The sequence below is a fragment of the Actinomadura sp. RB99 genome (assembly GCF_014706005.1).
Classification (GTDB): Bacteria; Actinomycetota; Actinomycetes; order Streptosporangiales; family Streptosporangiaceae; genus Spirillospora.
On record NZ_JABMCA010000019.1, the window covers coordinates 57672 to 113059 of the forward strand.

A 55388-nucleotide genomic window follows, 5' to 3' on the forward strand; every position below is an offset into this window, starting at 1 on the left:
GGCGGCCTGGTCAGCGCCACGCTGCACCCGATCGAGGGCGGCGAGCGGATCGCGCGCTACTGCGCCGGCATCGCCGCCCGGTCCCAGGGCCTGACGCGGCTCCTGGAGCGCACCGTCAACGGCCAGCCCGGCCTGGTCGCCCAGTACGGAGGCGTCACCTCGACGGTCTACGCGTTCGAGATCGCGGACGGCCGGATCAAGCACATCTGGGCGGTGCGGAACCCCGAGAAGCTCCGGTCCTGGGGCGTGGACTGAGAAGACGTCCGGCATTGTCCGGCCCCGGCGGACGAGCGGAGACGCGCGTGCCGGCCGTGCTCGTCCCCCGTGCGAGCTACCTGGGAATGTCCACCGCGCGGTGACGTTTCCGAACGGGCCGATTCCATAGCGTTCTCTGCGTGAGCGCGGCACTCCCGCCGCGAAATCCCAGGCAATGGCAATTTCGCCGCGCCGCCGGTTTCTTTCGCTGGAGGACAGGATGATTCGCAAGCTCAGGACGTTCGCCGTGGCCGCTCTCTGCTGCGCGGTGGCCGGCGCGGGGCTGACCGGATGCGATGACGACTCGGGCTCCTTCCCGTTCATGAACGCCCACAAGGCCGCCACCTTCGTCGGGACGAAGAAGATCGAGGTCGAGGGGAAGAAGGTGAACGTGTCCTGCTCGGGCGAGCGGGCGGACGGCGGGCCGGTCGTCGTCCTGCTGCACGGCGGCGGCGACGGGCTGGACAAGATGGCCGCGTTCCAGAAGACGATCGCCAAGAAGAACCGGGTCTGCTCCTACGACCGGCTCGGCGCGGGCGCCAGCGACAAGCCGGACGGACCGCAGAGCTTCGGCAGCACCGGGAAGGTCCTCACCGGGGTCCTCGACAAGATCGCCGGGGACGCTCCGGTCGTCCTGGCCGGGCACTCGATGGGCGGGCTGATCGCCGCCCGGTACGCCCCCGACCACCGGGGCCGGGTGAAGGGCCTGGTCCTCATGGACGCGACGCCGCCGTCCATGCTCGCCGACCTGACGGCGGCGATCCCCGCGTCCGCGCAGGGCCCGGCGGCCGAACTGCGCGCGCAGAACCTCGCGGTCTTCAAGGGGGAGAACCCGGAGCGGCTCGCCATGCCGGACGGGAAGGTCCGTTCCGCCGGGAACATGCCGGTGGAGGTGATCAAGCACGGGAAGCCGTACCTCGCGGCCGTCCCGGGGTCCGGCCCGCGCCTGGAGCAGTCCTGGACGGCGGGCGAGCGCAAGTGGCTCGCGCTGTCGGGCCGCAGCAGGTTCACGGTCGCGGAGAAGAGCGGCCACTACATCTACCTGGAGCAGCCCGAGGTCGCCGTCCGGGCCGTCGAGCGCGTCGCCGCGCAGGCCGCGAGCTGAAGCCCCGCGAGGCGGCGTCCCCGGGCCCGTCCCGGCAGCGTCCTGGCCGCGTACTGACTGCGCCCTGGCGGCGTCCTGACCGAGCCCTGGCCGCGCCGCGCCGCGTCCTCGCGTGGCATCCCCGCACTGTTCACGACAGGTGAGCAGGCGGGGATGCTCGTTTTCCAGGCAAAGTCGCGCCCACCGGTGGGAGTCGCCTAATGCGCCGCGCACGCCATTCGGGCGCCGGCTCGGAAAGGCTTGTCCCCCGTGCGAGCTACTCGGGAATGTCCACCGCGCGGTGACGTTTCCGAACGGGCCGATTCCATAGCGTTCTTCCATCGCCGCGGTGCTCGGGCCGCGGATCCCCCCGAAGGAGTCGGAATGCGTTTGGTGAAGCAGCTGGTGGCCGTCGCCGTGGTCGCCTTCGTCGGAAGTCAGGCGGCCGCCGCGGTGGACGGGAACGCTCTCCTCACCCTCCTGGCGGGGATGGCGACGGCCGTCCTGGCGCCGATCGTGTACGCCTGGGTGGTGCGGCGGACGGAGCACCGCGAGCCGGCGGAGATCGCGAGGAAGGGCGCCGGCGCCGCTGTCGCGCGCGGCATGCTCATCGGCTTCGCGATGTTCGCGGCCGTCATCGTGAACATCGCGTTCCTCGGCGACTACCGGGTCGACGGCTTCGGCTCGGTCGCGGGCGCGGTCGGGCTGTTCGGCTTCATGGCCGCCGCGGCGGTGACGGAGGAGCTGCTGTTCCGGGGGGTGCTGTTCCGGATCGTCGAGGGCCGCATCGGGACGTGGGCGGCGCTGGCGCTGACCGGCCTGCTGTTCGGGCTCTCGCACCTCACCAACGCGCACGCCACCCTGTGGGGCGCGCTCGCCATCGCGGTGGAGGCCGGGGGCATGCTGGCCGCCGCGTACGCCGCGACCCGCAACCTGTGGGTGCCGATCGGGCTGCACTTCGCCTGGAACTTCGCCGAGTCGGGCATCTTCGGCACCGAGGTGTCGGGCAACGGCTCGAACAAGGGGCTGCTGGACGGTGCGATGTCGGGCCCGTCGCTGATCACCGGCGGCGAGTTCGGCCCGGAGGCGAGCCTGTACTCGGTCGGGGCCGGGGTGGCGGTGATGGTCGCGTTCATGTGGCTGGCCCGCCGGCGCGGCCACGTCCTGCCCGCCCGCCGGCGGGGCGCCGGGGCCGCCGGGAGCGCCGCCGCCCGGCCGGCCGAGACCGCTACGCTCTCCCGGTGATCGGTCTTCGGCGGCTTCCGGCGATGGATCTCGGACGGTTCCCGGACGCGTGGCGGCGGTTCGACGTCACGGTCCGGGACCTCCCGTTGGCGCTGCTGCTGGTCGCCATGTCGTTCGTCCCGGCCTTCCACGGCGCGGGGACGCGGATCGGCGAGATGGCGACCCGGCCGTTCGACGCGCTCGCGGCCCTCGTCGTCCTCCTGGAGTGCCTCCCGCTCGCGGTGCGGCGGCGGTGGCCCGGCGTGTGCCTCCTGCTGGTGTCGCTCGGGTTCGCCGCCGACCAGATGCGCGGATACCACCTGGTCGCGGGCACCGCGCTCCCCTTCGCGCTGCTGAGCGCGGGCGCCTACCTGGAGCGCAACCGGCGCGTCTCCATGGCCGCCGGGTCGGTCCTGTACGTGGGGTTCGCGGTCGCGCTCAACCGGGTGGGCGCGAACGAGCGGGCCGACGAGTACGTGACGTTCTACCTCGCGCTCGCCCTGATCTGGGGGGTCGGGGCGTGGCTGCGTTCGACGCGGGCCGCCGAGGCCGAGCGCCGGCTCCGCGTCGCCGAGGCCACCCGGACCGCCGAGCGCACCCGCATCGCCCGCGAGCTCCACGACGTGGTGACCCACCACGTGACGGCGATGGTGGTGCAGGCGGAGGCGGCGCGCTACCTGGTCGCGGCCCCCGACCGGCTGGACGAGACGCTGAGCACGGTCACCGACACCGGACGGCGCGCCATCACCGATCTGCGGCACCTGCTCGACCTGCTCAACCCCGACCACGGCACGGGGGACGGGAACGGCGACGGCGGCCCGGGCAGGGCGCCGTCCGCGGGCGACCTGGACGCGCTGGTGGAGCAGACGCGGCGGGCCGGGCAGCCGGTGGAGTTCACGCGGGAGGGCGAGGCGGCGGTGGCGGCGGGCAGCGCCGAGTCGGTCGCCTACCGGGTGGTGCAGGAAGCCCTGACGAACGTGTTGAAATACGCCCACGGGAGCCGCGCCGCGGTCCAGGTGCGTTACGGCGAGAAGGAGATCACGGTGGAGGTCGGCAACGATGGCTCGGGGTCGCGGGCCGCGGCCGTCGGCGGCGGCGGGCGGGGCCTGACCGGCCTGAGCGAGCGGGTGGCGGCGCTGGGCGGGGAGTTCAGCGCGGACCCGCGGCCCGGCGGCGGGTTCGTGGTGCGGGCCCGCATCCCGTCGGGGAGCGCGTCGTGACCGCGCCGGTCCGGGTCCTGGTCTGCGACGACCAGGCGCTGATCCGCACCGGGTTCGCGACGATCATCGACGCCCAGCCGGACCTGGAGGTCGTGGGCGAGTGCGGGGACGGGCGCGCCGCGGTCGACCTCGCTCGCCGGCTGAACCCCGACATGGTGGTGATGGACGTCCGGATGCCGGTGCTCGACGGCATCGAGGCGACCCGCCTGCTCGCCGGCGCCGGGGTGGAACATCCCGTGAAGGTGCTGGTGGTGACGACGTTCAACCTGGACGAGTACGTCTACGAGGCGCTGCGGGCGGGGGCGAGCGGGTTCCTGCTCAAGGACGCGCCGCCGGCGCAGCTGCTCCAGGGCATCCGCACCGTCGCGTCCGGCGCGGCGCTGCTGGCCCCCGAGGTGACGCGGCAGCTCGTCGGCAAGTACGCGGAGCGGATCCGGCCCGCGCCGGGCGCGGCGGAGGGCACCGCGCTGGCGCCGCGCGAGCTGGAGGTGCTGCGGCTGATCGCCAACGGGCTGTCCAACAGCGAGATCGCCGCGACGCTGGTGATCAGCCAGGAGACCGTCAAGACCTACGTGTCGCGCATCCTCACCAAGCTGGACCTGCGCGACCGTGTTCAGGCGGTCGTCTACGCCTACCGCAACGGGCTGGTCACCTGAGCCTCGGCGCACCGGACGCACTCGGCCCCGGAGCGCCGCCGGTTCTCCGGCCGCCTGCCGTGCTCCGGGCGCCGGACGCGCCCCGGGCACCGGACGCACCGGCTGGGGACAGCCGGCGCACAGGGGTGTGAACAGAGATATCCACAGGATGTGGATTGCGCGGCGCCGGGGCGCGGGAACCGCTCGTGGCCAGGGAAGACGCGGATATCCCCAGGAAGCGGGGGTGGGGACGAGCGGTGGACGGCGGTGGGTACGGCGGCCGTCCCCGGGATGGGGACGGCGTTATCCACAGGCGTCACGCGTCGGCGTGGAACTCGTGGACGACCTCGATCGGGCCGACGAGGTGCGCGTTGAACTCCTCCAGTTCCTCCGCCGGGACCCACAGCTCCAGGATCGTCCGGCCGCCCACCTGGCGGACCGGGTAGCGGTCGGCGAAGGCGGCGTCGACCTCGAACCTGGTCACGTAGCCGGAGCCGTGCGCGGGCACGTTCCAGTCGCGGGCGATCTTGATCGCGTACTCCTCGTTGAGGACCGGGTAGAAGATCGGCTGGTCCGGGAGGCGCGGCGGCCACGCGTGCCAGCCCGCGGCGCGCAGCAGGTCCAGCTCGGCCGGGCCGACGGGCCGCCAGAGGGTGAGGGTGGTCATCCGCAGAGTCTGCCCGCGCGGGCGGCCCGGCGGCCATCCACTTCTCGGGGCGCACGTACCGGCGGCCCGAGAGCGTTTCCCTTCGGCGGCGGCGGCCGTGCCGGCGGGCCGCCTGACGCATCTGTCCGGAGTGCCGGCGGGCCGCCTGAGCGATCTATCCGGGGTGCCGGCGGACCGCTTGACGGATCTGTCCGGATCGTCGCACCGCTCTGACCTGCGGACGGGCTCCGGCTGTCCACAGGCGGCCGGTCGGGTGGCGACTGGGGACGTGGTTGGGGATTCTTGGTGGGCGGAGCCGTCCACCGGTCGCGGGCACCTGTGGAGGGCGGTCGCCCACAGGCTGTGAACGGGCTGTGTGCGGCGGGCCGGTGAGAGCCGTCTCGCCCCTGGTCAGCGGGTTATCCACGACGGGGACAACGGTCCTGCGCATTGGGGACCGAGTGGGGAAGAATGGTGGACGGCGCGTCTTGGCGGTCGTGCCCAGGGTGTGCACGGGAGTTATCCACAGGATGTGGAAACTGTGTATGACCGGGGGGCGGTGTGGACGGGGCGGCGCCGCGCCCGCCGGTGCCGATCGGATGTTCGAAAGGCCCTGCCGCCTGGGGATTCCGCTGTGGAGCCGGCGTCGGGAACGCCTGCTCGCAGGGGTCGGAGGATGTGCGGAACGTTGCCCCCAGCCTGTGGACGACGGGCCTCACAGGTCCTTGGCCAGGGGATGGCGGGGTTGGTAGATCGGCAGTTCGCCGCCGCTCGGCAGCCTGATCGCGGCGAGCAGTCCCCAGCCCCGGTCGCGGATCGGCACGTCCACCTGGACGCCGCGCTCGGCGAGGTCGTCGAGGGTGGCGTGGATGTCGTCGCACATCAGATAGAACTCGTGCCGGGGCGCGCCCTCGGTCGGATGGGCGGCGAGCTCGGCGGGCGGCAGCTTGAAGATCAGCCATCCGCTGCCGGCGTCGACGTCCGGGAGGCCGAGCACGTCCCGGAGGAACGCGCGGTCGGCGTCGGCGTCGCGGCTGTAGATGATGACGTGCGCACCGTTGATCATGGCTCCCCCTCCAGGAGCGTCCTACCCGCGCGCGTCGCGGTCATTTCGGATGCTCTGGACATGCTCGGCGGGCTGCGCCTTAATGGCGGGATGGAGCGGGGACCGGTCGCCGCGACGCCGCGCGGGCGTCCGCCGCGGCCTGCCCGACGGCGCCCCGGACCGTGCCGAGAGCGGCGCCGCGAAGGGGCCACGACCTGCGAACATTTGTTCGAGTGCGTGCTAGGCTCCCGGACTCATGGGGCACCTTCTGAACGAGCCGGTCCGCGCCGAGCACGACCCCGCGGGACGACTCACCGCGTACGAGTGGCGGGGGTCGCGCTACGCCGTCGAGAAGGTCCTGAAGACCTACGGCACGCCCCAGGACGGCCGCGTCTACCGGGTCCGCGTCGTCGGCGCGGAGGGCGTGGCCGTCGCGGAGCTCGGCCGTGACCGGGACCGCTGGCGGCTCCGGCACGTCTTCTCCGCCTGACGTCCCCGGCGGCACGAGCGCGGGCGGTTCGAGCCGCGCGGCCGGCTCCGGCGGCGCGGGAGACCCCGGCGGCGCGGGCACGGGCAGTGCGGGCGGAGCGGGCGGCTCGGTGCGGCGTCCCGACCGGGCGGTGTGGACGCGCGTGGACGGCATCCAAGGCGCGTCGCTCGACCTCCTCAACGCGCGCATAGGCCGCCGCCACTACGCGCCGCACGCCCACGACGAGTACGCGATCGGCGTGTGCGTCGACGGCCTGGAGACCATGCGGTACCGCGGCGAGCGGCTGTACTCCGCCGCCGGCAGCCTCGTGGTGATCGAGCCGGGCGAGGCGCACACGGGCGGCCCCGCCGACCAGGACGGCTTCGCCTACCTGTGCCTTTACCCGACCGCCGAGCTGGTGGGGGCGGCGTCGGGCTGGGACGGCGGGCTCCCGCACTTCCGCGAGCCGATCGTCGACGATCCCGGGCTGGCCGGCCGGCTGCGGCTCGCGCACCGGTCGCTGCGGCTGGGCGACGACCCGCTGGAGGGCGAGAGCCGGCTGCTCGAGGTGCTCGGCGCGATCGTCCGGCGGCATGCCGTGCGGGTCCCGCCGGGCGGCGGCGGTCCGCGCGGCGCGTCCGGCATCGCCCGTGCCGTCGCGGCACGCCTGTCGGACGAACTGGTGGGGCCGCCCACCCTCGCGGAGGTGGCGGCCGACCTCGGCCTGTCCCGGTACCAGTTGCTGCGCGCCTTCCGCGACTCGATGGGGATGCCGCCGTACGCATGGCTCGCCCAGCATCGGGTGGCGCGCGCGCGGACGCTGCTCGACGCGGGACATAGGCCGGCCGAGGCGGCGTCGCTCGTCGGGTTCGCCGACCAGGCGCACCTCACCCGCTGGTTCCGCCGCGTCCTCGGCGTGACGCCCGGCGCGTACCGCAACAGCGTTCAAGACCGCGCCCGCCGCCGCCCCGCATCCTGAACCGGTGCCCGGCGGTGGTGGCCGGGCGCCGATCCGGAACGGAGGACGTGGTGAGTCGCCGCGGCTGGTTGCTGTTCGCGCTGATGAGCGTGCTGTGGGGGATCCCCTACCTGATGATCAAGGTGGCGGTCGGGGGCGTGTCGGTGCCCGTGCTGGTGTTCGCGCGGACCGCCCTCGGCGCGCTCGTGCTGGTGCCGCTCGCCGCCCGGTCCGGCGGGCCGGCGCCCGTCCGCCGGCACTGGCGGCCGCTGCTGGCGTTCACCGCCATGGAGATCCTCGGCCCGTGGGCGCTGCTGTCGGACGCCGAGCACCGGCTGACCAGCTCGATGACCGGACTGCTGATCGCCGCGGTGCCGATCATCGGGGTGGTGCTGGCGCGGCTGGCCGGCGACGCCGAGCGGCTGGGGCCGGTCCGGTGGGCGGGGCTGCTGGTCGGCCTCGCGGGCGTCGGCGTGCTGGCCGGGCCGCATCTCGGTGGCGGCAGCGCGTGGGCGATCGGCGAGGTCATGCTGGTCGCGGTCGGGTACTCGGTCGCGCCGATGATCGCGACGCGCCGGCTGCAGGACCTGCCGAGCCTGCACATGGCCGCGGGGTCGCTGACGATCGCCGCCGTCGTGTACGCGATCCCGGCGGCGCTGACCTGGCCGGACGCGGTGCCGCGCGGCCGCGTGCTGGCCGCGCTCGGCGGCCTCGGCCTGGTCTGCACCGCGCTGGCGTTCATGGTGTTCTTCGAGCTCATCCGGGAGGCGGGCACGTCGCGGGCGATGGTGTTCACCTACGTGAACCCGGCGGTGGCGGTCGTCGCGGGCGTGCTGCTGCTCGGCGAGCCGCTCACCGGGACGATCATCGCCTCGTTCGCGCTGATCCTCGGCGGCTCGGTGCTCGCTACCGTCCGCCGCGAACCGTCCGCCGGGGAACCGTCCACCGGGGAACCGTCCGCCGCGGGCGTGCCCGCCGCGGACGCGGGTGTCGCGGACGTGCCGGTCAGCGAAGAGTCACGATGAACTTCCCGGGCCGGGCGACGTTGCCCGCCGCGTCGATCGCCCGGTACTCGACGGTGTGCCGGCCCTTGGGGAGCCTGCCGTAGGTCAGCGAGTCGATCACGGTGCCGTTCTCGGAGAACCGCCACGGCGCGGACGAGTCGGTCGGCCAGCCGAAGTAGTTGAACCAGCCGTCGCCGTCCACGCGGAACTCGGAGACGACCACGCCCGCCCGGTCGTCCGCGCCGGTCAGCTTCATGGTGAACGGACCGTCGAAGACGTACGCCGGTGTACGACCGGGCTGGGGACGCGCCTGCGCGGCCTCCGAAAGCTGGAACTTCACCGTCGGACGCTGCGCGTCGACCGTCCACGTAAGGGACTTGGAGCCGACCCTGGCGACGAGCGTGTGCGTGCCACTGCGAAGGTGCAAGCTCCCTAGCGCGATGTCGCGTTCGCTACCAGGAACGCGCCGTCCGTCGAGTTCCCAGCGGACGACAGGGGCGCTCCTAGCGGGGTGGGTCGTTTCCGCGTACACGACCGATTCGGCACCCACGGCCTTGTCGGTGGGTGTGGACGATGTGAAGTCGACGGGCACGTTGTCGGGAGGCGTCGTCAGCGCCGTGTCGATGGTCCAGGTGCGGACCTGGGTGAGCGCCGAGGACGCTCGTACGGCCGGGTCCCGCACGAAGCCGGTCGGGTCGGTGACGGTCGCCGTGACGGTGTGCGTGCCCTTCTTCAGGTGAAGGCGCTTGAGGTCGAGGTTCGGCGACTTCCCTACGGCCTTGCCATCGGCCGTCCACGTCACCGACAGCCTGTGCCCTGTCGGATGCATGGTCTCCACCCACAGGACACGGTCCGCGCCCACAGGGGCGTCCGTGGGGGTCTGCGCCTGGACGATGTCGACCTTGCCGGAGACGCGCTGCGTCATCCGTTCCCGCGCCACCTGGTCGTAGTAGTAGCCGAGCGTCTTCATCATGGAGTGCTGGCTCGGCCTCCACACGCCCTTGCTGAAGTAGAGGCCGCCCTCATAGCGGCCTATGACGCCCCCCGCTTCGCTGCGCTCGCCCAGCCACCGCCACCACTTCTGCTTCTCCGCCTTCATCTGGTCGACGGTGAGCAGCGTGTGATGGATGGACGCGGGCTCGGGACCGGCGTACGTACCGCCCGGCACGCCGCGCTGGTAGTAGTCGTACTCGTCGTCCAGGCCTCCTAGCGAATGCCCGAGTTCGTGCGGCGCGATGAGGGCCGACATGGCGTTCCCGCCAGAGGACGTGGCGTACGTACCACCCGCGCCCCCGTAGGTGTCGCTGTTGGCCATCGCAAGGATCTGCCGGTTGCTGGCGTTGGTCCCGGGCACCATGTCCGCGTACTTCTTCGCGGCGGCGGAGTCCATGACGAGCAGGCGCTGCAGGCCGTCCTGCCTGCAGCCGCTCCAGAACGCCATGCTGAGCGGCGTCGTACGGCGCGGTGAGGACAGATCCGGGTCGCAGCTCACCCCCGACTCCGCCGACGGGATCTCGACCGCGTACACGTTGATGTAGCTGCGGTACGACTTGAACGGCTCGATCGTCCACAGGTCGTTGAGGTGCTTGTCGAGGTCGGCGCGGAACTTCGCCATGTCCGCCGTCGTATAGCCGTCGCCCATCACGACGAGGTTGAAGCGCTTGGCCGGGTCACCGGTCACCTGGACCGGTACCACCGTCGCGTCCGCCGCGTCCGCGCGCGCGGGGACCGTCGCCAGGGCCGTCAGAGTGAGCGCCGCCGCGCCGATGATGGTCGTCCTACCCGTCCACATGCATGGACCTCCTCGCGTGGGCGCGCGCGGGCCACAACGGCCCGGGGAGCGGCGCGCCGGCCCCGCCGATCAAGCGGCACTGCCCGGATTATCACTCCAAGATCCGCGTTTGTCGCCCATGCGCGTCCGGCGCCGTCAGCGTTTGCCGCGCTGCCCCTCCGCCAGGCCCTCCGAGATCCGCCGGCCGCCCGCGCGCCGCTGCACCGCCGCCGACAGCACCGGCGCGGCGCCGCCCAGCAGGGCGCCGAGACGCAGCGCGAGCGGCGCCACGTCCACCTCGGCGGTGTTCCGCTCGACCGCCCGCACCGTCGCCCTCGCGACGTCCTGCGGCGTCCGCGTGCCGACGCCCCGCGGCAGCGTGACGCCCGCGTCCGCGAACATCCCGGCATCCCGGATGAACCCCGGGAAGACGGTCGACACGCCGACGCCGTGCGGCCGCATGTCCTCCCGCAACGCCAGGGCGAATCCCCGCATACCGAACTTCGTCGCGTTGTAGAGCGACGCGTGGCCGGACGCCGTCTTGCCGGACAGCGACGCGATGAACACCAGGTGCCCGCGGCCACGATCGGCCATCCGCTCGCCCGCGAGCTTCGCCATCACGATCGGCGCGCGCAGGTTCACGTCCAGGACCCGGTCGACCTGCTCCACCGTGTAGTCCGCCAGCAGCCCCGACGCGGGCAGCGCCGCGTTCGCGACCAGCACGTCCACCGGGCCCGCCTCGTCCAGCAGCCGCTCCACGCCGGCGCGGTCGGCGAGGTCGGCGACCACCGCCCGGCCGCCGAGCCGCTCGGCCAGCGGCTCCAGCACATCGCCCCGCCGCCCGCTCAGCACCACCGTCGCGCCGCGCCCGGCGAACCCCTCCGCCAGCGCCCGTCCGATCCCGCCCGTCGCCCCGGTCACCAGGACGTTCGCTCCGCGCAGCTCCATGGCCGCGATGATGGCCGATCAGAACCCGATTCGCCAGAGCAGCAGGATGATCGACGACAGCGCCAGCCCCACCGCGCCGAGCCGCACGTCGCCCACCACGATCAGGAGGGCGCACCCCACGGCCGTCACCGCCGCCGCCAGCACCAGCCCCCGGCCCCCCGACGCCTCCTTCTCCGGCGGACCGGGGTCGAGTTCGCGTTCCCAGCGCCGGAAGTCGTCCTCAGCCATCGGCACTCCCGAGGGTCGTCCCCCGGATTATGCGGCCGTCCGCCCGGTTCGGCGAGAGGCGGCGGACGGAAAAGCGGCGGCACCCGGGATTGGACGATCGGTCCGATACCGGCGAGTGGGTGCGGACCGCCCGGGATCGGTTGCTAGGCTGCGGAGAGCCTGGGGGAGCAGACACTGATCCGTATCTTTCCCCGGGTTCGGACTCATAGTCGAGGTGAAGGGGTCCCCACCGTGAAGAAGCTGCTGATTCTCGCCGTCGTCGCCCTCGGTGGCTTCGCTGTCTGGCGCCGCCTCCAGCAGGACCGCGCCGAGCTGGACCTGTGGACCGAGGCCACGTCGTCCGACAGCTGAGACGCCGGCGACACCGGGCCCCGGCGTGAGCGGCGCAGAGCCGATCTCCATCGCCTGCATCGATCTCGCCGGGACCACCGTCGCGGACGGCGGCACCGTCGAGACCGCCTTCGCCGAGGCGATCGCCGCCCTGGGGATCGTCTCCGGCACGGCGGCCCACGACCGCGCCATGGCGCGCGTCCGCGAGTCACGCGGCGGCTCGAAGATCGAGATCTTCCGCTCGCTGTTCGACGAGCCCCGCGCCCAGGCCGCGCACCTGGCCTTCGAGCGGTCCTATGACCAGCTCGTCGACCGGCACGGCCTGCGACCCGTGCCCGGCGCCGAACGCGCTCTCGAGCGCATCCGCGGCGCCGGGGTACGCGTATGCCTGCTCACCGGGTTCGGCCGCCGCACCCAGGCCCGCGTCCTCGACGCGCTCGGCTGGTGGGACCGCGTCGACCTCACCCTGTGCCCCGAGGACGCCGGCCGCGGCCGCCCGTGGCCCGACCTCGTCCTCACCGCCGCCCTCCGGCTCGGCGCCGACGACGTCCGGCACATCGCCGTCTGCGGCGACACCGCCAACGACATGCTGACCGGCCGCCGCTCCGGCGCGTCCATCGTCGCGGGCGTCCTCACCGGCGCCCACGACCGCGACCGCCTCCTCGCCGCCGGCGCCACCCACGTCCTGCCCAGCGTCGCCGCCCTCCCCGCCCTCGTCCTCGATGACGCGGCGGTAGCCGACCACCGGTAAGCTTGACGCGCCCACAGGGCAACGAGGGGCCTTAGCTCAGTTGGTAGAGCACCGGCTTTGCAAGCCGGGTGTCAGGGGTTCGAATCCCCTAGGCTCCACCACCCAAAAGCCCAGGTCAGAACCGGAATTCCGACCTGGGCTCTCGTCTCTCACGATCGCTTCTTTCGCTTCCGTGCCCCTTGCGTGCCCGATCGCTTCTTGCCCTTGAGTTCGGCCTTGGCCAAGGCGCTCAAGGGGCGGCGGCGCTCGCGCCGTTGGCGCGGCCCGCCGCCCGCGCGGCCGGGGCGTGCGGCGTGGGCGCCGGTCCTCGGCCGCGCGCGCCCGGCCGCGCATCGCTGCGTGGCCTCGCTTGCGGGTCGCCGGCCCGGCCCGCTCGGGGTCGCGCCGCCGCCTTGGACGATCCGCCGCCGCACCGAAGCTGATCGGCATTGGCGTTGTTGCCGCGCTGTGCAGTGCCCGGCACCGCTTTTGCTGCGGCGACCGGCGGCTCTACTCGGTCCGCAGCGCGGTGGCGGTCCGGGTTCGTGCCGCCCAGCCGGCCGGCGGCAGTGCCCCGAGCAGGGCGATCACGATCCCGCCGGCCAGCAGGGGGACGAGCAGCCCGGCGGTGTAGGTGTGGGACACGCTCGGCGGCAGGTGCCGGCCGATCGCGTTCCCCATCGGGGTCAGCATGGCCTTCTCCACCGCGACCCCGATCGGGACCCCGATCAGCCCGGCGATCAGGCCGGTGAGTGATACCGAGGTCAACACCATCGCCATGGTCTGCTTGGGTGTCATCCCGAGGGCCTTGAAGATCCCCAGATCATGAACCCGGTCCCGGGTGTCCTGCACGACCATGCTCAGCACCCCGAGCGCGGCGACCGCGATCAGCATCAGCGTGAGCGTGGCCACCAGGGCGCCCATGGTGATCACAATGATGTTCTTGCCCCCGTCCGAGTTCGGCTGGACCGAGGCGTTCAGCGGGGTCAGCGCGGCGGCGGCCGAGGTGGACCAGTCCGATCCGTTGACGTTCGAGGCCAGCTCGACGTTGAACTGGTCGATGTGCGGGGCCAGTCCGGCTGCGGTGAAGGTGGCCGCATCCGTCATGACCGTGTAGTCGCCCGCGTTGGTGTTGAAGTTGATGCCGACGACCTTCAGCGACAGTCGCTTGTTCTGCTGCACCACGGTGACGTCGTCACCGACGTGGATCCCCACCGCCGTGGCCAGCTTGTCGCCGACAACGGCCTCGCCGGGCGCCGAGTACCAGCGGCCGGACAGCAGCTCCAGCTTCGTCCAGGACAAGTCACCGGTGACCGTGTACACCTTCGTCGGTTCGCCGCCGGACGGGCCGCCGACCATGGTCGCACCGCTCTCGCCCCAGCCGAACGCGGCCTTCGTGCCCGGAGTCTTGGCGAGCGCGGCGGCCACCTTGGCGGCGTCCAGGTACGGATGGCGCGGGTCGTTGGGGCCGTAGCGGCCCCAGGGCACGCCGACGTCGGCCGTGGGTATCACGATCTTCGACGCGACGCTGAAGCCTGAGGTGCTGGTGTCCAGATACTTGTTGAAACCGGTCTCCAGCCCCACTGCGAACGTGGCGCTGACCACGCCGAACAGCACCGCCGCACCGACCAGTACGGCCCGGGACGGCCGGGCGAACGGCTGGGCCAGCCCCAACGACATGGCCCGGGGCAGCGGCAGCCGCGAGGCCAGACGCTGCGCCGTCCGACCGCCCCCGGCCTTGGGGGCGCGGCCGACCACCAGAGCCCGCACCGCCGGCATCCGGCCGGCCCGCAGTGCCGGGACCGAAGCCGTGACGCCGACGATCAGCAGGGTGCCCAGCGGCACCACGGCGCTGACCCACAACGGGATCGTGGCACTGGCCGCGCCGAACTGCTGGGTGGCCCCGCCCAGGACCGGCACGGCCAGGAGGTTGCCGAAGACCGTGCCGAGCACCACGCCGAGTGTCGCCGGGATCATGGCCTGCGCGGTGTAGGCGCTGGCCACCTGCGAAGGGGTGAAGCCCAACGACTTCAGGATCCCGATGCGCCGGATGCCGGAGGCCACGGCCCCGCTGACCACGATCGAGATGATCAGCACCGACAGGAAGAGCCCGAGGATCCCGAAGGCGACCAGGAACGGCACGTAGGCCTTGGCGTTGCCGGTCGCCTGCTGCTCCGCGGTCAGGTAGGACTGTCCGCCCTCGACCGCGCCGGCCGGTGCGGCGGCGGCCACCGCCTGTTTGCCGGTGGCGATGTCGGCGGCGGTCCCGGCCTTGGCGAACTGGTAGAGCATCTGCTCGTCGGACTTGGCGCCGGCGGCGGTGAGCCGCGCGAAACCGTCGGCGGTGGTGAAGGCGGTCGCGCTGTCGGTCACCGAGCCGCCGAAGCCGACGATCTTGAACGACGGCTTGCCCGGCAGGGAGGAGAACACCACCGAACCGCCGAAGCAGACGGTGGCGTAGCGCTGCCCCGGCAGGGCGATCTCGCCCGGGCCGGTCGGCCAGCGCCCCCGGGTCAGCACGAGTTGGTCCATCCCGGAGGTGCCGCCCAGGTCGGGCCGGGTGGTGACGGTGACCGGACCGATGTCGTGACCGGCGAGATCCTTCTTGGGGCAGTCCGGGCCGACGGTCGTGTCCAGGGCGGCGGCGATCGGGTACGGCCCGGCCGCCTCGGTGACGCCGGCGGCGTGAGCGGTTGCGGTGGCCTGCGCCGCCGTGACCTTCGAACCGTCGAACTGGACCGCCAGGTGCGCCCCGTTCCGAGCACTGAAAGCGTGCTCGAACGGGGCCTGCACGACGGCCAGCAGACCGAGGGAGAGTACCGAGGACGTCACCGCGGCGAACGTCGTCAGGGCCATGACGAAGGACTGGACCCGACGCCGGCCCACGCCGGAGCGTACGACCTTGCCCAAGGCGCTCACCGGCTCACCGCCGGCAGCAGGCGGGACATGGCAGCGAATCCGACCTCGAAGAGGCGCCGGGGCATCGGCGGCTTGCGCAGCGTCATCCGACCGTTCCCGCCGGACGGGTCAGCGGCGTACGGGCGGCCGGGCCGACACCGCCGCCGTCGGTGATGACGTCCCGCTCGACCGCGCCGTCCACCAGCTCGATCGTGCGGCGCGCGGTGCTCGCGGCCAACCGCGCATCGTGGGTCACCAGCACGATGGTCTGGCCCTCGCCGTTCAGGTCCAGCAGCAGCCGGCGCACGCCCTCGGCCGAGTTCGAGTCCAGCGCGCCGGTGGGCTCGTCGGCCAGCAGCAGCGCCGGCTTGTTCATCAGGGCCCTGGCCACCGCCACCCGCTGCCGTTGCCCGCCGGACAGCCGCTGCGGGTAGGCGCCGGCATGCCGGTCGATGCCCAGCGAGCCGAGCAGTTCGATGGCCCGCCGCCTCGCTTCGCCCTTGCCCATCCCGGCCAGCTGCGCCGGAACCATGACGTTGTCGAGCACGGTCAGGTCGTCGAGCAGATTGAAGAACTGGAAGATCATGCCGATCGAGGCCCGGCGGTACTTCGCCGAACCGGCCTCGCCGAGCTGGTCGACGCGGGTGCCGTCGACGGTGACAGTGCCGCTGGAGGGCCTGTCCAGGCCGGCGATCAGGTTCAGCAGCGTGGACTTCCCGCTGCCGGAATGGCCGAGGATCGCCACGCACTCACCGGATGCGACGGACAGGGTCACACCGGCCAGCGCGGGCGGGCCGTCGTCGTATTTCTTCGTCGTGTCGCGAAGATCGATCAGCGGTGGATTCGTCATGTCCACGAACCTAGGAACGGACGCCATCCGTCGCGTCGGCCGGCGGATGTCACCGTATCCCCAGGCCATCGGCCCGGCGGTGTACCGGCGTACATCCCCGGGGCGACGCGCGGAGCCGACGCCGCTGCATACGATCTGCGCATGGAAGAGCTTCTCCAGCGACTCTCGACATCGAGGTGCGTGACCTGGCTGACGGCTCAGGCCGTGGTGCTGGCCACCGCCTGCTTCTACGCGCTGATGCTCGCCTGGACGATGCCGGCCTCCCGGACCGGGCTCTTCTTCGTGCTCGCCCTTCCTGTCCTGCTCGTGCGCCGTCTGCCGGCGGTGGTCTTCGCGGCGGTCCTGGGCGAAGCAGTCCTCGGCGACATCTTCGGCGCGCGGCCCTCGATCGTGTTCGTCCTGCTCGTCGCCCTGGGCGGGTACCTCGCCGTCCGGCGGCCGAAGGCGGCCGCCGTCGGCTCCGTCCTGGCCGTCGCGGCCGCGTTCGTCAACGTCACCCACATCCCCGGGGAGACCGTCAGCGACGCGACCCAGTTCGCCGGGGGGCTCGCGTTGTGTTTCGCGGTCGCGTGGGTCTTCGGAGGGGTGTATCGCAAACGCCGTGAATACCTCCAAGCCCTCGACGAGCAGGGGGCGGCCCGCGCCGTCCTGACCGAGCGGCTGCGGATCGCCCGCGAACTGCACGACAGCGTCGCGCACAGCATCGGGATCATCACGGTGCTGTCGGGAGCGGCGGCACGGGTCGTCGAGACCAAGCCCGAGCAGACGCGGCAGGCGCTGACCGGCATCGAGACCACCGGCCGGGAGACGCTGCTCGAGCTGCAGCGCATGCTCGGGGCGCTACGCCGCGCCGAGCCGGACGACGCCATGCCGCAGGCCGCTCCGCTGGCGCCGGCCGGCAGCCTGGCCGACGTCCCGCGGCTCGCCGAACGCACGGCCGACGCCGGGGTGCGGGTCCACGTGACCTGGCGGGGCGAGCGGCGTCCGCTGCCGCCGGAGATCGAACTGTCGGCGTTCCGGATCATCCAGGAGTCGGTGACGAACGTGGTGCGGCATTCCGGGGCGCGGACGTGCCGGGTCGCGGTCGGTTACGAGCCGAAAGGGGTGACGATCGAGGTGGTGGACGACGGGGACGACGGTCTCGGCGCGCCGGGCCGCCGGAGGCTCTCCGCGGCCGGCGGGAGCGGCTTCGGCCTGCTCGGCATGCGCGAGCGGGTGACGTTGCTGTCCGGCCAGTTCAGCGCCGGCCGGCGTCCGGAGGGCGGGTTCCGGGTGACGGCGAGGCTCCCGGCATGAGCGTACGGGTGCTGCTGGTCGATGACCAGCCGCTGCTGCTGGTCGGGCTCGCGATCCTGATCGGCGACACCGACGACCTGGAGGTGGTCGGCGAGGCCGGCGACGGCCGCGAGGCGGTGCGCCTGGTGCGTGAGCTGCGTCCGGACGTCGTGGTGATGGACATCCGGATGCCGGGCATGGACGGGATCGAGGCGACCCGGCAGGTGACCGCCGAGCCGGACCCGCCCAAGGTGCTGGTGCTGACGACCTTCGACGACGACGAGTACGTCTACGGCGCGCTGCGCGCCGGGGCCAGCGGATTCCTGCTCAAGAGCATGGCCCTGGACGCGATCCTGGACGCGATCCGCGTGGTGGCGGCCGGCGACGCGCTGATCGCACCGAGCGTGACCCGACGGCTGATCGCGGACTTCGCCGGAACGTCCGGCCCCCCGTCCCCCGAACCGGACGCCGAGCCCGCCGAGCCCGCCGCGGACTCACGTCTCATCGCGGAGATCACCGACCGGGAGCGCGAGGTGCTGGCACTGGTCGGACAGGGACTGTCGAACACGGAGATAGCCGAGCGGCTGGTGATCAGCGCGGCGACGGCGAAGACCCATGTCGCGCGCCTGTTCGCCAAGCTCGAGGCCCGGGACCGCGTCCACCTGGCGATCATCGCCTTCGAGGCCGGACTCGCACCACGGAGACGGTAGGGCGAGGACGAGAACGAACGCCCACCACGAGTCCGCCGCGTTCGGAGCTGCGCCGGGCCGCGCATCGCGCCACCTCCGCCGGCTCCCCAACCAGCCCATCGGGGGCGCGCCGCCGCCAAGCGCGCCACTGAGACGGCCGCTTCCTGGTCTCGACGACCTTGCGTCGCTCTTCGCCCAGGTCAGCACCTCGCCCTATGCCCTCCGGGGCATGGCACACGGCAGTGATGAAGTGCCCGTTCGGGCACGCCGTACCGATCTCGAAGCGCTCGGGCGGCTCAGCGGCCGCCCATGGCTCAAACGGCCGTCCCTCCTCGCTGAGAACCTGTGCGACGGGATGGCGGAATCCGACTCGCCAGGGTCAAGGGCGCCCTTCGGGCGTCACTACGTGATGGCTTCGCCACCCCTCGGCGCCCGCTAAGTGCAGGTCTCGTCGGGGCCGGGGGAAGAGGGAGGAACGGCGGCAACGCCGCACGCCCAAGGCGGTCACGGGGCCCGGGCACCGCGCGACGAGCAGGCTGCGGAGACGCCTCAGACGCTAGCCGGCCCAGAGGATGTCGATGATGCGCACGGTCTCGGCCTTGTCGTCGACGAGGAGGTCAGCATGCCTTGGTTGTCTTTGCCGAAGAAGGCATGGCGCAGCGCCATCTGATCTGCCCGTTCCGGGACGGCATCCCACGGAGACTCCAGGAGCTGGAGGAGACGTTCGAGCAGGGGGCCGTTGCGGATCTCCTCGGGCAGCCCGTTCAGCTCCTACAGCGCGCGCCCGTGGAAGCCGTCGAAGCGGTAGGTCACACCCGGCCTTCCCAGCCTGGCGGCGTGTACCGCACGAAGGAGTCCTCACGGCCTTGCAGGGCGTCCTGGACAGCCTCTTCGTAGCCGGGACGGGTGTATGCGATGGCTCGTAGGCGCCACTGCTGGAGCAGGGTTCGCACTTGCTTGAACCGCGCTAGGTCGTGCGCAGCGTCCAGCGCCTGGTCATACTCGGCCCGGAACTGCTCCCGGTGTGACCGTGGGAGTGCGTTGGAGACCGGTCTGAGTACCCAACAGGGTCCGCGGCTCAGGGAGGGTGGGTATGGAACGGCTCCCGGATACGTCTCGGAGTGGGCAGAATCCCGTGGCCCCACCCTCCTTCCGGCCGGACATTTGCTACCAGGCGAGCAGGGACCGCATGCGTGCCGGTCAGCGCATTTCGGAGCCGTCATGCGCGGATGGGCAGGCGCACGGGCCAATAGCGGGCCATTAGGCAGGGTGGCCAGAGGGCAAGAGCGGTCACCCGCGGGTCGTGGCTTGTCGAGGTGAGAGGCCCGACGAGGCAAGATCACGAAGGTGTGCTCTGGCCACGTCGGATATTGGAACTCTCCGAATACTTGGGCATCATCCCTCGGTTGGCCGCTGACGTGGCCGGGGCTGGGCGGGGGTGGCTTGGATGACAGCGCGGGAGAGTCGGCGCATCGCCAGGCTGAACTGCTCGCGGTTCCGGTGCTGGGGCGGTGTTTCTTCCCAGGCGTCCAATGTGCCGAGGAGCGGTCTCATCTCGTCCGGCTCCCGGCATGGGTGCCAGAGCCCCAGCAGGAAATGACCGCCGTCCTCTGCCTTGAGCGTTCCGGCCTCGATCTGGAGGGCGATGTCTCGGGCGGTGATCCAGCCTGCTCGGTGGATGTTCATGGGGTCGAGTGCGAGGTCGCTCAAGAGTCGCCGGACGAGGGGTCGGCCTTCGCGGAGGGTGAGCCGGGTCGGTGATTCGCAGGCGAGGGCGATCACGCTCGGGGTCTCGATTCCGGCGACGAGGAGGTCGCAGGCGATCCGGACGGGCTCGCCGGGAAACAGTCTGGCCAGGAAGAGATCGGAGATGTCCTGGTCGAGGACGGCAGCTGCGTGGAGACGATCGAGGCGTTCCCACAAGCCGGCGGGTAGATCCATGTGGACGGCCTCGATTCTGGGCTGGGCGGTGGCCGGACCTCGATCGGCCGACCGGCTCGTATTCGTCGTACGGGGACACGCAGCAATTCTCTGAGACGAAGCCACTGCAAGCATCCGTATTTGACGCCAGCGAGGTGTGTCACTGCTGGTCAGCGGCTTGCTAGGCCGTGTGGGTGCCGGGACGGGCGTGCGGGGAGGGCGGTCGATATTCCGTCGCGCGTGGGCTGTGCTCTTCGGATACTGATCAGCATGGATGTGAGAGCGCATGCGGATCAGTGGTTGGCGGGTTGGGAAGCTCGTGATCTGGACCGGGTCATGGAGTGCTATGCGGATGACGTCGACTTCGCGGCGTCAACGGTCGTGACTCGCTGGAATCGACCGGACGGCCGGTTGCAGGGCAAGGCGGAGCTGCGTCGCCACTTCGAGCGAGGCTTGGAGCTTGCGCCGGATCTGCGGTTCACCGAAGAGGCGTTTCTGACCAACCCCGACGGCTACGCCCTGTTGTACAGGCGCGAGAACGGCAACCGTGCGCTGGACGTGGTCGAACTGGACCAGCACGGGCGGGCTGCACGAGTCCGAGCGTTCTACGAGCAGGACCAGCGGTAAGCGCTGCTGCGACGAGCTTTCCCGCCGCTGGCATGCGGCCCGGAGAGGAGCGTCACGGGCCGCATGCGTCCTGCCCTGGGGCAAGCCGTTATGCGGGGTTGCTCGTCTGGGGACGCTGTTCGCGCCGACGCGTGAATGTCCATCTGAGGAGGCCGAAGAGTCCGGCGCCAACCCAGAGCACGCCCGGACCCGCCGTCGGCTCCTCCCACCAGAGCGTCCCGCCGAGGGTCAAAACCAGCCCTGCCACCAGGGTGGAGGCCGATATCACGGCAGCACCCGGTGGAGTGATGGGCCTTTGGCGGGCAGGAGTGGCGGTACGCGGCGTTGGTACCTCACTTACGCGAGGATGCCCTCGCCGAGAGGGTCAGGGAGTTCGCGGATGATGGGGTCAGGGCCATCGGTAGGAGAGCATTCGACCTCCCTTTATGCACGCCGTTGTCAGATGGCTGCCGGGAGGTGAGTAGAGGTTTGGGAGAAATGGGGGTGGCCCGTGCAGGGGGCACGGGCCGGAGGGGGGTTCGGGGTCAGTTCTTGCCCCAGAGGTAGGTGGCGGCGGCCATGGCCAGGAGGCTGATCCAGCTGGACACGGCGCGGACGGTGTTCCAGGCGGTCCAGCGGCCGGAGTAGTCCTGCCAGATCTTGGCCGCATCGGCGGCGTGCTTGGGGATGTGCACGCCGTCCAGGTCGTTGTTCATGGGGATGTTGACGGCGAAGCTGGGGAAGAGGGCGCCGAGCACGTAGACGGCGGCCGCGGCCAGGAACAGGAGGCCGGCGGCCTTCTGGTTCATCGTCATCAGCAGGACGCCGGCGATGGCGGCGAACACGGGCAGCAGCATGAACATGCCGACGAACAGCGGGTTCTGGATGCGCTGGTTGATGGTCTGCATGGCGTCGATCGCCGAGGCGGGCTTCGCGCCGTTCAGGCCCGGCATGACGCCGGTGGAGAAACCGAAGAAGGTGCCGGCCATTCCGGCGGCCATGATGATCGAAAGGGTGGCCGAGGCGGCCGCGAAAGAGAACTTCATCAGGTCGTCCGATCGTGGGGTTCCGTGGTGCTCTCGAGTCAACCGGTCCGCGTTCCGGTTCGACATCGTTGAGAAGCTCGACCCCATATGCGAGCGTCCACGCATCGGGCGGACTCTAAGGACGCCCTGGATGGTGAGCGGCGGCGTGCTCAGGGGGCGGGGACGACCGTGGGGCGGGGCTGGCCGGCGGGGACGAGGAGGAAGACCTTCGGGGCGAGTCGGTCCATGTCGCCGCCGCGGCCGAAGACGAGGCCGGCGGCGAAGTCGATGAACTGCTTCGCCACGTCGTCGGTCAGGGCCGTCAGGTCCATGACGACGGGGACGCGCTTGTTGCGGAAGAAGTGCCCGACGTGGAGCGCCTCGTTGTAGTCGCGGGGGCGCAGTGTCTTCACCATCACCCTGCCAGTCTCCCGGAGCTCCGTGCGGCGTCAAGCGGACAACCGAGGGTTGTGGGACGGGTCGGGCGGTTGTTTGTGGGCGCGGCGGCGGCGGGTGTTGGATCGGCGGCGGACAAGGGGGGCGCCGTGCTCGGACGGGATTTCGCGTGGTTGTGGCGTGCGTACGCGGTCAGCACGCTGGGGACGTGGCTGGCGCTGGACGCGTTCCCGCTGATCGCGGTGCTGGCGCTGCACGTGGGGCCCGCGCAGGTGTCGATGATCGCCGCGACGAGCGGGACGGCGGCGGCGCTGCTCGCGGTGCCGCTGGGGCCGTGGATCGAGTTCCAGCACAAGCGGCGGTTGATGGTCCGGGCGGACCTGGTGCGGTTCGCGGTGCTGGTGACAGTGCCGGCCGCGTACGCCTTCGGGGCGTTGACGTACGCGCATCTGCTGGTGGTGGCGGTGGTCGTCGCGCTGGCGGACATCGTGTTCCGGGGGGCGAGCGGGGCGCATCTGAAGGAGCTGGTGCCGCAGCGTCATCTGATGGAGGCGAACGGCCGGTTCGAGACGGTGCAGTGGATGGCGACGGCGGTGGGGCCGCCGGCGGGCGGGGCGCTGATCGGGGTGCTGGGGCCGGTGGTGACGGTGCTGCTGGACGCGGTCAGCTACGTGCTGTCGGCGCTGGGGATCACGAGGATCGCGGCGCCGGAGGCGGAGCCGCCGGAGCGGGCCGGGGGCGCGTCGCGGTGGGCGGAGATCGGTGAGGGGTGGCGGGCGATCGCGGCGGAGCGGGAGCTGCGGCTGCTGTTCGCCAACAGCGTGCTGACCGGGGCGCTCATCATGGCGACGGCTCCGCTGCTGGCCTATCTGATGCTGCACGACCTGGGGCTCTCGCCGCTGGAGTACGGGCTGGCGTTCGGGGTGCCGTGCCTCGGCGGGATCCTCGGGGCGCGGGTGTCGCGGCCGCTCGTCAACCGGTACGGGCGGCGCCCGATCATGCTGGTGTTCGGGGTCGGCCGGGCGTTGTGGCTGGTCGGGCTCGCGTTCGTCGGGACGGGGATCGGGGCGCTGCTGCTGGTGATGGCGATGGAGCTGGGGATCATCACCTGCATGGGGGTGTTCAACCCGATCTACGCCACGCGGAGGCTGGAGCTGGTCGAGGCCGGGAAGGTCGCCCGGATGGTCACGGCGTGGACGGTCGGTTCGCGCACCGCCATCGCCGTCCTCACGGCGCTGTGGGGTGTTCTGGGCGGGTTCGTGGGCGTGCGGGCGGCGATCGCGGTCGCGGGGGTGCTGCTCATCGGGGCGTGCGCGTTCCTGCCGTGGCGCCGGGAGCCGTCCGGGGTCACGGGAGACGCGTCGCCCGGGGCCGGGGTCCGCGTCCCGGGGTGACGGGAGGCTCGGTCTCGCGCTGCCAGAGGGTGCGGTAGAGGCCGGGACGGGAGATCAGTTCGGCGTGGGTGCCGCGGTCGGCGACGCGCCCCTCGTCGAGGACGATGATCTCGTCGACGGCGTCCAGGCCGGTGAGGCGGTGGGTGACGAGCAGGGTCGTGCGGCCTTCGGTGGCGGTGAGGAGGTCGGCGGTGAGCTCGTCGGCGGTCGCGGTGTCGAGGTGCTCGGCGGGCTCGTCGAGGAGCAGGACGGGGAACCCGGCGAGGAGGGCGCGGGCCAGGGCGATGCGCTGGCGCTGGCCGCCGGACACCTGGGCGCCGTGCTCGCCGACGCGGGTGTCGAGGCCGCGGGGCAGCGACTCGATCCAGTCGAGGAGGCGGGCGCGGCGCAGGGCGTCGCGGATCTCGGCGTCGGTGGCGGCGGGGCGGGCGAGCCGGACGTTCTCGCCGATCGTCGAGTCGAACAGGTGGGCGTCCTGCGCGCACAGGCCGATGACCGTCCGGACGTCGTCGCCGGTCAGCGCGCGCAGGTCGGTGCCGTTGAGGGTCACCGAGCCGGACGCGGGTTCCAGGAACCGGAGCAGGACGGAGGCCAGGGTCGTCTTGCCGGAGCCGGACGGCCCGACGATGGCGCAGCGGCGTCCCGGCGCGAGGCTCAGGGAGATCCTGTCGAGGGCGTAGGGGGCGGTGGGCGTCCATCGGACGCGGAGGTCCTCGACCTGGAGGGTGTACGGCGCGGCGGGCAGCGGCGACGGGTCGGACGGCTCCTTCACGGGTGGCGGGGCGTCGAGCACCGCGAAGATGCGGGCGGCCGAGCGGCGGACCCGTTCCAGGTGCTGGGCGGCGAGGGGCAGGCCCGCGACGACCTCGAACGCGGCGAGCGGGAGCAAGACGATCACGGCGAGGAGCACCCCGTCGAGCGCGCCGGACCGGACGGCGGGCACGCCCACGGCCATCGATCCCCACACGGCCAGCCCGCCCGCGAGGGCGGAGACGGCCGCGCCGAGGCCGGTGGACGCGGCGGAACGGGCGGTGGCGCGGGTGAAGTCGCGGTCCAGGCGGGCGGCCTCGGCGAGCCGCGCGGGCGCGGCGCCGTAGGCGATGAGCTCGGGGGCGCCCTGGAGGGTGTCGACGACGTGGGACGTGAGGTCGCCGCGCAGGTCGGTGGTGCGGCGTTCGGCGCGGCGCGCCGTCGCGGACGACAGCCAGGGCGCGGCGACACCGGCCAGGAGCAGCGCGAGCAGCAGGATGGCGCCCGCCGACGGGAGCAGGACCCACGCGAGCCCGACGGACGCGCCGCCGACGACGGCGGCGACCGTGCAGGGCAGCAGGACGCGGAGGAAGAGGTCCTGGACGGCGTCGACGTCGGCGACGAGGCGGTTCAGCAGGTCGCCGCCGCGGAAGGCGGGGAGCCCGCCGGGGGCGAGCCGCTCCAGCCGTTCGTACACGCGCGCGCGCAGGTCGGCCAGGATGCGGAAGGTCGCGTCATGGCCGACGAGGCGTTCGGCGTAGCGGAACACGCCGCGGCCGAGCCCGAACGCGCGGACGGCGACGATCGCGACCATCAGCATCAGCACGGGCGGGTGCTGGGCCGCGCGGGAGATGAGCCATGCGGAGGTCGCCATGAGGCCGACGCCGCTGCCGAGGGCGAGCACGCCGAACAGGACGGCGAGCAGCAGCCGTCCCCGCGCGGGGTGGGCGAGCCGGATGAGCCGGAGGATCATGCCGCCACCGCCGCGGGCTCGACGGTGACCACCCGGTCGGCGAGGGTGGCGAGGGCCGGGCGGTGCGCGACGAGCAGCACGGTCCGGCCGGACTTGAGGCGCTCGACGGCGTCGATCACCGCGGCCTCGCTTTCGGCGTCGAGGTTGGAGGTGGGCTCGTCCAGCAGGAGGAGCGGCGCGTCGCGCAGGAACGCGCGGGCGAGGGCGATGCGCTGGCGCTGGCCCGCGGACAGGCCGGCGCCCCGGTCGCCGAGCGCCGTCTCGAAGCCGCCGGGCAGGGCCTCGACGAACTCCAGCGCGTTCGCGGCCTCGGCGGCGGCGCGCACGTCGGCGTCGGGGGCGTCGGGGCGGCCGAGCCGGATGTTGTCGGCGACCGTCCCGGCGAACAGGTAGGGGCGCTGCGGGACCCAGGCGATCCGGTCGCGCCAGGCGTCCGGGGCGAAGCCGGCGACGTCGTCCCAGTCGGCGAGGACGCGCCCCGCGTCCGGCCGGACGAACCCGAGCAGGACCGACAGCACGGTCGACTTCCCCGCGCCGGACGGCCCGACGAGCGCGACGGTCTCGCCGGGGTGGACGGTCAGCGAGAAGCCGTCGAGCGCGGGGATGTCGCGTCCGGGGTAGGCGACCGTGACGCCGTCCAGCCGGAGCGTCGCGCGGGACAGGTCCGGGACGTCCGAGCGGGTGCCGGCGGCGGGCGGCGGGGTCTCCAGGACCTCGAAGATCCGGGACGCGGCGGTGAGGCCCTCGACGCTCGCGTGGTACTGCGCGCCGACCTGCCGCAGCGGCAGGTACGCCTCGGGCGCGAGGACCAGGACGAGCAGCGCCGTCTCCAGCCCGAGGCCGCCGTTCACCAGCCGCAGCCCGATCGACACGGCGACGAGCGCGACCGACAGCGTCGACAGCAGTTCGAGCACGAGGGCGGACAGGAACGCGACCCGCAGCGTCGCCATGGTGGCGCGCCGGTGCCGGTCGGTGACCTCGCGGATCCGGTCGGCCTGCGCGCGCGCCCGGCCGAAGATCTTCAGCGTGGGCAGGCCGGCGACGACGTCGAGGAAGTGGGCGGCGAGCACGGACAGCGTCCGCCACTGCCGGTCCATCTTCCGCTGCGTGGTGAGCCCGACGAGGATCGCGAAGACCGGGATGAGCGGCAGCGTCGCGGCGATCGTGACGGCGGACGGCCAGTCGCCGAGCAGGATCCGCAGCCCGACGGCCGCCGGGACGATCACCGCGAGGACGAGTTGCGGCAAGTAGCGGGAGAAGTAGTCGTCGAGGGCGTCGATGCCGCGGGTGGCGAGGGCGGCGAGCTCGCCGCTGCGCTCGCCGGACAGCCAGCGCGGTCCGAGCGCCATCGCGTGGGCGAGGAGCCGGCCGCGCAGCTGCGACTTCACGGCGGCGGACGAGCGGTGCGCGGCGGTCTCCTGCAGCCACGCCACCAGGGCGCGCGCGGCGACGACGGCGAGCAGGAGCAGCATCGGGGTGCGCAGCCCGGTGAGGGTCGCGCCGCCGAGGAACGCGCGGGTGAGCATGTCCGCGAGCAGCGTCGCCTGCGCGATGATCAGGGCGGCGGTGGCGGTGCCGAGCGCCACGGACGACAGCAGGAAGATCCGGGTGGTCCGGGCATAGCGCAGCAGCCGCGGGTCGAGGGGCTTCACCGCACCGGCTCCGGCTTCTTCTTCGGCGCGGCCGGGATGTGCGCGGTGCCGATCCGCTTGCGGAACACCCAGTACGTCCACCCCTGGTAGATCATCACGATCGGGGTGAACGCGGCGGCGACCCACGTCATGATCTTCAGGGTGTAGTCGCTGGACGCGGCGTTGTCCGTGGTCAGGGTGCCCGACGCGAGGGTGGACGGCATCACGTCCGGGAACAGCGCGGTGAACAGGGTGGCGACGGCGAGCACGATGGCGGCGCCGGTGCCGATGAACGCCCAGCCCTCGCGCCCGCGCCGGTTCGCGGCGGCGGCGAGCAGCAGCCCGGCGGCGGCGCCCCCGGCGGTCAGCCAGGTCACCGGCTTGCCGTGCTGGAGCTGGATGATCAGCAGGAAGCTCCCGCCGACGGCGATCGCGGCGACGACCGCGATCTCCGCGACGCGGCGCGCCCGGAACCGGATCTCGCCGGACGTCTTCAGCGCGAGGAACACCGCCCCGTGCAGGACGAACAGGACCGTCGTGGTGAGGCCGCCGAGCAGCGCGAACGGGTTGAGCAGGTCGAGCAGCGTCCCGCTGAACTCGTGCGAGGCGTCCAGCGGCACACCCCGGACGATGTTCGAGAACGCGACGCCCCACAGGAACGCGGGCAGCAGGCTGCCCCAGAAGATCGCCCGGTCCCAGCGGGCCCGCCAGCGCGCGTCGTCCCGCTTGCCGCGGTACTCGAACGCGACGCCGCGGACGATCAGGGAGAGCAGGATCGCGAGCAGCGGCAGGTAGAAGCCGCTGAACAGGGTGGCGTACCACTCGGGGAACGCGGCGAAGGTGGCGGCGCCGGCGACGATGAACCACACCTCGTTGCCGTCCCAGACGGGCCCGATGGTGTTGATGACGACGCGGCGCTCGACGTCGTCGCGGCCGAGGACGGGCAGCAGCATCCCGACGCCGAAGTCGAAGCCTTCGAGGAAGAAGTAGCTCGTCCACAGGAAGGCGATGATGACGAACCAGACGGTGGTGAGTTCCATGGCCGGATCCCTTGGTAGGCGGGCTCAGTAGGCGAACGCGAGCGAGCGCTCGGCGTCGGCGTCGTCGGAGTCGTCGCCGGACGGCGGGGGCAGCACCTCGTCCTCCGTGGGCGGCCCGGCCTTGGCGTACTTGAGCATCAGCCCGACCTCGATGACCAGGAGGACGCCGTACAGCGCGGTCAGCGAGACGACGGAGATGAGCATCGACGTCGGCGACACCCCGGGCGAGACGCTCGCGGAGGTCTTGAGCACGCCGAACACCGACCAGGGCTGCCGTCCGGTCTCGGTGAAGATCCATCCGGCGGAGTTGCCGATGAACGGGAGCGTCAGCGACAGCACGCCGGCGCGGTACACCCAGCGGTTGGACGGCAGCCGCCCGCGCCGCAGCAGCCACAGCCCGGCGAGCGAGACGAGCGCGGTGAGGATCCCGACGCCGGCCATGACGCGGAAGTTCCAGTAGGCGACGGGGACGGCGGGCCGGTAGTTGCCGGGCCCGAAGCGGGCCTCCTCAGCGGCCTGGACGTCGTTGATGCCCTTGACCTCGCCGTCGAAGCTGCCGGTGGCGAGGAACGACAGGACGCGCGGCACCTTGATCCCGAAGACCTCCCGGTGGCCGTCGGGCGTGCCGATGGTGAGGACGGAGAACGAGGCGGGCCGCTCGGTCTCGTAGAGGGCCTCGGCGGCGGCCATCTTCATCGGCTGCTGCTCGGTCATGACCTTGCCCTGGAGGTCCCCGGTGATCGCGACGCCGATGGAGGCGACGGCGGTGACGGCGAGCGCGACCTTCAGCGACGGGCGGAAGACCTCGATGTTCTTGCGGCGGGCGAGGTGCCAGGCGCTGACGCCCGCCATGAACAGGCCGCCGGTGACGAACGCCGCGGTGATCGTGTGCGGGAACGAGACGAGCTGGGTGGAGTTGGTGAGGACGGCCCAGAAGTCGGTGAGGCGGGCGCGTCCGGTCGCGTGGTCGATCCGGTAGCCGACGGGGTGCTGCATCCACGAGTTGGCGGCGAGGATGAAGTACGCCGACAGCAGGGTGCCGATGTGGACGAGCCAGATGCAGGCGTTGTGCAGCCGGCGGTCGAGCCGGTCCCAGCCGAAGATCCACAGGCCGAGGAAGGTCGACTCGACGAAGAACGCGAGGAGGCCCTCGATGGCGAGCGGGGCGCCGAAGATGTCGCCGACGAAGCGGGAGTAGTCACTCCAGTTCATCCCGAACTGGAACTCCTGCACGATGCCGGTGACGATCCCCATCGCGAAGTTGATCAGGAAGAGCTTCCCCCAGAACTTCGTGGCGCGCAGGTACTGCGTCCTGCCGGTCCGCAGCCACGCCGTCTCCAGGCCCGCGACCAGGGCGGACAGTCCGATGGTGAGCGGGACGAACAGGAAGTGGTAGACGGTGGTGATCCCGAACTGCCACCGTGCGATGTCGACCGAGTCCATGGGCGGGCGCCTCTCCGGCTCATCTACTACGAGCTGTAGTACTACGTCCTGTAAGAAATACTACGGCTTGTAGTACTACGAGTCGTCGTAACGTCGCTCACACGGCGCCCGCGGCCGGTACGGCGCTGACGCGTTCGACGGGATGGTCGTCGCGCTCGGGCGCGAGATCGACCGGCAGGCGCCGGTCGTCCGCCGCTAGCGGCGCGGCTTCGGGTGGCCCGACTCCAGGTAGTCCTCGGGACGGGCCGTGGGCGGCCGCGGCCGCTCGCGCGACCGGTCCGCCAGCGCGTTCAGCCACAGCAGCGCGAACGCGGCGAACCCGAACCCTACGGTCGCGCCGAGGACGAGGCCGTCCCGCAGTGTGCGCGCGCGGAGGTGCCGTGCGACGTAGAGCAGGGCCGCCACCTTGACGGCCTCCTCGATGAATCCCACGCCGAAGTACCGCCACAGCGACGGATGCAGCAGGTAGCGCTCCAGCAGCGACGCGCCGAGCACGCCGAGGACGCCGCCGACGACGAACGCGCGGAACAGCAGCGGGACGGTGACCTCTCCGGACGTCCCGTGCTCGTAGGCCCACACCACGAACGTCACAGGGACGAGGAAGCTGCCCAGCAGGACGATCGTCGGCAGCAGGTTCGCGTTCGCGGTGACCACGGTGACGAGGACGGACGCGGCCCACAGCGCGAGACCCGCCCAGAACACCCGCAGCCAGGGCTTCGGCCGCCCCGCCGTGCTCGTCGTCGGTTGCACATCGTCTCCTTCCGCGACGAGTCGCTACCCGGCGTCGTCGGCGGCGAACCGGAAGGTGGCGATCCTCATACGCCCTGTGCGCGCGCCTCTCCGCGCCGTGCCCGGCTCAGGAGGCGGCGGTGGCGCGGAAGGTGCGGCGGTAGGCGGACGGCGAGGTCCGCATGGCGCGCCCGAAATGGTGCCGGAAGGTCACCGGGCTCTCGAAGCCGACCGCCGTGCCGATCTCCTCGATCGGCACGGTGCCGTCCTCCAGCAGCGGCAGCGCGGCCATGATCCGCTGCGTGACGACCCAGCGCAGCGGGCTGGTCCCGGTCTGCCGGTTGAAGTGCCGGATGAAGGTGCGGGGCGCGAGGTGCGCCTCCTGCGCCATCCGCGCGACGGTGATCGGCTCGGCGAGGTGGTCGAGCGCCCACCGCATGCTCCGCGCGACCGGGTCGTCCTCGGCGGGCGGGGTGACGGCGGCCTCGACGAACTGCGCCTGCCCGCCCTCCCGGTGCGGCGGGACCACCAGGCGGCGCGCGACCGCGTTGGCGACCCGGGCGCCGTGGTCCTTGCGGACGAGGTGCAGGCACATGTCGAGCCCGGCGGCGCTGCCTGCGCCGGTGAGGACGTCGTCGCCGTCCACGTACAGCACATCGGGGGTCACGCGGACGTCCGGGTAGCGGCGCTGCAGCAGGTCCGCGTACCGCCAGTGCGTCGTGGCCTGGCGCCCGTCCAGGAGGCCGGCGGCGGCCAGTGCGAACGCGCCGGAGCAGATGGACACGACGCGTGCGCCGCGCGCGTGCGCCTTCCGCAGCGCCGCGACGACCTCGGGCGCGGGTTCGCCGCGGACGTCCGGGACGGCGACGACCATCACCGTGTCGGCGGACGCGAACGCGTCCAGGTCGTGCTCGGCGGTCATCGTGAACCCGCCGACGGCGCGCATCGGGCCACGCTCCAGCGAGCAGACGCGCAGGTCGTACCAGGGGACGTCGAGTTCGGGGCGGGGCAGGCCGAACACCTCGACGACGGAGCCGAGCTCGAACGGCGCCATGCCGTCGAACGCCAGCACCGAGACGGTGTGCCGGCGGGCGGGAGCGGCGAGCCGCATGGCGGCCGGAGCGGCGGGGTGCATGGCGGCGGGAGCGGCGAGGCGCATGGCGCGATATTAGCGATACCCGGCATTCATGCCACTCCCGGACACCAGGTCCTCGGCCCGAGGATCGAGGCATCCGGAAAGAACGCCCAGAACGAGCAGAAGGAGCCGCCGATGAGCGCCGTCAACGCCGTGCCCGCCGCCCGCCCCGACGAGGCGCGTCGGCACTTCGCCGCCCGCCTCGCCTTCGAGACCGACGCCTCCGACGTGGCCGCCGACCTCGCCGCCGGGACGCCCGGGATCGTCGTCGTCGACACCCGCAGCGCCGAGAGCTGGGCCCAGGGGCACGTGGACGGCGCCGTTCACCTGCCGACCGCGGAAATCGCGGCGCGCGCCGCCGCGTTGCTCCCTGAGGGTGCGACCGTGGTCGTCTACTGCTGGGGACCCGGCTGCAACGGCGCGCAGAAGGCCGCCCTGGAGTTCGCCAAGCTCGGCCGTCCGGTCAAGGAGATGATCGGCGGGTTCGAGTACTGGGCGCGCGAGGGATACCCCGTCGCGACCGCCTCCGGCGCCGTCACCCGCCGGTCCCCGGACCCCCTCACGGCGCCCGTCACGGGCATCTCCTGCGCATGCTGAGGCGGCCGGGGCGAATGTTCCACCCGGGACGGGGCATAAGGAGGCACCCGGCCGACGTTAGACTCTACGAATCAATCTTCGGCGCCCCGATGGCGCCAGGCTCGTCCTTGTAGCGCACCGATCGCGTTTCCGGCGATCACACCGTGGTGCCTCCCGAGACGTGCCCCCCTCTCGGAAGGTAATGCGTGACCACAGCTGCTGCTGCACAGAACCCGTCCGCCGACCTGCCGGCCGCGCCCGAGGGCGTGACCGCGGACGTCGAGCGGGTTCCCACCTTCGCCGAGCTCGGCCTCCCGGCCGCGCTGGTGTCCGCCCTGGCCCGCCAGGGCATCGAGGCCCCGTTCCCGATCCAGGCCGCCGCGATCCCCGACGTCATGGCGGGACGCGACGTCCTCGGCCGCGGTAAGACGGGCTCCGGCAAGACCCTCGCCTTCGGCCTGCCGCTGCTCGCCCGCCTGTCGGGCCGCCGCGCCGCGCCGAAGCGCCCGCTCGCGCTCATCCTCGTCCCGACCCGCGAGCTGGCCCAGCAGGTGCAGACCAACCTGGAGCCGCTCGGCCGCGGCCTCGGGCTCAAGTTCAAGACCGTTATCGGCCAGACGTCGATGTTCAAGCAGATCGACGCGCTGCGCCGCGGCGTCGAGGTCCTCGTCGCCACCCCCGGCCGGCTCAAGGACCTGATGCGGCAGGGCGCCTGCGACCTGTCCGACATCGAGATCGCGGTGCTGGACGAGGCCGACCACATGGCCGACATGGGCTTCCTGCCCGACGTCACCGACATCCTCGACGCCGCCAAGCCCGGCGGGCAGCGGCTGCTGTTCTCCGCGACCCTCGACAAGGACGTGGACGTCCTCGTCAAGCGGTACCTGAACGACCCGGTGACGCACGCGATCGGCCCGGTGGACGAGTCCGTCGACACGATGGAGCACCACCTGCTGCTGGTGGCGCCCAAGGAGAAGGGCGCGATCACCGCCGAGATCGCCAACCGCGAGGGCAGGACGATCCTGTTCGCCCGCACCAAGCACGGCGTCGACCGGCTCGCCAAGCAGCTCACGCAGGTCGGCGTCCGCGCGGCGGGCCTGCACGGCGGCAAGAGCCAGGGCCTGCGCACCCGCACGCTCGCCGAGTTCCGCGAGGGCTCGATCAGCGTGCTGGTCGCCACGGACGTCGCCGCCCGCGGCATCCACGTCGACGACGTGTCGCTCGTCATGCACGTCGACCCGCCGGCCGACCACAAGGACTACATGCACCGCGCGGGCCGCACCGCCCGCGCCGGCGAGCGCGGCACCGTCGTCACGCTCGTCCTGCCGCACCAGGTCCGGTCCACGTCCGCGATGACCCGCCGCGCCGGCATCAACGCGCCGCGCGTCCGGGTGACCAGCGGCGACTCCGAGCTCGTGAAGCTGACCGGGGCGCGCGTCCCGTCCGGCATCCCGATCGAGGAGCCGCTCATCCCGGAGCGGCCGCGCCGCGAGGGCGGCCGGGGCGGCCGTCCGGGCGGGCGCCGCGGCGGGCGCGGGTTCGGCGGCGGCCGCGGCGGGCGCTCGTTCGACCGGCAGGACGGCGGGCAGCGCTCCGAGGGCCGCGGCGGCGAGGGCTCGTACGAGCCGCGCCGCGAGGGCGGCGGGTTCGGCGAGCACCGCGGCTCGTACGCGGGCGGTGAGCGCCGCGGCGGCGGTCCCCGGTCCGCGGGCGGCTCGCACGGCGGCCGCCGCTCCTACGGCGGCGGTGGCGGCAAGCGCCGCGACGGCGGAGACCGCCGCGCCGCCCGCTACAACTGATCCGAAACGCGCGGAAGCCCCGTCCGGAGGACCGGACGGGGCTTCGGCCTGCATGACGGCTCAGATCCGGCTGATGACCAGGCGGGCGACTTCGGCGAACTTGCGGCCGGGCACGACCTTGGGGGCGCTGAAGATCACGGTTCGGGTCTGCCCGTAGGACTTCTTGCCGGCCGCGATCAGGCCGACGCCGCCGTCGGTGATGTAGAACACCGCGGCGGACCCGATGCCGGGCACCCTCCGCGTCTTGACGTGGGCGGCGTTGGCTATCGCGTTGATGGACTTCTGCGGGGTGAACGCGCGGGTGCTGCTGGTGGTGACGACCAGCGCGAAGGGCTTGGCCGTCTTGGTGCCGTAGATGCACTCGTGGTCACCGTCGGAGATCTTCGGGGTGGCCGTGATCGCCGTCCGGCTGGAGGAGCCGCCGAGCAGCGTCTTCAGTTCGGCGGCGGTCAGCAGCGCGCACGCGGAAGTGATCTTCGCGACCGGGCGGAGCGAGCGGATCGCGCCGGGACGGCGGGACGCGCCCGCACCGGCGCTCGCGGTCGGTGAGGCGGAGGCCGGGCTCTTCGCCGCGTCCGGCGTGTCAGGGGTTCCCTGCCCGCAGGCGGTCAGCGAGGCGGCGGCCACGAGCAGCGGCGCGAATAGCACCTTAAGAGACATAGCGGACAGGGTAATGAATTTCGGTCGGGCATCCGGCGCTGAAAGGGACTCATTTCCCGGGCCCTATTCGCCGCGCCAGGACGGACCACACATGCGCGCCGGAGCCGTCGGCTCCGGTCAGCCGGCTTCCTCGCGGAGCTTGTCCTGGAGGAGCTGGAGGCCCTCCAGGCCGTCGACGGAGAGGGCGGCGAGCTCGTCCAGCGACATCAGCGGGCTGTTGCGCAGCGGCGGCTGCCAGCCGTTCTCCGCGTCGTAGCTGCGCAGCACCTTGGCGGGCACGCCGCCGATGACCGCATGGTCGGGGAACTCGCCGCGGACGACCGCGCCACCCGCCACGGCGACGTTCCGGCCGAGGCGGGTCCCGGGCAGGATGATCGCGCCGGTGCCGATCCAGCAGCCGTCGCCGATCACCACCGGGTTGTTCTCCGGCCACTGCCGGCCAATGGGCATCGCGACGTCGCCGTAGGTGTGGTTCTGGTCGGTGATGTAGACGTTCGGGCCCGTGAAGACGTCGTTGCCGATCTCGATGGACTGGTGCCCGACGATGTGCGTGCCGCGGCCGAGCGAGCAGCTCGACCCGATCTTCACGATGACGTCCGGGCCGAGGTCGAGCCCGGGGACGAAGCCCGCCGAGATCGTCACGTGCGTGCCGACGAGCGTGTGGTCGCCGATCGAGATCCACGGCTCGCCGTAGATCGCGCCGACCGGGAAGCCGATGCAGGCGCCCTCGCCGAGGTAGGCGAAGCGGCGCCGGCCCGGCGTGTGCGGGGTGATCTCGCCCTGCCGCTGGATCCACTGCCAGCCGGCGTGCACCGCCGTGTGCAGCCCGCGGCGGGCCCGGTCCCTGGCCCGGCCGGCCAGACGCTGCGCCATGGAGCGCGGATTCGGCGACATGGCGTTCACCGTACCGGTTGGTAGGAAACGGTGGAACGCGAGGACCGCATGACGTGCGGACCGCATGAGGCGGGGCCCGGCCGGCGGTGCGGCACGGGCCCCGCGCTCGCGCGGACGGGCGGACGGTCAGTGCGAGTGGACCTGGCCGTCGACGTCGGACCCGGAGACCGTCATCGAGTCGGCCGACACGGCCTCCCCGTTCTCCCCGGAACCCCCGGCCATGTCGCGCATGGCGTCGCGCTTGGTCAGCACGATGCCGGCCATCCCGGCGGCCGCCACCACGCCCATCATCGCCATCATGGCGCCGCGCCGCGGCTTGGCCTTCGGCGGCTCCACCCGCTGGGCGACGTCGCCGAGGAACGCGCTCACCCGCGGGGCGAGCCCGGTCTCCACGTACTGGGCCGCCATCCGCAGCCGCGGCGCGCTCCAGCCGCGCACGACCATCAACTGGTCCTGGGCGGCCGGCATCATCCGCTCCGCCATGGCGGAGGCGCCCTCCTGGGCGCGTCCGGCGCCCTGGCGGGCCGCTTCCTGGACGCGGCTCAGCCGCCTGAGCATCTCGTCCTGCGGCTTCTGGCGGATACTAATCATTAGGGACACGCTAACCTCCCTGTTTGCGAGGTCCTGTCAGGCAGCCTTCCCGAGAGCCGGAAGGTAAACCCGTCGCGCGCGATCGGCCGATCACGGACGGTGACGGATCCGGGCCTGGCCGGGACCCGAGGAACGCACGGAAAATCCACTTCACGAGGAGGCGGCCAGCGTGGCCAACGAGACCTTCGCGACGCTCACCACGTCGCTCGGCAAGATCGTGATCCAGCTGTACCCGGAGCAGGCGCCGGAGACGGTGGCGAACTTCACCGAGCTGGCGGAGGGCAAGCGCGTCTGGACGGACCCGAGCACCGGGGCCAAGTCCGAGGCGCCGCTGTACAACGGCACGATCTTCCACCGCGTCATCCCGGGCTTCATGATCCAGGGCGGTGACCCGCTGGGCACCGGCACCGGCGGCCCGGGCTACAAGTTCAAGGACGAGTTCCACCCGGACCTGAAGTTCAACAAGCCGTACCTGCTGGCGATGGCGAACGCCGGGCCCGGCACCAACGGCTCGCAGTTCTTCATCACCACCGACAACATCGGGCAGGTGCAGCACCTGACCGGCCGCCACACCATCTTCGGCAAGGTCGTCGAGGGCACCGACGTGGTCGACCGGATCAGCACCGTCCCGACCGGCAGGATGGACCGCCCCCAGGAGGACGTCGTCATCGAATCGGTGACGATCGAGCGGCGTTAGTCGTTTCCCTGGGTGAGACCCAGCGCCGGGTGACATCCCGCCACGGCCCGACGGAGACCGGATGAGCACAGAACAAAGTCCCGCGCCCGAGACCTCGGTGCCGACCTGCTACCGGCATCCGGGGCGGGAGAGCCATGTCCGCTGCACGCGGTGCGACCGCTACATCTGCCCCGACTGCATGCGGGACGCGGCGGTGGGGCACCAGTGCGTCGAGTGCGTCGCCGGAGGGAACCGCGGCGGGCGCAGCACCGCCCCGCGAACGGTGCTGGGCGCGCGCGGCCCGGTGTCGACGGTCCCCGTCGTCACGTACACGCTGATCGGCCTGTGCATCGCGGTGTACCTCGCCGAGCTGGCGTCGATGCGCGTCGTCACGGACTTCATGATGCTGGGCCGGTGGGTGCAGCCGGACGGGGAGGTCATCGGGGTCGCCGGGGGGCAGTGGTACCGGCTGGTCACGACGATGTTCCTGCACGAGCGCGGGGGGTCGTTCGGCTTCACCCACATCCTGTTCAACATGTGGGCGCTGTACGCGGTGGGGCCGGCGCTGGAGCAGGTCCTCGGCCGGTGGCGCTACCTGGCGCTGTACCTGCTGTCGGGGCTGGGCGGCTCGGTGCTGCTGTACCTGGTCGACCCGAGCGGCGCGGCGGTGGGGGCGTCCGGGGCCATCTTCGGCCTGTTCGGGGCGTACTTCGTGATCGGCCGCCGGCTGGGCGCGCCCGCCGGCCCGATCCTGTTCCTGCTGGTGATCAACCTGGCGATCACCTTCTCGGTGAAGGGGATCTCCTGGGAGGGGCACGTCGGCGGGCTCGTCGTCGGCGCGCTGATCGCGCTGGCGTACGCGTACGCGCCGGCGGCGCAGCGGCGGCTGCTCCACATCGGGATGCCGGCGGTCACGTTCGTGGCGCTGGCGGTCCTGGTGACGGTCAAGACGCTGGCGCTGACCTGACGGCCGCAGGACGGCCACTGGGCGCGCGGAAGCCGCCCGTGCCCCTCGGGGGTGCGGGCGGCTCTTCCGTGGACGGCCCCGGGGCTCCGAAGACCGTTCGGTACCCGGCCTGTGGAAAACCTGGGGAAAGACCCGGCCAGGGATCCCCAGCCTGTGGATAACTTTCGTGGATTCGTGCGCCGCGAAAGCGGGTATCCAGCCCGGATCAGCGCCAGCGCGTCGACAGCACCACGCCCAGGATGATCGCCACGAAGCCGATCCCCAGGTTCCAGTTGTGCAGGTCGGACATGAACGGCACGTTCGTGCCGGTGCTGGCCGTCACGTAGAAGACCGCGATCCAGGCCAGGCCGATCAGCCACAGCGCGACCATCGTCGGGACCAGCCAGCGCGGGCTGACCTCCGGCGCCTTCGACTTCTGCGGGGGCGTGTAAACGGCCTTCTTGCGCACTTTGGACTTGGCCACGGTGGGATCGATCTCCTCGAGCGCCCGGCGGCCGGAGCGCCGGACCGCGCATGGGTGGTTTGTCGGTTAGCGTAGTCGCTGGTGAGCACTGTCTGATGAGCAGTTCTGGATGATGAGGGTACGGCGTTCGGCGTGGGGAAGCATCATCCCAGCTCTGACGCTCCTCGCGGGGACCCTGTTCGCGGCGAGCGCGAGCACGGCCCGCGGCACCAGCCTGCGCGACGAGGGCCGCACCCGCGTCACCGACCTCATCGGCGACGAGCAGCGCGACAACCGCCGTGAACGCGCCGACTACCGGCGGCTGCGCCGCGACGTCGACGCCCTCTCCCGCGCCGCCGGCCGCACCGACGCCCGCGTGAAGCAGGCCCAGGGCGACGCCGACCGGCTCGCCCCCGCCGCCGGCTTCACCGCCTACACCGGCCCCGCCGTCCGGGTGTCCCTGGACGACGCGCCGCAGCCGTCCGGCGGCCTCCCGTCCGGCGTCCGCCCCGACGACCTCGTCGTCCACCAGAGCGACGTCCAGGCCGTCGTCAACGCGCTCTGGGCCGGCGGCGCCCGCGCCATGCAGATCATGGACCAGCGGGTGATCGCCACCAGCGCCGTCCGGTGCGTCGGCAACACCCTCATCCTCCAGGGCGTCGTGTACTCGCCGCCCTTCCGGATCACCGCCGTCGGCGACCCCGCCCGCCTGCACGCCGCCCTCGCCGCGTCCCGCGACATCGCGATCTACCGCAAGTACGTCCGCGCCTACGGGCTCGGCTACTCCGTGCGCACGCTCGCGCGCGCCGTCCTTCCCGCCTACACCGGCAACGTGACCATGAAGCACGCTACGGTGCCGACGGAGGCGCCGCGAGGCGCCCACTGAGCCTCGGGAGGGGGACGCGCGGTGCGGTTGGTGATCCGTGGCCTCGGCGAGCTGTGCATCACCGCCGGCGTCATCGTGATGCTGTTCGTCACCTACGAGCTGTGGGGCACCGGCCAGTACACCAGCGCCCAGCAGGACCGGCTCGGCAAGCAGCTGCTGAAGTCCTGGCAGGCGCCCAAGGTCACCACCGAGAAGGTCCGGCTCGGCAACGGCCTCGCCATGATCCGCATCCCGAAGTTCGGCAAGAAGTACCACTACGTGATCATCGAGGGCGTCGGCGTCTCCGACCTGCGCAAGGGCCCCGGCCACTACCCCGGCACCGCGCTGCCCGGCCAGGTCGGCAACTTCGTCGTCTCCGGCCACCGGACGACCTACTCCGCGCCCTTCAACAAGCTCGGCGAGCTCGACCGCGGCGACGAGATCCTCATCGACACCCGCGACGGCCAGTACGTCTACAAGGTCACCGACCGCAGGATCGTCAAGCCCACCGAGGTCGACGTCACCGCCCCGGTCCCGTTCCACCCCGGCCGCCGGCCCACCGACCGGATGATCACCCTCACCACCTGCCACCCGAAGTACTCCGCCGCCAAGCGGATGATCGTCTTCGGTGAGCTGACGTCCGCCGTGACCCGCGTCAAGCCCGGCGCCCCGTCCACCGTCGCCGGAAGGTAGGAGACACCGTGTACGCCTGGATCTGGCGCCACCTCCCCGGCACCTGGCCCGCCAAGACCGGCATCGCCCTGGCCCTGGTCGCCGTCGTCGCCGCCGTCCTCTGGTGGGGCGTCTTCCCCTGGCTCGAACCCAAGGTCCAGCTCGACCACGGCGTCGTGGACGGCACCCCCACCCCCACCAGCACCACCCCCGCGAAACCCGGCTGAGTTCACTCCAGGCCCCGTGACGTCAGGCCGCTGACCTGCGAAGACGGGTGCGTGCCGGATTCGTGAGAAAAATTCGGTTGAAACCCGTAACGTCTGAGACGCCCCACACGAAGACCTATCGAGGGCTTCCGCCATTGCCCCCGAGTGGCGGAAGCCCTCCTTTTTGTCTGCAGGGCCCTTGGCGTCAGGCCGCTAGACGGCCTTCCTTCGGCGGGCCCTGCGGCGATCGCTGCATCGCTCCGACTCGCCCGGGGGGCTCGCTGCGCGATCAGATTCTCGCTTCGTTCGAATCTGGCTTCGCACGCGATCGCAACGTTCCGGTCGTCGCCGGCTCGGCTTACGGACGATCATCTGCTGCCCTGCGACGGTGCGGCATGCCCGTTGGCCGGGTGCGAGGACGTTGAAGGGCCCGTCCCCCGTGGGGCGGGCCCTTCAATGTCTGCGGGTGGGGGCGGTCAGTTGCCGAAGCCCGGGAACTGCGGGACCCCGGTGGTCGGGGAACCCGTCGGGTTCGGGGGCTGCGTCGGCTGCTGCGCCACGAAGATCGTCACCGTGTCGCCGGGCGCCACCGTCGCGTCCTGGCCGGGCGACTGGTCGTAGACGAAGCCGGTCGCGACCTGCTTGTCCGGCGGCGGCGCGCCCTCCTGCACCTTGCACTTCAAGCCGAGGCTCTCCAGCTTGGCGCAGGCGGCCCGCTTGCTGCTGTTGAACAGCGCCGGGACCTTCAGGTTGCTCGGGCCGTTCGAGATGACGACGGTCACCGTCGAGTGCGGCTTCACCTGCGAGCCGGCCGTCGGGTCGGTGCTGATCACGCTGAGCCGCGGGACGCTGTCGCTCGTCTGCACCGATTTCTCGACCTTGAAGCCCTTCTCCTCCAGCATGTTCTTCGCCACCGAGTACGGCTTGCCGGTCACGTCCGGCACCTCGACCTTCGGCACCGGCTTCGGCCCCTTGGAGACCAGGAGGACGACCGACGCGCCCTTGTCCAGGCTGGAGCCCGGCTTCGGCGTCGAGGTGATGACGGAACCCCTGTCGACGTCGTCGCTGTAGTCGGTCTGCGGCGTGCCGACCTTGAAGCCGAGCTTGGTGAGCTGCGCCGACGCGGTCTTCGCGTCCTGGTTCACGATCGACGTCGGGATGGCGACCTTGTCGTTCCCGCCGTCACCGCCGCCGCCGCTCATCATCCAGCCGATCAGCGCGGCGCCGCCGATGAAGACCACGGCGAGCGCGATCCACAGCGCCGCCTTCTTGCCGCCGCCGCGGTGCTCGGGATCCTCGTCGTAGTGGACGGGCGGCAGGTTGTAGCCGTCGTCCACCGGCCGCTGCACCTGCGTGTGCGCGCCGCCGCCGGGGTAGCCGCCCATGACCTGCGTGCCCTGCGGCTGCCCGCTCATCAGCATGGTGGACGCCGCCGTCGACGCCACCGGCTGGCCCTGCAGGACGCGCTGGATCTCCTGCCGGAACTCCGTCGCGTTCTGGTAGCGGTGGTCGGGGTCCTTCGCCATCGCCTTCAGGACGATCGCGTCCGCCCACTGCGGGATGTTCGGATCGACCTGCGACGGCGGGACCGGCTCCTCCCGGACGTGCTGGTAGGCGATCGCCACCGGGGAGTCGCCTGTGAACGGGGGGCGGCCGGTGAGCAGCTCGTACAGCACGCAGCCGGTCGAGTAGATGTCGCTGCGGGCGTCGACGCGCTTGGCCTGCGCCTGCTCCGGCGACAGGTACTGCGCGGTGCCGATCACCTGCGCGGTCTGCGTCATCGTGGACGCCGAGTCGGCCATCGCCCGGGCGATGCCGAAGTCCATGACCTTGACCTCGTGCTGCCGGGTGAGCATCACGTTGGCCGGCTTGATGTCGCGGTGGACGATCCCGCCGCGGTGGCTGTAGTCCAGCGCGCGCAGGATGCCGTCGGTGATCTCCAGCGCCTTCTCCGGCAGCAGCGCGCGGTTCTCCCGCAGCAGGTCGCGCAGCGTGCTGCCGTCGACGTACTCCATCACGATGTAGGGGATCGGGGTGTCGCCGATCATGTCCTCGCCGGTGTCGTACACCGCGATGACGGAGGGGTGGTTCAGCGACGCGGCGGACTGGGCCTCGCGCCGGAACCGGGCCTGGAACGTGGGGTCGCGCGCCAGGTCGGAGCGCAGGGTCTTGATCGCGACCACGCGATCCAATCGCAGGTCACGAGCACGGTAGACCTCGGCCATGCCGCCGCGCCCGATCACCGTGTCGAGCTCGTAGCGGCCGCCGAGCAGCCGAGGTTGACTCATATGTGCACTTTCCCTCGTACGTCTACACCTTGTTGTCCGAACTTAGCTCCCCGCTCTGCGTGGGCGAGGGATCCGGGCTCGGAGTTGACGGAGTCGTGGTGCTCGCCGTCGGTGTCGGTGTTGGCTCAGGGGCGGTGGGAGTCGCCCGGGACGGTTTCGTGGTCGGCTTGTGCGGAGGAGACGCGGTGCGGCTCCGTGGCGCTGACGGACGGATCCTATGCGTCCGGTGCGGCCGGGTGACAGCCGGTGTGGGGGTCGGTGTCCGGTCCGCGGACGGTCTGCCGGGAGCGGTGGCCGGATCGTCGACGCTGTCACCGCCGACCGGGCTCATGACCGGGGCCCGCGGCGCGTCCCGCCGGTCGCGGGCCGCACCCGACGCGCCCTTCCACAGCGAGCCGACGACGATGGCTCCCACCACCAGCAGCACGGCTGCGACCGAGGTGAACGCCAGTACCGTGCGCCGTTGCCCGGTCACTGTCCCGGTGGTGAGGTTATCCTCCGCACCGTCTGCGTCAAATCCCGACAAAGCGGATGCGTGGGGGTCCGTCCGCTCGGGGCCGGCCGCCGTGCGCAGCGGCGCCGCCAGCGGATCGACGACCGTCGGGCGCTCCGCGCCGGCCCGGCCGTCCCGCGCCCGGCGGCCCGTGCTCAGCGAGCGGCGGATCGCCAGGGCCCGGTCCGCGACCGCGGCCGCCCCGTCCGGGCGGTCCGCCGGGTCCTTCGCCAGCATCGCCATGATCAGCGCGCGCACCGGCTCCGGCACCCGCGCCGGCAGCGCCGGGGGCGCGTCCCGGACGTGCTTGAGCGCCACCTCCACCGGCGTCTGCCCGTCGAACGGCGGCACCCCGGCCAGGCACTCGTAGGCCACCACGCCCAGCGAGTACAGGTCCGCGGCGGTGGTGATCCCGCTCGCCGACGCCTGCTCCGGCGAGATGTAGTGCGCCGTCCCCATGACCATCCCGGTCGCGGTCTGCGACGCCGCCGCCAGCCGCCGGGCGATCCCGAAGTCGGTGATCTTCAGGGTGCCGTCCGGCGACACCATCAGGTTCGCCGGCTTGACGTCCCGGTGCACGATCCCCGCCTCGTGCGCCACGGCGAGGGCGCGGCCCGCCTGGACGAGCAGGTCCAGCACGGCCTCCACCGGCAGCCCGCCGTCGCGGACGAGGATCTCGTCCAGGGGCTCGCCCGGGACCAGCTCCATGACCAGGAACGTCCGGCCGTTCTGCTCGCCGTAGTCGAACGCCTGCGCGATCCCCGTGTGCTGCAAGCCCGCCGCGAACTGCGCCTCCGACTCGAACCGGGCCCGCGCCGACACGTCCCCGCCGAGCTCCAGCCGCAGCAGCTTCACCGCCACCGGGCGGCCCAGCGACTCGTCCCGGGCCCGCCAGACCTCGCCCATCCCGCCGGTGGCCAGCCGCTCCAGCAGCCGGTACCGGTGGTTCAGGACGAGGCCCGCGCTCACTTCTTCAACACCTGGCGCATGATCGCCGCGGCGATCGGGCCCGCGCCGGTCGCACCGAAGCCGCTGCCCTCGGTCATCACCGCGAACCCGTACCGCGGGTTGTCCGCCGGGGCGAACCCGACGAACCAGCGCGCGTTCGGGATGCCGGGGCCCTGCTCCGCCGTACCGGTCTTACCGGCGATGTTCGAGCCCTGCAGGTTCTTCGCGGTGCCCGCCTGGACCACGGCGCGCATCATGTCCTCGAACTGGGACGCCTGGTCGCTCGACAGCGGCTGGCTGTACTCCTTCGGCGAGGCGGCGTAGAGCTCGCTCTGGTCCTTCGCGCGGACGGTGTTGACGACGTAGGGGTTCATCAGCTTGCCGTGGTTCACGATCGCCGCCGCGACCATCGCCATCTGCAGCGGGGTGGCCCGCACGTTCTCCTGCCCGATACCGGACCGCGCCGTCGCGTCCTGGCCGGTGTGCTGCTGCTTGCCGTCGGCGTCGGTGTAGTTCACCGGCACGTCGCTCTCCGCGGCGGGCATCATCGGCTCGAGCTTCACCGACTTGCCGAACCCGTACTCGGCGGCGCCCCGGTTCAGCCGCTCGATGCCGAGCTGGAGGGCCAGCCGCCCGAACGAGGTGTTGCAGGACTCGGCGTACGCGCCCTTCAGCGGCGCCCGGCCGCCGCAGGAGCCGCTGTCGCTGTCGTTCGGCAGGTTCGTGCCGGACTCCGGCAGGGTCAGCGGCGAGGTGTCGACCACGGTCTGGTCGTTCATGCCGAGCTGGTTCATGGCGGCCGTCGCCGTCACCGTCTTGAACGTCGACCCCGGCGGGAACGTCTGGCTCAGCGCGTTGTCGTTCAGCGGCCGGATCACGCCGCTGCCCTTGTCCAGCTGCTCCAGCCGCTTCACGCCCTTGTCGCCGGTCTGCGGCGCCACCTCGTTCGGGTCGAAGGACGGCCACGACGCCGCCACCTGGACGGCGCCGGTCTTGGCGTCGATGACCACCGCGCCGCCGCGGCGGCCGGGCGCCGTCTGCGCCTTCAGCTGCGCGTACGCGGTCCGCTGCGCCTGCGGGTTGATCGTCAGCTCGAGGTTCGCGCCCTCCGGCTTCTTGCCGATGAACGTGTCGAACCAGTGCTGGTTGGCGATCCGCTTGTCCTTGCCGCCCAGCAGCGAGTTGTAGGCCCGCTCGACCTGGGTGGCGTTCCCGTTGAAGTACCCGGTGATCGGCGCGAAGATCGGCCCGTCCTTGTAGGTCCGGCCGTACTTCGGGTTGTCCTTGCCCGTCGGCGTGGACGTCACCAGCACCTCGCCGCCCGCCGAGATCTGCCCGCGCGGCGAGTTGAACACGTCCTGGTACTGCCGCGCGTTGTGCGGGTCGGTGCGCAGGCTCTCCGCCTCGCTGCCCTGGACGTAGTTCACCTGCGCCATCAGCCCGAAGAACAGCAACAGCGCGAAGACGGCCACCCACCGGATCGGCTTGTCCATGTTCATGGAGCGGAGATCACCTCGTGCTCACGATCTGGGTCATGCCCTCGTCCTGGATGGCCTGCGGGGCGGGCTTGCGGGCGTCGTGGCTCATCCGGACCAGGATGGCGATCAGGATCCAGTTCGCCATCAGCGACGAACCGCCCTGGGACAGGAACGGCGTGGTCAGACCGGTCAGCGGGATCAGCTTGGTCACCCCGCCGACGATCACGAAGACCTGGAGGCCCAGCACGAACGAGACGCCGCCCGCGAACAGCTTGAGGTACGGGTCCCGCGCGGCGACCGCCGTCTTCATGCCGCGCTGCACGATTAAGGCGTAGACGAGCAGCAGGGCCATGAGCCCGGTGAGCCCGAGTTCCTCGCCCATGGAGTCGAAGATGAAGTCGCTGAACGACAGCGGCGTCTGCCACGGCTGGCCCTGCCCGAGCCCGGTGCCGAGCACCCCGCCCTCGCCGAGCGCGAACAGCCCCATCATCAGCTGCCGGCTGTCGGAGTACTCGCCGCCGAGCTTCGCGCAGGCCGCGAAGCCCGGGTAGCCGCTGCCCGCCGCCTTGAACTGCTTGTAGATCGTCGTGTCCGGGTTGACCGGGACGACCTTGCCGCTGTGCAGCAGGCAGCCGCCGTCGAAGTACGGCTTCGGGTTCTGCCAGATGTCGATGCGCTGGTTGACGTGCGCCATGAACGGCAGCTGCGTCGCGACGAGCACGCCCACCGCCAGCAGCCCGACGCCGATCGCCACCCACGACACCCGCTGCGTCGCGATGTACAGCATCGACACGAACAGGCCGAAGAACAGCAGCGCCGTGCCGAGGTCCTTCTGCATGAACAGCACGCCCAGGCAGAAGAACCAGATCACGACGATCGGGCCCAGGTCGCGGGCGCGCGGCAGGCTGAACGGGCCGATCTTCTTGCCGATCAGCGACATCGCCTGCCGCTTGTTCACCAGGTACCCGGCGAAGAACACGACGAGCAGCAGCTTGGCGAACTCGCCAGGCTGCACCGACAGCGGCCCGACATGGATCCACACCCGCGCGCCGTTGATCTCCGCGCCGATGCCCGGCACGATCGGCAGCAGCAGGAGGATGATCGCGATCAGGCCGGTCAGGTACGTGTAGCGCTGCGCGGTCTTCGGCGTGAACGACAGCGGCGCGTCGGTCTTGGTGGTGTCCCGCATGATCAGGACCGCGGCGACGAACAGCCCGATCCCGACGAACGTCCACAGCAGCTGCCCGGGCGCGTCCGCCGCGTCCTTGATCAGCTTCTTGCCGGCCAGCTGCGCGGCCTTCTTGGTGTCGCTGGTGTCCAGGTCGAGCCGGTAGATCATCGCCAGCCCGAGCCCGTTCAGCGCCACCGCCAGCGGCAGCAGCAGCGGGTCGGCGTACGGCAGGAACTTCGTCTGCACGAAGTAGGCGGCGAGCGCGAGCACCACCAAGCCGCCGCCGAAGGTGAACAGCCCCGCGGGGATGTGCCCGTCACGGGCCAGCCCGACCTCCGCGAACGCCGACAGCGTCAGCACCATCGCGAACGCCAGCAGCGCGAACGACGCCGCGTTGCGCCGCTGGTAGGGCAGGACCGCCCTGATCTGCTCCCCGAGCGAGCTCATCTATGGCTACCCCCGTCGGAAGGGCAGTCCTTGATGGACGGGTTGCTCCCCTTGCACTCGTTGCGGCGGTCGCCGAGCTCCTTCAGCTTCGCCTCGGCCGCCTGCTGCCCGATGAACGCGAGACCGCCCTTCGTCACGGCGGTGGCGTCCGAGGTCGGCAGCTCGCTGAGCGGGATGTCGCTGTTGGTGATCTTCTTCTCCTGGCAGTTGCGCTGGCCCTGCCCCTTGACCACGACGACCTTCCCGGCCTCCTCGGTCAGGACGTACTTGCACACGCGGTTCTTCAGGTCGTTGAGCGCGGACGGGCCGTTGACACTGTAGGTGCCCTTGACCTGCGCCTGCAGGTCCAGCGGCAGGTCCGCGACGAGGATCGGCGGGTTCGGCTGCTTGTCGGCCTTCCGGGACAGGCTGATCCCCGGCACCTTCTGCGTCGTCCCCCGGTACAGGACGACCTTGCCGTCCTCCGAGCCGATGTAGTAGCCGTTCCGGACGTTCTGCACCAGCACGAAACCGCCCGCCACCACGGCCACCACCACGACGCCCGCCACCACGATCAGCCACGTCCACCGGCGCGCGCCCCCGCCGCGCCGCCGCGGCGCCGCCATCGGCTCCTGCATGCCCTGCGGCATCGAACCGGGAGGCCCCGCCATCGGCTCGTTCATCGGCATCGGCGCCGGCGGCGGCATCTCGTCCACCGCGACCGGCGGCTGCGGCATCGTGTCCCGCAGCTGCGCCGCGCGCCCCGCCGGGGTGTCCGCCACCGTGACGTTCGCGCCCGTGCCGCCGCCCGGCGGGTCCGGCGGCGCGGCGTTCGCCGCCGCGCCCACCGCGTGCCCCGGACCGCCCGTCGGCGGATGCCGCTCCAGGTCCACCACGTCCGCGACCACGCAGGTGATGTTGTCCGGGCCGCCGCCCCGGTTCGCCAGGTCGATGAGCTGCCGGACGGCCTGCTCGGGCTCGTCCACGTCGGTCAGCACCTGGAAGATCGTCTCCGCCGTCACCACGCCGGACAGCCCGTCCGAGCACAGCAGGTAGCGGTCCCCGACCTTCGCCTCCCGCAGCGACAGGTCCGGGTCGACCTCGCCGCGGCCGTCCAGCGCGCGCAGCAGCAGCGACCGCTGCGGGTGCGTCGCCGCCTCGTCCGGGCTGATCCGGCCCTCGTCCACCAGCGACTGCACCAGCGTGTGGTCGTGCGTGATCTGGAAGAGGCTGCCGTCGCGCAGCAGGTAGGCGCGCGAGTCCCCGATGTGCACCAGCGCGACCTGGTTGCCCGCCCACAGCATCGCCGTCAGCGTCGTGCCCATGCCCTGCAGGGCCGGGTCGGACTCCACGATGCGGTGCAGGTTGTCGTTGGCCGTCTTCACCGTGTGCTCGAGCGCGGCCAGCAGCTCGTTCGCGGGCAGGTCCTTGTCCAGCCCGCGCAGCGCGTCGATCGCGGCGGCACTGGCGATCTCGCCGCCGACGTGCCCGCCCATCCCGTCGGCCACCGCGAGCAGGTGCGCCCCCGCGTACGCCGAGTCCTCGTTGCCCTCGCGCAGCATGCCGACGTCGGAGCGCGCGGCGTAGCGGATTCCCAGTGTCATTTGCGCAGCTCGATCACGGTCTTGCCGATACGGACCGGTACGCCGGGCGGCACCGGCATCGGCCGGGTCACCTTCGTGCGTCCGAGATATGTGCCATTGGTCGAGCCGAGATCTTCCACGATCCACTGACCGTCCTGCGCATAAAGTCGGGCATGCCGGCTCGAAGCGTAGTCGTCGGTCACCACGAGCGTGGCGTCATTGGCGCGACCGATGGTGATGGGCACCCCCGTGAGATCGATGACGGTGCCGGCCCGCTCGCCCTGGACGACCACGAGCTTGCTGGGGGCGCCGCCCTGGGCGCCGCGGCGGGGCGGCGGGGGCGCCGCCATCTGCGGCCGGCCCGCCTTCGGGGGCCGGGGGGGCTGGGCCGCGCGCGTGGCCGCCTTCGTCGCCGCCTTCGAGCCGAACAGGTCGGCCCTGATCACACCGACGGCCGCGATGACGAAGAGCCAGAGCACCGCGAGGAACGCCAGCTTGATCAGCGTGAGGGTGAAATCGGACATCGGAGTCGGGGTTACTCCCTATCGCGGCGGAACACAAGGGTAGTGCGGCCCATCGTGACCCGGGAGCCGTCCACCAGCGTCACCCGCCGGATCGGCTGCCCGTTCACGAACGAGCCGTTGGTCGACCCTAGATCCACGAGCACGATTTCGGGACCTTCTACGCGGATCTCGGCATGGTGCCGGGACACGCCCGGATCCACGAGACGCAGGTCGCAGTCGGTGCCGCGGCCCAGCAGGGTGACCGGAGTGTTGATCTCATAAGTGCGCTGCGTGGTGTCGGAGCCCTCCACCGCCGTCGTCACCAGGAGCCGCGGATTGCCGCCGAAGGCGCCGCCCCGGCCGCCCTGCGGCACGTCGCTCACGGGCTGGCGGATCTCCCCGCCCTCCACGGTCGACCCCCGGATCACGCCGGACCGGATGCGGAACATGCCCGTGGCGAGGTCCCCCGCGTTCTCGAACCGGACGCGCACCGGACCGACGAAGGAGTACCCCTGCTCCTTCGCGTACTCGCGCGCCAGATTCGCCAGCTCCTGGCTCAGGCTGTCGGCGTACACCTGCAGCCGCTGCCCGTCCTGCTGAGAGATCTCGACGACGAAGTCGTTCGGGACCAGCGTGCGGCCCTGTGCCACGATCGCGGCCCGATCGTCCATCTCGCGCTGCACAGCACTGGCCACCTCGACCGGCTGGAGCTCCGACTTGAAGGCACGGGCGAAGGCCCCTTCGACCATGCCCTCGAGCCGTCGCTCGAAGCGCTGAATGACGCCCACGGGCACCTCCTCTCCCCACTGGTAGACGATCGTATCGGTGCGAAGGTTCGCGAGAAGTATCCGAGTACCTAACCACTGCTGCGACCGTGCTAGCCTTTTCAAGCGCCCGGAAACGGGCCGACACCCTGGGCGGGTGGCGGAACGGCAGACGCGCACGGTTCAGGTCCGTGTGTCCGAAAGGATGTGAGGGTTCAAATCCCTCCTCGCCCACTTGGGGACGCAGACGGAAGTCGTAGCCCCACAGTGACGGAACAGACCCCGGAGCAGCAAGCTCCGGGGTCTTCGTCATATACGGAGGCCAGTCTTCTGTGACTCCTGGGACCCAGGGGACGGGCGCGCAGGAGACCACCTCGCCCCTTGGACCTGGTTCGCGGTGGTCTGCCGGCGTCGTGAGCGCCGGAGGTTGGCGTAGCCGTTCATGCCCTCGACGGTGTTGCGGAGCCGGCCGTAGACGTCTTGCCCTTCCGGGCTGCCGTAGGCGGGCTCGGCGTCCCGTCGGACACCGCGGCGTACCCGGCCGCGAGCAGCAGCAGGTCCGGGGCGCGCAGCGGTATGGAGAACACCGGCGCGTACCCGGCTGCGAGCAGCATCAGGTTCCGGTCGCGCAGCGGCACGTCCAGGTACTCGGCGAGCCGCAGCACCAGGTCGCGGCTCGGCGCCGACCGGCCCGTCTCCACGAAGCTCAGATGCCGCGTCGATATGCCCACCTCACACGCCAGCTCCAGCTGGCTCCGCTCCCGCAGCCGCCGCCATGCGCGCAGCTGCTCCCCGATGGGGCGCACGTCGCTCAATGCCGTGGTCATTGGTGTCACGTGAGTGACGCTATCCAGGCCCGAGGCGCTGAGAGCTCCGCCCTATGCCGGACTGCGCAGTTCCTGCGCGCCGCGGCATCGTTTCTGCGCGGCCGCGACATCGTCCCCCGGATCGCCCGGCGCGGCGCCGAGCGTTCCGACCGACTCGGCCGACACCGCTGGGTGGTCGAGCACGCGATCTCAGGGCTGAACGACTTCCGCCGCCGACGTGGCCGTTGCCCCGTCCATCAGGCGGGATAGCATGCGGCGGTGAGTCGACGGCGGCCGAAGAGAAAGCGCCGCGCCCCCATCCCGGTCGACGGTGCGCACTCACGAACCGACGGTCCCAGCGAGTTGCGCCCGAGCAATCCGACTCACGACCTGCTGGACCGCGAGCCCGTACGGCTGTGCGTGGAAGGCGATCTCCTCGTCGGCCACGGTTTTGGACGCCAGCGGGTGGCGATCCCCCTGTCGTCGGTGAAGGCTCTGGGCATCTATTCCATCTCCCGCCCCCGGGGCGGTCCCCGCCGGGGGCTGGTGGTGCTTGACGGCGACGACCGGATTCTTCTGCGCGCCCCGGGTGCCTGGGGCGAGGACGGCACCTTGTGGGCCTTCGGCCGCAAGGCCGGGCTGCAGGCGCCCCAGCACCGGTTCGGCCGCCCGTTGTGGAGGCGGGCACGCGGCTGCCGGCGGCTGCGGACCCGGCCCCGTGGATCGGCTCTGGCGGCCGGGATCGTGCTCGTCGCGGTGCTGGCCGCCGGCGGGTACGGCGGGGCGGCCGGCGTGTTCCTGGCCGGGATGCTGCCGGAATCGTTCGGTGCGGTGCGTTTCCTCATCGACGCCGTCGCCCTCGTCACCGGACTCATCGCGGGCCTGGGCGTGGCCCTCAAGGCAGTGCAGTGGACGACCGTGGCCCTGAAACGGGTCGCGCGCCTGCTGGTCCGTTCTCTCGGACGCCCCGTACCACCCGAGCGCCCCGCACGCCCGGCGCCTGCCGGCCAGGACCGGCGGGACTGGAGCGCGTTCTCCGGCCTCGCCGTGCTGGGCCTCGCCGTCTTCGGGCCGGTCGTGCTCGCGACCACGATCACCGGGGGTGTCCGCGACGCGCACCTCCTCGACCGGCTGCGGCACCACGGCGTCACGGTGACGGGCGAGGTCTACGACCACCCGACCGTCTCGACGGGGGCCCACGGCGACATCTCGGTGTCCCACCATCCGCAGCTGACCTTCGTGACCCGTGGGGGCACCAGCGTCACGACCCGCGACCCGGTGATCGACGGCCACCGGTACGACAAGGACGGCATCACCGAGACCACGATCGTCTACGATCCGGCGCGCCCCACGACGGCGGCGGTGCGGGAGCAGCTGAAGGTCTCCCCGTGGGCCGGAGGCAGGACGGGCAACCTGGTGTCCGGCTCGGCGCTGACCGTGGTCCTGATCGCCTACCTGCCCATCTGGCTACGCCGGAGAAGGCTTCGGGGCCCGGCGGCGGCGGAGGCCGAACGGCCGCGACGGCGTTCGGGCGCAGGCCACGGCGCTTGATCGGGGCCCTGACGGCGGCGGGAAGTCCGGCGGGAAGGCGAACCGGTACATCAAGCCGTAGCCGTACCGCTGGCCGCCCCCGCCGGACGATCCCACCACCCCGTTCCATGCGACCGGACCTGGTCCCCTACCTCCCCCTGGTGTTGGTGTATCGCGGGTGTATTGAAAAGCGGATACAGCACGGCAACGGGCGTCCGTCTTCAGTGAAGGCATGGACTGCATCGCATCGCTGTCGGCCCGTCGTACGTGCAGGGTCGCGCTCGCCGGTTCGGGTCGGAGAGCGGACGGTCGTCCTTTCCGCCGGGCGGCTCCCGCTGATCGATGGTCGGCGTACTGGCTGACCATTCGGCGGTGAGCCGTGGAGATCAAAGCGCGCGTTCTCGCGGTCGTCACTCGGGTCGTCGCGGTGCTGCTGGTGCCGCTCGCGTTCTTCCGTGCACCGGACCGCGCACGGTTTCTGGCCTGCCAATGGGCCTTGGCCCTGCGCTTTCCCGCCGAGGATCTTCGGGGGCTGGCGCCGGAGACGCTGGCGGCGTTCACGCATGCGCGGGCCGAGGCGTTCTGGCGCCACGGGCAGGTGATCGGCCTCACCTCGGGCTACCGCGACGCGAGGGAGCAGTACCGGATCTTCGCCGAGGAGGTGTGGCGCACCGGCTCGGTGCAGGCGGCGCGGCGCCGGGTGCTGCCGCCGGAGGAGTCGAGCCATGTGCGGGGGTTCGGGCTCGACGTCCGGCCGACCGAAGGCGCGCGGTGGCTCGAACGGCACGGTTGGCGGTACGGGCTCTACCGCGTCTACGACAACGAGTGGTGGCACTTCGAGTACCGCACGGCCGCGCCGATCCGGTTGCCGCACCCGGATGCCGCGCCCCGGCGGATGCCCACGGATCCGGCCGACGACCCGTGGAGGCGGCCGTGAACGGGCCGACCCTGCAGACACTGCCCGAGGCGGTGGCCGCCAACGTGGCCGGGATCCGCGCGCGGACGCGGAGCACGATCATGGCCGTGGTCAAGGCCGACGGTTACGGCCACGGCGCGGTCGCGGTCGCCAAGGCCGCCGTTGCCGCCGGTGCCGGGTGGCTCGGGACGACGAGCGTCGCGGAGGCGTGCGCGTTGCGGGCCGCGGGGGTGGCGGTGCCGATCCTCACCTGGCTGCATCCTTCCGGGATCGACGCCGAGGCGGCGGCCGCGGCCGGGGTCGATGTCGCGGTCGGGTCGGTGGACGAGCTCGGCGGGCTCATCGCGCAGGCCGCGCCGGCGGTGCGGGTTCATCTGCATGTGGACACCGGGATGTCCCGGGGCGGCTGCCCCCGTCGGCAGTGGGACGAGCTGATCGGTATCGCTCAGCGTGGTCAGAGGGCGCGGCGGGTCCGCGTCGTGGGCGTCATGGGGCATCTTCCGCTGGCCGACCGGGCCGAGCCCGCGGCGAACGCGCCGGCGGTCGCGGACATGCACGAGGCACTGAAGGCGGTCCGGGCGGCGGGGCTCGGTTCGCCGCTCGCCCACCTCGCGGCCACGTCCGGGACGGTCACCGATCCGGCGACGCATCTCGGCATGGTCCGGGTCGGGGCGGGACTGGTCGGCATCGATCCGTCCGGGACCGTGGAGATGCACGGCGCGTCCCGCCTGACCGCGCCGATCGTGCACACGGCGGCGGTTCCGGCGGGGACGCCGGTCGGTTACGACGGCACGTACCTCACCTACCGCGCCACCCATCTGAGCATCCTCCCCATCGGATACGCCGACGGGATCCCCCGGGAGTTGTCGCCCCGAGCCGGCGTCGAGATCCGCGGGTGCCGTTTCCCGGTGGTCGGACGGGTCTCGATGGACCAGATCGTGATCGATACCGGCGCCCGGTACTTCCCGGCCGGCACGTCCGCGACCGTGTTCGGCCCGGACGGGGGCGCCACCCCGACCGTCCAGGACTGGGCCCGCTGGGCCGGGACCATCCCGCACACCATCGTCACCGGCATAGGGCCGCGTGTGAGAAGGAGCATCGCATGACACGGCGAATCGTGGTGATCGGCGGCGGAGAGAACGCCGAGCACGACGTCTCCCTGGCCACGGCCGCGGCGATCGCGAAGGCGCTGCGGTCCGGCGGTTTCGACGTCGACGAGCTGACCATCGACCGCGACGGGACGTGGAGGCGGGGAGCGGACGCGCTCGGGAAGCGGGCGATCGGTTCGCTGGCGACGGCGCTCGGCGTCATCGAACGCGCCGACGTCGTCTTCCCCGCGGTCCACGGCCCCTGTTCGACACCCGGTCGAAGTACGACGGTTCGGCCCGGTTCAGCGTGCCCGCCGGAGTCGACGGCGCGGAGCGGGCGGCCCTGACGGAGGCGGCGCTGCGGATGTTCGACGCGCTCGGCTGTGCCGGGGTCGCCCGCGTCGACTTCTTCCTCACCGGCGACGGGCCCGTCCTCAACGAGGTCAACACCATGCCGGGGATGACCGCCGAGTCGCAGGTGCCGAGAATGTTCGCCGCGACCGGGCTGCCCTACGAGCGGCTGGTCGCACGCCTGGTCGACGCCGCCGCGGTCCCGGACTCCCGAGGACGGGAAGCGATCATGTGACCCCGCGCGGGTGAGGGTGATCCGCACCGCCTTTACCGCTCCTGCAGGCGTGTCGGTTTGCATACGTCGGCGATATGCCGCGCTGCTTAGCCTTGAGGCGTGCGCGTGCTGATCGTGGAAGACGAGCCCTACCTGGCCGAGGCCGTCCGGGACGGTCTCCGGCTGGAGGCCATCGCCGCCGACATCGCCGGTGACGGCGACTCGGCCCTGGAGATGCTCAGTGTCAACTCCTACGACCTGGCGGTGCTGGACCGCGACATCCCCGGCCCGTCGGGCGACGAGATCGCCCGGCGCATCGTCGCGTCCGGCAGCGGCATGCCGATCCTCATGCTCACCGCCGCCGACCGGATCGACGACAAGGCCACGGGGTTCGAGCTCGGCGCCGACGACTACCTCACCAAGCCGTTCGAGCTCAGGGAGCTGGTGATGCGGCTGCGGGCGCTGGACCGCAGGCGCGGGCACGCGCGCCCCCCGGTCACTGAGATCGCGGGCCTGCGGGTGGACCCGTTCCGCCGGGAGGTCTTCCGCGACGGACGCTACGTCGCGCTCACCCGCAAGCAGTTCGCCGTGCTCGACGTCCTCGTCGCCGCCGAGGGCGGGGTCGTCAGCGCCGAAGAGCTGCTGGAGCGGGCCTGGGACGTCAACGCCGACCCCTTCACCAACGCCGTCCGCATCACCGTCTCCGCCCTGCGCAAACGGCTCGGCGAACCATGGCTGATCGCCACGGTGCCCGGCGTCGGCTACCGGATCGACACCACGCAGTCCGGCGGCCCCCGTGCGTAGGCGCCCGGGACTCAGCGCGCGGCTGAAACTCACCATCAGCTACGCCGGGGTGATCGTCCTCTCCGGTGCCCTCCTGCTGGCCGTGGTCTGGGTGTTCCTGCTGCGCTACGTTCCCGACGGGGTGATCAAACCCGGGCCGGGGTTCTTCCGGGACAGGGGCCCGGCGCCGCCGTTCATCCCCAACCGCACCGACCTCTGGCGGGCCTTCGCGCCCCGCGCGGCCCAGGCACTGGCCTTCCTCCTGCTGTTCGGGCTTCTCGGCGGATGGCTCCTCGCCGGCCGGATGCTCGCGCCGCTCACCCGGGTCGCGGACGCGGCGCGGCTGGCCGCGAACGGGTCGCTGTCCCACCGGATCCGCCTCGAAGGCCCCAGAGAC

The 55388-nt window shown here is 71.9% G+C and carries 56 protein-coding genes, 2 tRNA genes and 1 pseudogene (2 of these 59 cut by a window edge); 31 read left to right on the forward strand and 28 right to left on the reverse strand.

The window, feature by feature from the left end; all coding sequences use genetic code 11:
• The 5 genes from sigJ to amrb99_RS19230 all read left to right on the forward strand — a co-directional run.
• Window positions 1–255, forward strand: the 3' portion of a protein-coding gene (gene sigJ, locus amrb99_RS19210; protein WP_190857692.1) for an RNA polymerase sigma factor SigJ. It extends 672 nt beyond the left edge of the window; the window shows 255 of its 927 coding nt (coding positions 673–927); its start codon lies beyond the left edge, outside the window; its stop codon occupies window positions 253–255.
• A gap of 220 nt (window positions 256–475) precedes the next feature.
• Window positions 476–1360: an alpha/beta fold hydrolase gene (locus tag amrb99_RS19215; protein ID WP_190857694.1), complete on the forward strand. Its 885-nt coding sequence runs from the start codon at window positions 476–478 to the stop codon at window positions 1358–1360.
• A gap of 363 nt (window positions 1361–1723) precedes the next feature.
• A complete protein-coding gene (locus tag amrb99_RS19220) occupies window positions 1724–2584 on the forward strand; it encodes a CPBP family intramembrane glutamic endopeptidase (RefSeq protein WP_190857696.1) in 861 nt (286 codons plus the stop codon).
• Between the two features lie 23 nt (window positions 2585–2607).
• Window positions 2608–3783 carry a histidine kinase gene (locus tag amrb99_RS19225; RefSeq protein ID WP_190857882.1) on the forward strand — a complete coding sequence of 392 codons (1176 nt, stop codon included), beginning with the start codon at window positions 2608–2610 and terminating at the stop codon, window positions 3781–3783.
• On the forward strand, window positions 3780–4439 hold the full coding sequence (locus amrb99_RS19230; protein ID WP_190857698.1) for a response regulator transcription factor: 660 nt from the start codon (window positions 3780–3782) through the stop codon (window positions 4437–4439). The genes amrb99_RS19225 and amrb99_RS19230 overlap by 4 nt, the downstream gene beginning before the upstream one ends.
• Before the next feature lie 295 nt (window positions 4440–4734).
• Here amrb99_RS19230 and amrb99_RS19235 read toward each other — a convergent pair whose 3' ends face one another.
• Both amrb99_RS19235 and amrb99_RS19240 read right to left on the reverse strand, forming a co-directional pair.
• The gene (locus tag amrb99_RS19235) at window positions 4735–5085 is read right to left on the reverse strand and encodes an ADP-ribosylation/crystallin J1 (protein ID WP_190857700.1); all 351 of its coding nucleotides are present in this window, start codon (window positions 5083–5085) and stop codon (window positions 4735–4737) included.
• Between the two features lie 694 nt (window positions 5086–5779).
• Window positions 5780–6130, reverse strand: coding sequence for a VOC family protein (locus amrb99_RS19240; RefSeq protein ID WP_190857702.1), 351 nt, complete (start codon window positions 6128–6130; stop codon window positions 5780–5782).
• A 235-nt stretch (window positions 6131–6365) separates the two neighbouring features.
• Between amrb99_RS19240 and amrb99_RS19245 the strand changes: the two genes are divergently transcribed.
• From amrb99_RS19245 to amrb99_RS19255, 3 genes are read left to right on the forward strand one after another with little or no spacing between them, the layout of a single operon-like run.
• Entirely contained in the window at window positions 6366–6599 is a 234-nt protein-coding gene (locus tag amrb99_RS19245; protein ID WP_190857704.1) for a hypothetical protein, read from the forward strand.
• The gene (locus amrb99_RS53220) at window positions 6556–7557 is read left to right on the forward strand and encodes an AraC family transcriptional regulator (protein WP_347256745.1); all 1002 of its coding nucleotides are present in this window, start codon (window positions 6556–6558) and stop codon (window positions 7555–7557) included. Before amrb99_RS19245 ends, amrb99_RS53220 begins: the two co-directional genes overlap by 44 nt.
• Window positions 7558–7607: 50 nt before the next feature.
• Window positions 7608–8561 (forward strand): EamA family transporter, encoded by a 954-nt coding sequence (locus amrb99_RS19255; RefSeq protein ID WP_190857706.1) that lies wholly within the window; start codon window positions 7608–7610, stop codon window positions 8559–8561.
• On the opposite strand, the gene amrb99_RS19260 is transcribed toward amrb99_RS19255, so the two are convergent.
• The 3 genes from amrb99_RS19260 to amrb99_RS19270 form a co-directional block, all read right to left on the reverse strand.
• Complete coding sequence (locus amrb99_RS19260; protein ID WP_190857708.1) at window positions 8542–10332, reverse strand: M64 family metallopeptidase; 1791 nt, start codon at window positions 10330–10332, stop codon at window positions 8542–8544. The genes amrb99_RS19255 and amrb99_RS19260 overlap by 20 nt on opposite strands.
• Window positions 10333–10467: 135 nt before the next feature.
• Window positions 10468–11259 carry an SDR family NAD(P)-dependent oxidoreductase gene (locus amrb99_RS19265; protein WP_190857710.1) on the reverse strand — a complete coding sequence of 264 codons (792 nt, stop codon included), beginning with the start codon at window positions 11257–11259 and terminating at the stop codon, window positions 10468–10470.
• Window positions 11260–11277: 18 nt separating this feature from the next.
• Window positions 11278–11487: a hypothetical protein gene (locus tag amrb99_RS19270; protein WP_190857712.1), complete on the reverse strand. Its 210-nt coding sequence runs from the start codon at window positions 11485–11487 to the stop codon at window positions 11278–11280.
• Between the two features lie 231 nt (window positions 11488–11718).
• Between amrb99_RS19270 and amrb99_RS51200 the strand changes: the two genes are divergently transcribed.
• The 3 genes from amrb99_RS51200 (at window position 11719) to amrb99_RS19280 (ending at window position 12669) form a co-directional block, all read left to right on the forward strand.
• The gene (locus amrb99_RS51200; protein WP_211238580.1) at window positions 11719–11838 is read left to right on the forward strand and encodes a DLW-39 family protein; all 120 of its coding nucleotides are present in this window, start codon (window positions 11719–11721) and stop codon (window positions 11836–11838) included.
• Between the two features lie 25 nt (window positions 11839–11863).
• Entirely contained in the window at window positions 11864–12568 is a 705-nt protein-coding gene (locus amrb99_RS19275; RefSeq protein WP_347256746.1) for an HAD-IA family hydrolase, read from the forward strand.
• Window positions 12569–12593: 25 nt separating this feature from the next.
• Window positions 12594–12669 (forward strand) — tRNA-Ala (locus amrb99_RS19280).
• A 388-nt stretch (window positions 12670–13057) separates the two neighbouring features.
• Here the strand turns inward: amrb99_RS19280 and amrb99_RS19285 are convergent.
• Together amrb99_RS19285 and amrb99_RS19290 are read right to left on the reverse strand one after the other, a co-directional pair.
• Window positions 13058–15403: an ABC transporter permease gene (locus amrb99_RS19285; RefSeq protein WP_206700005.1), complete on the reverse strand. Its 2346-nt coding sequence runs from the start codon at window positions 15401–15403 to the stop codon at window positions 13058–13060.
• Window positions 15404–15548: 145 nt separating this feature from the next.
• Window positions 15549–16364 carry an ABC transporter ATP-binding protein gene (locus tag amrb99_RS19290; RefSeq protein WP_241755689.1) on the reverse strand — a complete coding sequence of 272 codons (816 nt, stop codon included), beginning with the start codon at window positions 16362–16364 and terminating at the stop codon, window positions 15549–15551.
• Window positions 16365–16436: 72 nt separating this feature from the next.
• On the opposite strand from amrb99_RS19290, the gene amrb99_RS19295 reads away from it, so the two are divergent.
• On the forward strand, window positions 16437–17591 hold the full coding sequence (locus amrb99_RS19295; RefSeq protein WP_194736979.1) for a sensor histidine kinase: 1155 nt from the start codon (window positions 16437–16439) through the stop codon (window positions 17589–17591).
• Complete coding sequence (locus amrb99_RS19300) at window positions 17588–18280, forward strand: response regulator transcription factor (RefSeq protein ID WP_190857716.1); 693 nt, start codon at window positions 17588–17590, stop codon at window positions 18278–18280. The genes amrb99_RS19295 and amrb99_RS19300 overlap by 4 nt, the downstream gene beginning before the upstream one ends.
• A 1374-nt stretch (window positions 18281–19654) precedes the next feature.
• Here amrb99_RS19300 and amrb99_RS19305 read toward each other — a convergent pair.
• Window positions 19655–20200: a hypothetical protein gene (locus amrb99_RS19305; protein WP_190857718.1), complete on the reverse strand. Its 546-nt coding sequence runs from the start codon at window positions 20198–20200 to the stop codon at window positions 19655–19657.
• 249 nt (window positions 20201–20449) lie between these two features.
• On the opposite strand from amrb99_RS19305, the gene amrb99_RS19310 reads away from it, so the two are divergent.
• Window positions 20450–20806 carry a nuclear transport factor 2 family protein gene (locus amrb99_RS19310; RefSeq protein ID WP_190857720.1) on the forward strand — a complete coding sequence of 119 codons (357 nt, stop codon included), beginning with the start codon at window positions 20450–20452 and terminating at the stop codon, window positions 20804–20806.
• 524 nt (window positions 20807–21330) lie between these two features.
• Here amrb99_RS19310 and amrb99_RS19315 read toward each other — a convergent pair.
• Complete coding sequence (locus amrb99_RS19315) at window positions 21331–21831, reverse strand: anthrone oxygenase family protein (RefSeq protein ID WP_190857722.1); 501 nt, start codon at window positions 21829–21831, stop codon at window positions 21331–21333.
• A 149-nt stretch (window positions 21832–21980) separates the two neighbouring features.
• Window positions 21981–22226, reverse strand: a complete 246-nt coding sequence (locus amrb99_RS19320; RefSeq protein ID WP_241755702.1) for a cell division protein SepF — start codon at window positions 22224–22226, stop codon at window positions 21981–21983.
• Window positions 22227–22355: 129 nt separating this feature from the next.
• On the opposite strand from amrb99_RS19320, the gene amrb99_RS19325 reads away from it, so the two are divergent.
• Window positions 22356–23600: an MFS transporter gene (locus amrb99_RS19325; protein ID WP_190857727.1), complete on the forward strand. Its 1245-nt coding sequence runs from the start codon at window positions 22356–22358 to the stop codon at window positions 23598–23600.
• Here the strand turns inward: amrb99_RS19325 and cydC are convergent.
• From cydC to amrb99_RS19350, 6 genes are all read right to left on the reverse strand, one after another.
• Entirely contained in the window at window positions 23554–25323 is a 1770-nt protein-coding gene (gene cydC / locus amrb99_RS50110) for a thiol reductant ABC exporter subunit CydC (protein WP_206700006.1), read from the reverse strand. The two genes, amrb99_RS19325 and cydC, sit on opposite strands and share 47 nt — an antisense overlap.
• Window positions 25320–26975 (reverse strand): thiol reductant ABC exporter subunit CydD, encoded by a 1656-nt coding sequence (cydD, locus tag amrb99_RS50115; protein WP_347256747.1) that lies wholly within the window; start codon window positions 26973–26975, stop codon window positions 25320–25322. Before cydD ends, cydC begins: the two co-directional genes overlap by 4 nt.
• A complete protein-coding gene (gene cydB, locus amrb99_RS19335; RefSeq protein WP_190857729.1) occupies window positions 26972–27994 on the reverse strand; it encodes a cytochrome d ubiquinol oxidase subunit II in 1023 nt (340 codons plus the stop codon). Before cydB ends, cydD begins: the two co-directional genes overlap by 4 nt.
• 24 nt (window positions 27995–28018) lie before the next feature.
• Window positions 28019–29437: a cytochrome ubiquinol oxidase subunit I gene (locus tag amrb99_RS19340; RefSeq protein WP_190857731.1), complete on the reverse strand. Its 1419-nt coding sequence runs from the start codon at window positions 29435–29437 to the stop codon at window positions 28019–28021.
• A gap of 195 nt (window positions 29438–29632) precedes the next feature.
• The gene (locus amrb99_RS19345) at window positions 29633–30187 is read right to left on the reverse strand and encodes a PrsW family glutamic-type intramembrane protease (protein ID WP_190857734.1); all 555 of its coding nucleotides are present in this window, start codon (window positions 30185–30187) and stop codon (window positions 29633–29635) included.
• 106 nt (window positions 30188–30293) lie between these two features.
• On the reverse strand, window positions 30294–31325 hold the full coding sequence (locus amrb99_RS19350) for a helix-turn-helix domain-containing protein (RefSeq protein WP_347256748.1): 1032 nt from the start codon (window positions 31323–31325) through the stop codon (window positions 30294–30296).
• A gap of 111 nt (window positions 31326–31436) precedes the next feature.
• Here amrb99_RS19350 and amrb99_RS19355 point away from each other — a divergent pair, with 111 nt between their 5' ends.
• Window positions 31437–31898 carry a rhodanese-like domain-containing protein gene (locus tag amrb99_RS19355; protein ID WP_190857737.1) on the forward strand — a complete coding sequence of 154 codons (462 nt, stop codon included), beginning with the start codon at window positions 31437–31439 and terminating at the stop codon, window positions 31896–31898.
• Window positions 31899–32143: 245 nt separating this feature from the next.
• Window positions 32144–33676, forward strand: a complete 1533-nt coding sequence (locus amrb99_RS19360) for a DEAD/DEAH box helicase (RefSeq protein ID WP_190857894.1) — start codon at window positions 32144–32146, stop codon at window positions 33674–33676.
• Between the two features lie 60 nt (window positions 33677–33736).
• On the opposite strand, the gene amrb99_RS19365 is transcribed toward amrb99_RS19360, so the two are convergent.
• The 3 genes from amrb99_RS19365 to amrb99_RS19375 all read right to left on the reverse strand — a co-directional run bounded on the left by amrb99_RS19365 (window position 33737) and on the right by amrb99_RS19375 (window position 35821).
• The gene (locus amrb99_RS19365) at window positions 33737–34336 is read right to left on the reverse strand and encodes a hypothetical protein (protein ID WP_190857740.1); all 600 of its coding nucleotides are present in this window, start codon (window positions 34334–34336) and stop codon (window positions 33737–33739) included.
• 117 nt (window positions 34337–34453) lie between these two features.
• Window positions 34454–35230 carry an acyltransferase gene (locus amrb99_RS19370; RefSeq protein ID WP_190857742.1) on the reverse strand — a complete coding sequence of 259 codons (777 nt, stop codon included), beginning with the start codon at window positions 35228–35230 and terminating at the stop codon, window positions 34454–34456.
• A 126-nt stretch (window positions 35231–35356) separates the two neighbouring features.
• Window positions 35357–35821, reverse strand: coding sequence for a hypothetical protein (locus tag amrb99_RS19375; RefSeq protein ID WP_190857745.1), 465 nt, complete (start codon window positions 35819–35821; stop codon window positions 35357–35359).
• Between the two features lie 169 nt (window positions 35822–35990).
• On the opposite strand from amrb99_RS19375, the gene amrb99_RS19380 reads away from it, so the two are divergent.
• Window positions 35991–36518 carry a peptidylprolyl isomerase gene (locus amrb99_RS19380; protein ID WP_190857747.1) on the forward strand — a complete coding sequence of 176 codons (528 nt, stop codon included), beginning with the start codon at window positions 35991–35993 and terminating at the stop codon, window positions 36516–36518.
• A 61-nt stretch (window positions 36519–36579) separates the two neighbouring features.
• Window positions 36580–37464, forward strand: coding sequence for a rhomboid family intramembrane serine protease (locus tag amrb99_RS19385; RefSeq protein ID WP_190857749.1), 885 nt, complete (start codon window positions 36580–36582; stop codon window positions 37462–37464).
• 205 nt (window positions 37465–37669) lie between these two features.
• On the opposite strand, the gene amrb99_RS19390 is transcribed toward amrb99_RS19385, so the two are convergent.
• Window positions 37670–37927, reverse strand: a complete 258-nt coding sequence (locus amrb99_RS19390; protein ID WP_151541695.1) for a cell division protein CrgA — start codon at window positions 37925–37927, stop codon at window positions 37670–37672.
• 112 nt (window positions 37928–38039) lie between these two features.
• Between amrb99_RS19390 and amrb99_RS19395 the strand changes: the two genes are divergently transcribed.
• The 3 genes from amrb99_RS19395 to amrb99_RS19405 are packed head-to-tail and all read left to right on the forward strand — an operon-like array spanning window position 38040 to window position 39670.
• Window positions 38040–38792, forward strand: a complete 753-nt coding sequence (locus tag amrb99_RS19395) for a DUF881 domain-containing protein (protein ID WP_241755690.1) — start codon at window positions 38040–38042, stop codon at window positions 38790–38792.
• A gap of 21 nt (window positions 38793–38813) precedes the next feature.
• Window positions 38814–39464 carry a class E sortase gene (locus amrb99_RS19400; RefSeq protein WP_347256749.1) on the forward strand — a complete coding sequence of 217 codons (651 nt, stop codon included), beginning with the start codon at window positions 38814–38816 and terminating at the stop codon, window positions 39462–39464.
• Between the two features lie 8 nt (window positions 39465–39472).
• A complete protein-coding gene (locus amrb99_RS19405) occupies window positions 39473–39670 on the forward strand; it encodes a hypothetical protein (RefSeq protein ID WP_190857752.1) in 198 nt (65 codons plus the stop codon).
• Window positions 39671–40125: 455 nt separating this feature from the next.
• Here the strand turns inward: amrb99_RS19405 and pknB are convergent, their stop codons facing one another.
• Genes pknB through amrb99_RS19440 form a run of 7 tightly spaced genes read right to left on the reverse strand, consistent with a single transcriptional unit; the run spans window position 40126 to window position 49327 of the window.
• Window positions 40126–41937: a Stk1 family PASTA domain-containing Ser/Thr kinase gene (gene pknB / locus amrb99_RS19410; protein ID WP_190857754.1), complete on the reverse strand. Its 1812-nt coding sequence runs from the start codon at window positions 41935–41937 to the stop codon at window positions 40126–40128.
• Between the two features lie 22 nt (window positions 41938–41959).
• Window positions 41960–43399, reverse strand: a complete 1440-nt coding sequence (locus amrb99_RS19415) for a protein kinase (protein WP_190857757.1) — start codon at window positions 43397–43399, stop codon at window positions 41960–41962.
• Window positions 43396–44877: a penicillin-binding transpeptidase domain-containing protein gene (locus amrb99_RS19420; protein WP_190857758.1), complete on the reverse strand. Its 1482-nt coding sequence runs from the start codon at window positions 44875–44877 to the stop codon at window positions 43396–43398. The genes amrb99_RS19415 and amrb99_RS19420 overlap by 4 nt, the downstream gene beginning before the upstream one ends.
• Window positions 44878–44887: 10 nt before the next feature.
• Window positions 44888–46474, reverse strand: coding sequence for an FtsW/RodA/SpoVE family cell cycle protein (locus amrb99_RS19425; RefSeq protein WP_190857759.1), 1587 nt, complete (start codon window positions 46472–46474; stop codon window positions 44888–44890).
• Complete coding sequence (locus tag amrb99_RS19430; protein ID WP_190857760.1) at window positions 46471–48057, reverse strand: Stp1/IreP family PP2C-type Ser/Thr phosphatase; 1587 nt, start codon at window positions 48055–48057, stop codon at window positions 46471–46473. The genes amrb99_RS19425 and amrb99_RS19430 overlap by 4 nt, the downstream gene beginning before the upstream one ends.
• Window positions 48054–48560 (reverse strand): FHA domain-containing protein, encoded by a 507-nt coding sequence (locus amrb99_RS19435; RefSeq protein ID WP_190857761.1) that lies wholly within the window; start codon window positions 48558–48560, stop codon window positions 48054–48056. The genes amrb99_RS19430 and amrb99_RS19435 overlap by 4 nt, the downstream gene beginning before the upstream one ends.
• A gap of 11 nt (window positions 48561–48571) precedes the next feature.
• On the reverse strand, window positions 48572–49327 hold the full coding sequence (locus amrb99_RS19440) for an FhaA domain-containing protein (RefSeq protein ID WP_190857763.1): 756 nt from the start codon (window positions 49325–49327) through the stop codon (window positions 48572–48574).
• Window positions 49328–49454: 127 nt separating this feature from the next.
• On the opposite strand from amrb99_RS19440, the gene amrb99_RS19445 reads away from it, so the two are divergent.
• Window positions 49455–49537, forward strand: a tRNA-Leu gene (locus amrb99_RS19445).
• Window positions 49538–49743: 206 nt separating this feature from the next.
• Here the strand turns inward: amrb99_RS19445 and amrb99_RS19450 are convergent.
• On the reverse strand, window positions 49744–50130 hold the full coding sequence (locus amrb99_RS19450) for a helix-turn-helix transcriptional regulator (protein ID WP_190857898.1): 387 nt from the start codon (window positions 50128–50130) through the stop codon (window positions 49744–49746).
• 96 nt (window positions 50131–50226) lie between these two features.
• Between amrb99_RS19450 and amrb99_RS19455 the strand changes: the two are divergent.
• The 8 genes and pseudogenes from amrb99_RS19455 to amrb99_RS19485 all read left to right on the forward strand — a co-directional run.
• A pseudogene (locus amrb99_RS19455) lies at window positions 50227–50316 on the forward strand (IS5/IS1182 family transposase); the annotation flags it as partial.
• Window positions 50317–50472: 156 nt separating this feature from the next.
• Window positions 50473–51660: a DUF3592 domain-containing protein gene (locus amrb99_RS19460; protein ID WP_190857765.1), complete on the forward strand. Its 1188-nt coding sequence runs from the start codon at window positions 50473–50475 to the stop codon at window positions 51658–51660.
• 358 nt (window positions 51661–52018) lie between these two features.
• Window positions 52019–52576, forward strand: coding sequence for a M15 family metallopeptidase (locus amrb99_RS19465; protein ID WP_347256750.1), 558 nt, complete (start codon window positions 52019–52021; stop codon window positions 52574–52576).
• On the forward strand, window positions 52573–53661 hold the full coding sequence (alr, locus tag amrb99_RS19470; RefSeq protein ID WP_206700007.1) for an alanine racemase: 1089 nt from the start codon (window positions 52573–52575) through the stop codon (window positions 53659–53661). Before amrb99_RS19465 ends, alr begins: the two co-directional genes overlap by 4 nt.
• Window positions 53658–53990 carry a hypothetical protein gene (locus amrb99_RS50120; RefSeq protein ID WP_206700008.1) on the forward strand — a complete coding sequence of 111 codons (333 nt, stop codon included), beginning with the start codon at window positions 53658–53660 and terminating at the stop codon, window positions 53988–53990. The genes alr and amrb99_RS50120 overlap by 4 nt, the downstream gene beginning before the upstream one ends.
• A complete protein-coding gene (locus amrb99_RS50125) occupies window positions 53951–54229 on the forward strand; it encodes a hypothetical protein (protein WP_206700015.1) in 279 nt (92 codons plus the stop codon). The genes amrb99_RS50120 and amrb99_RS50125 overlap by 40 nt, the downstream gene beginning before the upstream one ends.
• 99 nt (window positions 54230–54328) lie before the next feature.
• The gene (locus amrb99_RS19480) at window positions 54329–55012 is read left to right on the forward strand and encodes a response regulator (protein WP_190857769.1); all 684 of its coding nucleotides are present in this window, start codon (window positions 54329–54331) and stop codon (window positions 55010–55012) included.
• Window positions 55005–55388 carry the start of an ATP-binding protein gene (locus tag amrb99_RS19485; RefSeq protein WP_190857771.1) on the forward strand. It continues 786 nt past the right edge of the window, so the window shows 384 of its 1170 coding nt (coding positions 1–384); its start codon is at window positions 55005–55007; its stop codon lies beyond the right edge, outside the window. Before amrb99_RS19480 ends, amrb99_RS19485 begins: the two co-directional genes overlap by 8 nt.

Bases quoted from the DNA above. Each gene is read 5' to 3' on its own strand.
- amrb99_RS19350 (WP_347256748.1), bottom strand. From the start codon at position 31,325: ATGCGCCTCGCCGCTCCCGCCGCCATGCACCCCGCCGCTCCGGCCGCC.
- amrb99_RS19245 (WP_190857704.1), top strand. From the start codon at position 6,366: ATGGGGCACCTTCTGAACGAGCCGGTCCGCGCCGAGCACGACCCCGCG.
- amrb99_RS19370 (WP_190857742.1), bottom strand. From the start codon at position 35,230: ATGTCGCCGAATCCGCGCTCCATGGCGCAGCGTCTGGCCGGCCGGGCC.
- amrb99_RS19260 (WP_190857708.1), bottom strand. From the start codon at position 10,332: ATGTGGACGGGTAGGACGACCATCATCGGCGCGGCGGCGCTCACTCTG.
- cydB (WP_190857729.1), bottom strand. From the start codon at position 27,994: ATGGAACTCACCACCGTCTGGTTCGTCATCATCGCCTTCCTGTGGACG.
- amrb99_RS19375 (WP_190857745.1), bottom strand. From the start codon at position 35,821: ATGATTAGTATCCGCCAGAAGCCGCAGGACGAGATGCTCAGGCGGCTG.
- amrb99_RS19365 (WP_190857740.1), bottom strand. From the start codon at position 34,336: ATGTCTCTTAAGGTGCTATTCGCGCCGCTGCTCGTGGCCGCCGCCTCG.
- amrb99_RS19395 (WP_241755690.1), top strand. From the start codon at position 38,040: ATGAGGGTACGGCGTTCGGCGTGGGGAAGCATCATCCCAGCTCTGACG.
- amrb99_RS19285 (WP_206700005.1), bottom strand. From the start codon at position 15,403: ATGGCCCTGACGACGTTCGCCGCGGTGACGTCCTCGGTACTCTCCCTC.
- amrb99_RS50120 (WP_206700008.1), top strand. From the start codon at position 53,658: ATGACACGGCGAATCGTGGTGATCGGCGGCGGAGAGAACGCCGAGCAC.
- amrb99_RS19450 (WP_190857898.1), bottom strand. From the start codon at position 50,130: ATGACCACGGCATTGAGCGACGTGCGCCCCATCGGGGAGCAGCTGCGC.
- amrb99_RS19305 (WP_190857718.1), bottom strand. From the start codon at position 20,200: ATGGATCTACCCGCCGGCTTGTGGGAACGCCTCGATCGTCTCCACGCA.
- amrb99_RS19295 (WP_194736979.1), top strand. From the start codon at position 16,437: ATGGAAGAGCTTCTCCAGCGACTCTCGACATCGAGGTGCGTGACCTGG.
- amrb99_RS19220 (WP_190857696.1), top strand. From the start codon at position 1,724: ATGCGTTTGGTGAAGCAGCTGGTGGCCGTCGCCGTGGTCGCCTTCGTC.
- amrb99_RS19215 (WP_190857694.1), top strand. From the start codon at position 476: ATGATTCGCAAGCTCAGGACGTTCGCCGTGGCCGCTCTCTGCTGCGCG.
- amrb99_RS19225 (WP_190857882.1), top strand. From the start codon at position 2,608: ATGGATCTCGGACGGTTCCCGGACGCGTGGCGGCGGTTCGACGTCACG.
- amrb99_RS19385 (WP_190857749.1), top strand. From the start codon at position 36,580: ATGAGCACAGAACAAAGTCCCGCGCCCGAGACCTCGGTGCCGACCTGC.
- amrb99_RS19240 (WP_190857702.1), bottom strand. From the start codon at position 6,130: ATGATCAACGGTGCGCACGTCATCATCTACAGCCGCGACGCCGACGCC.
- amrb99_RS19355 (WP_190857737.1), top strand. From the start codon at position 31,437: ATGAGCGCCGTCAACGCCGTGCCCGCCGCCCGCCCCGACGAGGCGCGT.
- amrb99_RS19270 (WP_190857712.1), bottom strand. From the start codon at position 11,487: ATGGCTGAGGACGACTTCCGGCGCTGGGAACGCGAACTCGACCCCGGT.
- amrb99_RS19235 (WP_190857700.1), bottom strand. From the start codon at position 5,085: ATGACCACCCTCACCCTCTGGCGGCCCGTCGGCCCGGCCGAGCTGGAC.
- amrb99_RS19340 (WP_190857731.1), bottom strand. From the start codon at position 29,437: ATGGACTCGGTCGACATCGCACGGTGGCAGTTCGGGATCACCACCGTC.
- amrb99_RS19425 (WP_190857759.1), bottom strand. From the start codon at position 46,474: ATGAGCTCGCTCGGGGAGCAGATCAGGGCGGTCCTGCCCTACCAGCGG.
- amrb99_RS19435 (WP_190857761.1), bottom strand. From the start codon at position 48,560: ATGTCCGATTTCACCCTCACGCTGATCAAGCTGGCGTTCCTCGCGGTG.
- amrb99_RS19315 (WP_190857722.1), bottom strand. From the start codon at position 21,831: ATGAAGTTCTCTTTCGCGGCCGCCTCGGCCACCCTTTCGATCATCATG.
- amrb99_RS19300 (WP_190857716.1), top strand. From the start codon at position 17,588: ATGAGCGTACGGGTGCTGCTGGTCGATGACCAGCCGCTGCTGCTGGTC.
- amrb99_RS19265 (WP_190857710.1), bottom strand. From the start codon at position 11,259: ATGGAGCTGCGCGGAGCGAACGTCCTGGTGACCGGGGCGACGGGCGGG.
- pknB (WP_190857754.1), bottom strand. From the start codon at position 41,937: ATGAGTCAACCTCGGCTGCTCGGCGGCCGCTACGAGCTCGACACGGTG.
- amrb99_RS19320 (WP_241755702.1), bottom strand. From the start codon at position 22,226: ATGGTGAAGACACTGCGCCCCCGCGACTACAACGAGGCGCTCCACGTC.
- cydC (WP_206700006.1), bottom strand. From the start codon at position 25,323: ATGATCCTCCGGCTCATCCGGCTCGCCCACCCCGCGCGGGGACGGCTG.
- amrb99_RS19420 (WP_190857758.1), bottom strand. From the start codon at position 44,877: ATGAACATGGACAAGCCGATCCGGTGGGTGGCCGTCTTCGCGCTGTTG.
- amrb99_RS19290 (WP_241755689.1), bottom strand. From the start codon at position 16,364: ATGGCCTGGGGATACGGTGACATCCGCCGGCCGACGCGACGGATGGCG.
- amrb99_RS19430 (WP_190857760.1), bottom strand. From the start codon at position 48,057: ATGACACTGGGAATCCGCTACGCCGCGCGCTCCGACGTCGGCATGCTG.
- amrb99_RS19310 (WP_190857720.1), top strand. From the start codon at position 20,450: ATGGATGTGAGAGCGCATGCGGATCAGTGGTTGGCGGGTTGGGAAGCT.